Below are 55,816 nucleotides of genomic sequence, written 5' to 3'. Positions count from 1 at the left end.
ATATAAGAGCGCAACTGTAAGTGTAGAAGGTATTGGTGATACTAGTGATATTGCAATAGCAGAATCTAATGGATTTGTAACAGCTACAATCACAGGTCAAACAAATATAAGTAAATATGCAGGTAAAAAGATAAGTTTTGTAATAAATACTGAAATAGATACTACAAAGAATATTTCTGAATATGTAATAGAAGACAAGTTGAATAATACAGCGACAATAGAAGTGAATGATGCATCTAAGGTCATGAATGATGTGAACTTAATAGTTCCAAAGGGATCACTAGAAATCACTAAAACTTTAGATGGGGCGAGTCAATGGCCACAAGGTCAAAAAGCTGTATTTAAGCTTGAAAAGTACATAGGTGGAAAATTAGTGACAGTAAATAATAATATAGAAATAACAAGCTTAAATCCTGTAACTATAAATGGTTTAGTATTAGGTAATTACAAATTAACAGAAGTATCGGCACCAGCAGGATACGAAGTAGGCAGCCCAAGAGATATATTAATAGATCCTAACGTTACAGCTACTCAAAAAATAAGTATTAATGATACTAAGACACCAGTACAGAAAAAGAAAGTGGATAAATCTTTCTTTGAAGATTACAGCAAGGAAAGAACATTTACTATCACAACTCCAGTAAATTCTGTTGACGGAATAAACAATCTATTAATAGAAGATACATTGGATGATTACTTCAAATTGGTTGATGGTTCATTGAAGACTGAGATAGTTAAAGCAGAGAGTACTACTACAGATCCATCAATTACAGCTACAAATTCAGGACAAAAGATTAGTTTGAATATTAATACGCCAGAAGAATTAGCGAAGGTAAAAGATAGTAAAATAGTAATTACTTACAAGGTATCACTAAAGGATGCAAGTGGTGGAGTATTTATTTACGATAACCTACCAGAAGAATACAAGAAGACTGGTATACCAAATGTATCAACTGTAAGTGTAAATAATAGGCCTAGCTTAAGTACGCAGCCAGTTAAGGTAAGTGTTCCAGTAGGAAATGTAAGTCTTACAAAGACTGCAGATGGAGAGGCTTTACCAGAAGGAACGAGCGCAACATTTGCCCTTTATAAGAAGGCTTCAGTAAGTACACAATCAGATAAATTCCTTAGAACATATTCAACATCTAAGGAAAATGGAATTGACAAGATTTATGTAAATAATCTTGGGCCAGGACAATACTATTTCAAGGAAACATCAGCACCAGCAGGATATGTACTAAATGATACAAATAAAAACTTTGAAATACTTGTAAATGAAGCGGGAGCGACATCTACTGTAGCAGATGAAGGATTTGCAGGATTTACTATTAATAATACTAAATCTCACATACCAGCTCCAATCAAGACAGTAAATGATAAGCAGCACTTAGATCTTAATTCGGTTCAAGATACTTTCCATTACAAGGTTGAAGTTCCCGTTACTAAGGTTGATGGTTGGACAGAGTTTACGCTTACTGACCCAATAGATTCACAATTAACTATAGACATAAATACAGTCAAAGTGAACATACAATCACCAGACGGAACTACAACTGAGATAAGTCCAGATAGTATCGGAGCAGATGGACAATTTACAACAGAAAATAACTTGATCACATTCAAGTATACAAACTTAGACAAGATAAAAGCTCTAGTAGGTAAAACAGTAATACTTACATTTGATGCCAAGATTACAAACATTACCGAATTTATTGAGGCTCATCCAGATTCTATAGTAGGAAATACAGCTAACTTGAATGTAGGAAATGGTGGAACATCTTCAAATAGAGTAACAGTAACTCCTCCAGGAGAAACACCAACACCTATTAAGACAGTAAATGGTAAAAATAGCCTAACACTTGGAAAGAAAGACCAGTTATTCTTCTACGATATTAGGGCACACATACCTACTAATGTTACTGGATACCAGAGTTTAACACTATCAGACACATTAAAGAGTGTACTTGAAACGGCACCAGAAAAAGTAACAGTATATGTGAATGATGTAGTAAATGAAGATTTAAAGGATAAATTCTTATCTGTAAATGGAAATGATATAGTATTTAAGATAGACAATGCTACTCAAGATCCTGACTTTGATTTTAAGACATTGGCAGGAAAAACTTTAAGAATAGGGATAGAATCCAATATAAAATCTTCTGCAACTGAAGAGGATCTTGCTAAATTCAAGACAATTCAAGGTGATGTAGAGATAACAAATGAATCTAAATTGACTATTAACAATGATTCTAAGACTTCAAATACTGTTAGGGTAACACCACCAGGTAATGAGCCAACAGTAGAAAAGACTGTAGAAACTGGTCCAACAGATACTACAAAGGAAAACTTGTTGATAAATTCAAAGAATACTCCATTTACATATAAGGTAAATGTAGAATTACCTTCGAATGTTGAGGGATATAAGTCAATTAGATTAGAGGATACTTTACAGGATGTTCTTGAAGCATCAAGCACACAGGTGTTAGTAGATAATGCCATCGATAAAACTCTTACAGGATTAGTTAAGAAAGATATAGCAAATCCTAATATGATTTCATTAGATGTACCTATGGATTCAAATTCAACATTTAAGTCATATGCAGGGAAGACAATTACATTAGTAATAAATGCAAAAATTAAGGATACAGTAAATATTAATCAAATAGCATACAAATATGCTAGTAGTGCTATACCAAATAATGCTACATTGATATTTAACGGAAATCCTAAGGTATCAAATGAAGTAAAGGTAACACCACCTAGTGATACGCCAACTCCAATAAAGGACGTTAATGGACAACAGGCAATTGCTTTATCAAATAGAGATGAAGAATTTGTTTACAACATACGTTATACCGTTCCAACAAATGTGACTGGATTTAATAACCTTACAATGACTGATGAACTTCAAAAAGTTTTAGAAATTGCCAAGAATAGTGATTCAAGCAATAAAATACAGGTTTATGTAGATGAAGAATTAGATACTGACTTAACAAATAAGGTTGATGTAAGTAGAGATTCAGTAACACAAGCTCAAAAAGTTACTTTAGCTATAGAAAATGGAATTATGACTTCTCCATTTGAAAATTTAGCTGGAAAAACAATAAGAGTGGAAATGAAAGCAAATATTAAAAAGGATGCTGATTTAAGCACATATGTAAATAATTCAATTCCTAACCAGGCAACTTTATCATTAAATGGTAATCCTAAGACTACTAGTGAGGTCAAGGTAACTCCTCCTCTAGGAGATATACCAACACTTGATAAAACAGTAAATGATGCGAATGAATACAAACTTACTACATTAAATCAAGAACATACATATAAGATTAAGTCAAAGATACCAACACATGTTACTGGTTACCAAAAGATAGTAATAAACGATAGTCTAGAGGATGTATTAGAAGCAACTGGAGTTAATATAACAGCAGGAGGAACTGACATTACTGGAACAATAGGTGAGTATGGTTCTCTAGATAAGACAAAAGGAGTAAAACTTACATTAGATAAGAACTTTACAGCACTTGCTGGCAAAGAGCTGGTTGTTACTATAAACGCTAGAGTTAAGGATGGTCTAAAATCAGAACAAATTAACCCATACCTAAATGCTGGTTCTATACCAAATAAGGCAACATTAACATTTAACGATAATCGAACAATTGAAGATACAGTTAAAGTTATACCGCCAAGTGAAAAAACTAGTCTTGATAAAAAGGTAAATAATCAAGATGCAATAAGTATTTCAGATATGAATGATCCATTAAATTATACAATGGATATAAAAGTACCACAAAATACGAACGACATCACAAAGATTAGTTTATCAGATACATTTATCAATATATTTAAGTTAGGAACAGCAAGCGTTCAAGTAACAAAAGATGGAGTGTTAGATCAGAAGTTAACTGATGAAGCTAAGGCAGGACTTTCTACAAATGGTCAAACAGTGGCTCTAAATATAGTAGGAGCAACGCAAGCCAACAAATATGCAGGAAGAGTAATAAAGGTAACAGTACCAGCTACAATAGACAGTACTAAGACCCTAGCGAATTACTTAGAATCAGGAGTATTACCAAATACAGCTAAGTTATCTTATACAAATGATCCAACAAAGGATATAGAAGATACTGCAAAGGTAACACCTCCACCAGGAGACAAGCCTTCAATAGAAAAGAAGGTAGAAGGTCAAGATGAATATGTACTTACTAACTTAAATGATGTACACACTTATACTGTTACATCAAAGGTACCGGCAAATGTTGTAGGCTATAAGAAATTAACACTAAGTGATAATTTAGTAAGCATATTAGAAACAGCTGAAAAACCTACACTATCTGTAGGAGGACAAGTTGTAGATGAAGCTGACTATGGAACATTGACAAATGAAAGTGGTAAAGTAGAATTAATAATAACTAAGAATTTTGACAAGTTGGCCGGTAAAGATTTAGTACTTACAATCAAAGCTAGAGTAAAGGCAGATACTGATAAGGCAAAATTGGATAGCTATAGAAAGAATGGTGGAATACCAAACGTAGCTAGTTTAGTATTTAATGATAAGGCAGCTGGTGAAGATGATGTTAAAGTAATATTACCAGGAGAAGTACCTCCACCTCCAACACCAGAAGATCCAACTCCAGTAAAAGATGTAAATGGTAAAACTAGTATTCCTTTGTATAGTTTAGATCAAGAATTTACATACAATATTAATACAATAGTACCAATTGACATCAGTGAAGTTGATAAAACTACATCATCTGATACAAATACGTCAACTGGAGAAATTAAAACAGAAGGAACAAACCCAGCAGATTCTTTAAAGAGAAATCTTATATCTGGAGGAGAAACACCAAAAGGAGCAGAATCTGGGAAAGTTATATCTGGAGGAGAAACACCAAAAGAAGCAGAATCTGGGAAAGTTATATCTGGAGAAGAAACACCAAAAGAAACTGCAACTAAAGAAGTTACATCCGAAGGAGAAGCATCTAAAGAAATTACGACTGGAGAAGCTCCAACTGAAGAAAGAGTACCAGCAGAAACTGCAACTGGAGAGGTTTTATCTAAAGGGGCGACAATTACTGGAACATCAACAGAAGAAGTTCAACCTAAAGTAATTCGACAAGTAGAAAGACCAATAGGAGAATCTATGGCTAAAAGTATAGCAAGCGAAGATGCAGCACAGGAAGAAACTTCAAAGAAAGTTAATTTCACTCAAAAGTATACTAAGTATGTATTAACAGATGATTTAGAAGATATATTAACAACTTCAAAGGACATGATATCTGTAAAAGTAAACAATAGAGTAGATGATAGCTTAAAAGAAAATATTACAGTTGAGGCAGGAAATATTGTTAAGCTTGACATACCTGTGGAAAAGATTGATTCATATAAGGGAAAAAATATTACTTTAGTAATAAATGCAAAAGTTAAAGATGGTGCAACTGAGGAAGAATTAGCACCATATATGAAACTTGGATCAATACCAAATACAGCTAGCTTGGCTCTTACTGATAAATCGTCAGAGGATAAAATGTCTAATACAGTAACAGTTAATCCAAACATTCCAAGCACACCAGAGAAACCTAAAGAAGAAACACCAAAAACTCCAGGTGTTGGAACAGCTATTGAAAATCATAGAAATGTAACAAATACAACGAATACAAGTACTTCAAATACTTCAAACAATAGTTCGTCGCCAAATAAGAGACTAGTATCAACAGGAGATGGCAGAAGTCCTTATTTCTATGGAGGTATCGCAGCATTAATAGGATTAGCATTAATAGCTTATGGTATAAAAACTAGAAAAGAGGAAAAAGAAATAAAGAAGTAAAGTATAGTTGTAAACCTTAAAATAAAAATGCCAGTGGACAATAGTCTGCTGGTATTTTTTATATAACTAGAATATAAATCTTTATAATGATATAATATAATAAATATTTTAGATATGGGGAAAAGTTAATGACTCAAGAAAAGAAGAATTTATGGCAGAGAATGCCTAAAAAAGAAAAGATATTTATGGTGGTTGCCATATTGATTATGTTGTCAAACTTATTTTATTATGAATTTTATAAGGGGAATGCGAGAAATGTTACTTATAAAGCATATTCAAAAATATATACAAAAGAGGATGTTACACATGCTGTAGAACTTGTTAGAGCAGATTTTAAAGATAACTATAATGGCTGCAAGATGGAAAAAGTAGAATATAATGATAATAATATGAAAAAATTTGAAAACAAGATAAAAAATCAGGATAAATACAAAGATAAAGAAATCATAATATTAAATGTAGATTTTAGGGCTAGGAATATGCAAGCAATATTAAAGGATAAGCTAAAAGCAAATCAAAAGGTTAAAAATGCTTATTGGATATTAGCTAGAGAAAATAAAAATGCTCCTTGGAAAATTATAGAAAAAGAATATTAATATAAAAGAAAAATTTCTTGACCGAGACAAAAAAATTATATATACTAGTAAAAGTATTAAGAGTAAGTTTATATTTTATGAAAAAAATCATAAACCTTTTTGTCAATTTTAAACAAAAATATAGCTGATTATAAATATAAAAAAGATTGAAAAAACAATAAAAAACTTATAAAAAAGCTTGCATTATGCAGGCTTTTTTGTTAAAATAATCTAGTACGCTCATGAAGATGAGCAAGTTTTGGGTGGATAAATCAAAATTCAGATAAGAAAGTTACGAAACACCCGGAACAGTTTATCGGAGTTTTGTTATCTAGTCAGTTAAATATAACAGAAGGAGGGACTAAAATGGCTAAGAATGAAAAAATAAGAATAAGATTGAAATCATACGATCATAAATTGTTAGATTACTCAGCTAGCAGAATCGTAGAAACAGCTAAGAAAGCTGGTTCTCAGGTATCTGGTCCAATACCACTTCCAACAGAGAAGCAGGTTGTGACTATACTTAGAGCTGTACATAAGTACAAAGACTCTAGAGAACAGTTCGAAATTAGAACTCACAAGAGACTAATTGACATAGCTAATCCAACACCAAAGACAGTTGACTCATTAATGAAGCTTGACTTACCAGCTGGTGTAGATATAGAAATTAAATTATAAGCCGCCTAAGATAGAAATATCTTAGAATGATTGCTCAAAATTGAGTAATCCGCTGTAAGAACAATAGGAGGTAAAAATGAAAGGCATTTTAGGAAAGAAAATAGGAATGACTCAGGTATTTACTGAAGAAGGTTCAGTTATACCGGTAACAGTTGTTGAAGCTGGACCAATATCAATCACTCAGATTAAGACAATCGAAAATGATGGATATGAAGCAATCCAGATAGGTTTTGTAGATGCTAAAGAAAAAGCATTAAACAAGCCACAGAAAGGACATTTAGCTAAGGCTGGTGTACTTAAGAGAAAGTTAAAGGAATTCAGAGTAGATACAGTAGAAGGATATGAAGTTGGACAGGAATTAAAGGCTGACATATTTGCTGCTGGTGACAAGATAGATGTAACTGGTATATCTAAAGGTAAGGGATTCCAGGGACCAATAAAGAGACATGGACAGAGTAGAGGTCCTGAAACTCACGGTTCTAGATACCACAGAAGACCAGGTTCAATGGGTGCTTGTTCTTATCCAGGTAGAGTATTCAAGAACAAGAAACTTGCAGGACACATGGGTAGCGTAAAGATTACTATACAGAACCTTGAAGTAGTTAAGGTTGATGCAGATAAGAATCTTTTATTAATAAAGGGTGCTATTCCAGGTGCTAAGGGATCAATAGTAACTGTAAAATCAGCTATTAAGGGTTCTAACTAATCACTAGAGGAAAGGAGGATTAACAATGCCAAAGATTAATGTATTAAACGTATCAGGCCAGAATGTTGGTGAAATAGAATTAAACGATTCAATTTTTAATATAGAAGTTAACGAACATGTACTTTACGAAGCTGTAAAGTGTCAGTTAGCTAATAAGAGACAAGGTACTCAGTCTGCTAAGACAAGAGCAGAAGTTAGAGGTGGTGGTAGAAAGCCATGGAGACAAAAGGGTACTGGTAGAGCAAGACAAGGTTCAATCAGATCTGTACAGTGGGTAGGCGGTGGAGTTGCATTCGCACCAAAGCCAAGAGATTACTCTTATTCACTACCAAAGAAAGTTAGAAGACTTGCAATGAAGTCTGCTTTAACTTCAAAGGTACAGGATAACGAAATGATAGTTTTAGATGCACTAGCAATAGATGCACCAAAGACTAAGGAAATAACAAATTTATTCAAGAATGTAAATGCAGCTAAGAAGACTCTAGTAGTTACAGCTGACAACGATGTAAACGTAGTAAAATCAGTAAGAAACATAGAAGGTGCTAATGTTTGTCACGTAAGCACACTAAATGTTTATGACATACTAAACTGCGATTCATTTATAATAACTAAAGACGCTGTTAAGAAAGTGGAGGAGGTGTACGCGTAATGACAAATCCACACGATATAATCGTAAAACCAATCGTTACTGAACAGTCAATGGCTGAAATGGGTAACAAGAAATACACTTTTGTTGTTGCAAAAGATGCTAACAAAACTGAAATAAAGAAAGCAATAGAAAAGATCTTTGAAGTTAAGGTTGAAATGGTTAATACATTAAACTATGACGGAAAAGTAAAGAGAATGGGAAGAACATCAGGAAAGACTGCAAGCTTCAAGAAAGCTGTTGTTAAGCTTACTGCTGATAGTAAGGATATAGAATTCTTCGCAGGAATGTAATTCAAATTAAGGAGGAATAAATAATGGCTATTAAAAAGTTTAAACCAACTTCTCCTGCCTTAAGACAGATGACAGTTTTAAGATCTGACGAAATAACATGCAACCAGCCAGAAAAATCACTTCTTGTAAGCCTAAAGAAGAATGCTGGTAGAAATGTTCACGGTAAGATAACTGTACGTCATAAAGGTGGCGGAAACAAGAGAAAATATAGATTAATAGATTTCAAGAGAAATAAAGATGGAATACCTGCAAAGGTAGCAACTATCGAATACGATCCAAACAGAACTGCAAATATAGCACTTTTACACTATGCAGATGGTGAAAAGAGATATATATTAGCACCAAACGGACTAAAAGTAGGTACTACAGTATTATCAGGTAAGGGAGCAGACATCAAGCCAGGTAACTGCTTAGAACTACAGGATATGCCAGTAGGTACACTAGTACATAACATAGAGCTAAAGGCTGGTAAGGGTGGACAGTTGGTTAGAACTGCTGGAGCATCTGCACAGTTAATGGCAAAGGAAAATGGAAAAGCACTTCTTAGATTACCATCAGGTGAGATGAGATATGTAAACATCAACTGTAAAGCAACAGTTGGACAAGTTGGAAATATCGAATACGGAAACGTAGTAATCGGTAAAGCTGGTAGAAAGAGACATATGGGTATAAGACCTACAGTTAGAGGTTCTGTAATGAACCCTAATGACCATCCACACGGTGGTGGTGAAGGTAGAGCTCCTATAGGTAGACCATCACCAGTTACTCCATGGGGTAAACCAGCTCTTGGATACAAGACTAGAAAGAAAAACAAAGCTTCTAATAAGCAGATAGTATCTAGAAGAACTAAGTAATAGATTTAATTTACTCAGGAAGGAGGATCATTAATGTCAAGATCAACAAAAAAAGGACCTTTTGTCCATGCAGGATTATTGAAAAAGGTTGAAGCAATGAACGAAAGTGGAAAGAAAGAAGTAATCAAGACTTGGTCAAGAACTTCTACAATTTTCCCTCAGTTTGTGGAACACACAATAGCTGTTCATGACGGAAGAAGACATATACCAGTATATATCACAGAAGATATGGTTGGACATAAATTAGGAGAATTCGTTCCTACAAGAACTTTTAAGGGACACAAGGATGACGAAAAATCTTCAAAGAGAAAATAACTAATTGAAGGTGAAAGGAGGATTATCAATGGAAGCAAAGGCTACAGCTAAATACGTTCGTGTATCATCTAGAAAAGCTGGACAGATATGCGACTTAGTTAGAGGAAAAGACGTTAAAGAAGCATTAGCAATATTAAAGTTTACACCTAGATACGCATCTGAAATAGTTGCTAAGGTTGTAAAGTCAGCTGCTGCAAATGCTGAAAATAACCACGAAATGGACGCAGATAAATTATACATATCACATATAGTTGCAAACCAGGGACCTACAATGAAGAGATTCATGCCTAGAGCACAGGGTAGAGCAACAGCTATCAGAAAGAGAACATCTCATATCGAGGTTGTTGTCAAAGAAAGAGAAAATTAATAAGAAGGAGGGACACAAATGGGTCAGAAGGTAAATCCACACGGCTTTAGAGTTGGTGTAATTAAAGATTGGGACTCAAGATGGTTCGCTAGTAATAGTAAAGAGTTTGGCGAGTTCTTAAAAGAAGACAATGTACTTAGAAAGTATTTAAAGAAAGAACTATACTCAGCTGGTTTAGCAAAGACTGAAATAGAAAGATCAGCTAATAAGATAAAAATGGACTTACATGTTGCAAAGCCAGGAGTTGTAATAGGTAAGGGAGGAGCTGGAATAGAAGCTCTTAAGAAGACTTTAGAAAAAATGACTAACAAGACAGTTATAATCAATATAATTGAAGTTAGAAACATAGACAGAGATGCTCAGCTAGTTGCTGAAAACATAGCTCAGGCAATCGAAAGAAGAATTGCATTTAGAAGAGCGATGAAGCAGTCAGTTGGTAGAACTATGAAATCAGGAGCTAAGGGAATCAAGGTTAGCGCATCTGGTAGATTAGGTGGAGCTGAAATGGCTAGAACTGAAGGATATAGTGAAGGAAATGTGCCACTACATACTTTAAGATCTGACATAGATTACGGATTTGCAGAAGCTAACACTACTTACGGAAAAATAGGTATCAAGGTTTGGATCTGTAACGGTGAAATTCTTCCAGGCAGAAATATTTCTACTGAAAGAGAAGAAAAGAGAGCCGAAAGAAGAAACGACAGAAGAGACAATAAGAGAAACGACAGAAGAGGAAACAGAAATAACGATAGAAAAGGTAACAATAGAGGACCTAGAGCTCCTAAAAAAGAAGCAAAGTAGGGACTAAATAGTTCGGAAGGAGGAAATAACTCATGTTAATGCCAAAGAGAGTAAAGCGTCGTAGAGTACATAGAGGAAGCTTAGCTGGTAAGGCCAATAAAGGTAACAAAGTAACATATGGAGAATATGGACTAGTTGCACTAGAACCATCATGGATTACAGCTAACCAGATAGAAGCTGCCAGAATAGCTATGACTAGATATATAAAAAGAGGTGGTCAGGTTTGGATTAAAATCTTCCCACATAAGCCAATAACAAGAAAGCCTGCAGAAACTCGTATGGGTGCTGGTAAGGGTTCTCCAGAATATTGGGTAGCAATAGTAAAACCAGGTAGAGTGATGTTTGAACTAGCTGGTGTTCCAGAAGCAAAGGCAAGAGAAGCAATGAGACTTGCTGCACACAAATTACCAATTAAGTGTAAATTTGTTAAGAAAGAAGATTTAGAGAAGGTAGGTGAATAGGATGAAAGCTAAAGAATTAAGAAATTTATCAACTGAAGAACTACTAACAAAATTAGACGAATTCAAAAGTGAGTTATTTAGCTTAAGATTCCAATTAGCTACTGGTCAGTTACAGAATACAGCTAGAATTAAAACTGTAAGAAGAGACATAGCAAAGGTTAAGACTGTTCTTACTGAAAGAAAGTTAAACGAAGCTAGAGCTTAATATTGGAAAAGGAGGCTTATAAAACATGGAAGAAAGAAATAGAAGAAAAGTTAGAGTTGGCCGTGTTGTAAGTGATAAAATGGACAAGACTGTAGTAGTTGCGTGCGAAGATTTCGTAAAGCATCCATTATACAACAAACGTGTAAAAAGAACTAAGAAGTACAAAGCTCATGATGAAATGAACATGTGTAACATTGGAGATAGAGTAAGAATAATGGAAACTAGACCTTTATCAAAAGATAAGAGATTTAGAATCGTTGAAATAATTGAAAAGGTAAAATAGTTCACAGAGAAGGAGGAATTGCGATGATACAGCAGGAATCACGTTTAAAAGTAGCTGATAATTCAGGTGCTAGAGAAATATTATGCATACGTGTTCTAGGCGGAAGTAAGAGAAAGTACGCCAATGTAGGTGACGTAATAGTTGCAACAGTAAAAAGCGCAACACCAGGCGGAGTTGTAAAAAAAGGTAAAGTAGTAAAAGCTGTTGTAGTTAGAAGCAAGCAGGGTATGAGACGTAATGATGGTAGCTACATTTCATTTGATGAAAATGCTGCAGTTATAATAAAGGATGATAAAACACCAGTAGGTACTCGTATATTTGGACCTGTTGCGAGAGAGTTAAGAGACAACGACTTCATGAAGATAGTATCTCTAGCTCCAGAAGTACTATAATTAGAGGAGGTGCAATAGATCAATGATGCGTGTAAAGAAAGGCGATACTGTAGTAGTAATATCTGGTAAAGATAAAGGTAAAAAAGGTTTAGTACTTAACGTTGATGTTAAGAATGACAAGGTTCTAGTTGAAGGAATCAATGTTGTAACTAAGCACAATAAGCCATCTGCTACAAACCCACAAGGTGGAATAACAACTAAGGAAGCACCTATTCATATATCAAATGTAATGCCATTTGATGCTGAATCTGAAAAGGGTGTAAGAGTTAGATATGAAATTAAAGATGGAAAGAAAGTAAGAGTATCTGCAAAGAGCGGAAAAGAATTATAAGCAAAAAGATACGAAAGGAGGGAACACAATGGCTTCTAGATTAGAAGAAAGATATAAGAAGGAAATTGCTCCAGCAATGATGGAGAAATTTGGATATAAGAATATAATGGAAATACCAAAACTTGATAAGATAGTAATCAATATGGGTGCTGGAGATTCTAAGGATAATGCTAAGGCTTTAGAAAAGGCTATAGAAGAATTAGAAATAATATCAGGACAGAAACCAGTTACTACTAGAGCAAGAAAGTCAGTTGCCAACTTCAAGTTAAGAGAAGGTATGCCAATCGGTGCTAAGGTTACTTTAAGAGGTGACAAAATGTATTACTTCTTAGATAAGTTAGTATCAGTATCTCTACCAAGAGTTAGAGACTTTAGAGGTGTAAACCCTAATGCATTTGATGGAAGAGGAAACTACACACTAGGAATTAAAGAACAGTTAATATTCCCAGAAATAGTATATGATAAAGTAGAAAAGGTAAGAGGTATGGACATCGTCTTCGTAACAAGCGCTAAGACAGATGAAGAAGCTCGTGAACTAATAAAATTATTAGGAATGCCGTTTTCTAAGTAGGAATAGGAGGAATTTACGTGGCTAGAAAAGCGATGGTTGTTAAGCAACAGAAAAAGCAAAAATATAAAACTAGAGAATACACAAGATGTACAGTTTGTGGTAGACCACATGGAGTTCTTAGCAAGTTCGGTATCTGCCGTATTTGTTTTAGAGAGCTAGCATACAAGGGTGAAATACCAGGTGTAAGAAAATCAAGTTGGTAAGATATAGATAAATCGGAAGGAGGGTTTTATTATGACAATGACAGATCCAATCGCAGATATGCTTACTAGAATAAGAAATGCGAACACAGTAAAGCATGACACTGTTGATGTTCCTGCTTCTAACATAAAGAAAGAAATAGCCAGAATACTTCTTGAGGAAGGGTTCATCAGAGGTTATGATGTAATAGAAGATGGAAAACAAGGAATAATAAGAGTACAGCTTAAATATGGACAAGAAGGTGAAAGAGTAATCTCTGGAATTAAGAGAATCTCAAAGCCAGGAATGAGAATATATGCAGCAGCTGCTGATGTACCAAAAGTATTAAACGGATTAGGTATCGCTATGATATCAACTTCAAATGGTATATTAACAGACAAGCAGGCAAGACAAAATAATGTAGGTGGAGAAGTAATCTGCTACGTTTGGTAAGATTTCTTAATGTAAGGAGGTGTAATAATGTCAAGAATAGGTATAAAGCCAATCACAGTTCCAGCAGGAGTAGAAGTAAAAATTGCTGATGGTAATGAAATCACAGTAAAAGGGCCTAAAGGAACTTTAACAAGCAAATTAAGTAATGAAATGCTTATAAAGAAGGAAGAAAATACTATAGTAGTTGAAAGACCAACTGAAAATAAGAAACATAAGAGTCTTCACGGTTTAACTAGAACTCTTCTTAACAACATGGTAGTAGGTGTTTCTGAAGGTTTCGAAAAGAAGATGGAAATTAAGGGTGTAGGTTACAGAGCTGCTAAGCAGGGTAACAAGCTAGTAATGAACTTAGGTTTCTCTCATCCAGTAGAAATGGAAGATCCAGAAGGTATCACTACAGAAGTTCCTAATCAATTTGAAATAATTGTAAAGGGAATAGACAAACAATTAGTTGGAAACTATGCTTCAAAAATTAGAGCATGGAGAAAGCCAGAACCATACAAGGGTAAGGGAATCAAGTATGTTGATGAAGTTATCGTTCGTAAGGAAGGTAAAACTGGTAAGAAGTAATAATTAACAGAAAGGAGTGATTACTTTGTTCAAGAAAGTTGATAAAAACGTAAATAGACTTGCTAGACATAAAAGAGTAAGAAGAAAAATAAGTGGAACAGCTGAAAGACCTAGACTTTGTGTATTCAGAAGTTCAAAAAATATATATGCTCAGATTATAGATGATACAAACAGAGTAACTTTAGCATCAGCCTCATCATTAGACGAAGCTGTAAAAAGTGCTGTATCATACACTGGAAACAAAGAAGCTGCTAGAAAAGTTGGAGAATTAGTAGCTAAGAAAGCTGCTGAAAAGGGTATAACAGAAGTTGTATTCGATAGAGGCGGATATATATATCATGGAAGAATATTAGAACTAGCAGAAGGTGCAAGAGAAGCTGGTCTTAAGTTCTAATTTAAACAAGGAGGAAAAATATGCTACATAGTAAACCTATAGATGCAACTCAATTCGATTTAGAAGAAAGAGTTATAGAAGTTAGACGTGTTACTAAGGTTGTAAAGGGTGGTAGAAACTTCAGATTTGCAGCATTAGTAGTAGTTGGAGATGCCAATGGACACGTAGGTATAGGATCAGGAAAAGCAATGGAAGTTCCAGATGCTATCAAAAAAGCAGTAGAAGATGCAAAGAAAAATCTTATAGTAGTTCCAAGAGTAGACACTACAATCCCTCACGCAGTACAGGGACATTTTGGAGCTGGTAAGATATTAATAATGCCTGCTAAAGAAGGTACAGGAGTTCTTGCAGGTGGACCTGTCAGAGCCGTACTTGAATTAGCTGGAGTAATGGACGTTAGAGCTAAGTCAACAGGTTCAAATAACCCAAGAAACATGGTAAATGCTACTATGGAAGGATTAAGAAACCTTAAGACAGCAGAATCTATCGCTAAGTTAAGAGGTAAAAAAGTAGAAGATCTACTTGGATAATATATAGGAGGTTCACAATGGCTAAGATACAAATAAAGTTAGTTAGAAGCGTTATAGGAACTAATCCTAATCAGAGAAAGAACATTGAAGCTCTTGGATTAAAGAAGAGAGAATCAGTAGTAGTTAAGGAAGATAACGCTCAGATAAGAGGAATGATTTCAAAAGTAAGTCATCTTGTAGAAGTAACTGAGATAGCAGAATAATAAGATTTTTAAAAGAAGGAGGTGCGACAGAATGAAGTTACATGAGTTAAAACCTGCTAAGGGAGCTGTAAGAGCTAAAAGAAGATTAGGTAGAGGTACAGCTACTGGTCAAGGTAAGACATCTGGTCGTGGACAGAAAGGTCAGTGGTCAAGATCTGGCGGTGGAGTTAGAGTAGGATTCGAAGGTGGACAGATGCCACTAGCAAGAAGATTACCTAAGAGAGGTTTCACAAACATATTCAAGAAAATGTACACAGAAGTTAATGTTGAAACTTTAAATAAATTTGAAGCTGGAACAGTAATAACAGCAGAAATGTTAAAGGAATCTAAGACAATATCTAAGATTGAAAAAGACGGTATAAAAATCTTAGGAAATGGTAACTTAGATAAAGCTTTAACTGTAAAGGCTGCTAAATTTACAGCATCAGCAAAAGAAAAAATTGAAAATGCAGGCGGAACTGTAGAAGAAGTTTAATCACTTTAAAAAAGAGGGGTGATTAATTTGCTAAACAATATAAAGCAAGCAGCTAAAATAAGAGATATTAGAAAAAAAATATTATTTACATTAATGATAATAGTAGTATTCAGAATGGGTACTACAATACCGGTTCCAGGTATTAATACATCAATAATACAAAATATGGTGAAGAACAACTCTCTATTGGGACTATATAATATGTTCTCAGGAGGGGCTTTTTCAAACTTTACTATATTTGCACTAGGAATTGGGCCATATATCACGGCTTCTATTATCATTCAGCTTTTGACAGCAGGTTTTGAATCTCTTAAAGAGTTACAAAAATCTGGTGAAGAAGGTAAGAAGAAATTAGATAAGTATACAAGAGGAACTGCTTTATTATTGGCTATAGTTCAAGCTATAGGTATTACTCTTGGAGTGGTAAGAAGCGCATTAAAAGTAAACAGCCCATTTTTTATTACGACTGTAATAATCACTTTGGTAGCTGCAAGTATGATGGTTATGTGGTTAGGTGATAGAATCACTGAAAAAGGTTTAGGTAATGGAGCGTCAGTACTTATATTTATCGGTATCGTATCGAGAACACCGATAGATATTATACAAATAGCTCAAAAGGCAAATACTGGAGCATTACAGTGGCCTGCAATTGCATCTTTAGTAGTGGTGATATTATTAACTATTACAGGTGTTACATTTATTACTGAATCTGTTAGAAAAATACCTGTACAATATGCTAAGCGTGTTGTTGGTAGAAAATTATATGGCGGGGACAGCTCACACATACCTATGAAGGTAAATCAGTCAGGTGTTATGCCAATAATATTTGCTAGTTCAATACTAGCCTTACCACAGACAATAGCATTATTGGGTGGGCCATCAATGCAAAAAGCTGTTAATACATTCTTTAATCTACAGACAGATCAAGGATTTTGGACTTATAGATCTATAGAAATAGTATTAATAATACTTTTCTCATATTTCTACAATACAATTTCTTTCAATACTGAAGATATATCAAAGAATATGAAAAACAGTGGTGGTTTTATTCCAGGAATTAGACCTGGTAATCCAACAGAGAAATATTTAAATGGTATATTATCAAAATTAACAATAGTAGGTGCGGCATTTTTGGGTATTATGGCAATGATACCAGCACTTATTACACATTATATGCATATACCAATGAATCTTGGAGGTACGTCACTTCTAATAGTAGTTGGTGTTGCGCTTGAACTTAAGAGACAATTGGAATCAAATCTTGTAATGAGAAATTACCAAGGTTTCCTAAAATAGTTTGGAGATGATAAATATGAGAATAATATTACTTGGACCTCCTGGTGCTGGTAAGGGTACACAAGCAGCTAATATAGTTGAAGAGTATAATGTACCTCATATTTCAACAGGAGATATCTTTAGAAAGAACATTAAAGAAGGAACAGAATTAGGTAAGAAGGCACAAGAATATATGAATGAAGGTAAGTTAGTTCCAGACGAACTTACTTGTGGACTTGTAGCATCTAGATTATCTGAGGATGATTGTAAGAATGGTTTTATGCTAGATGGCTTCCCAAGAAATACTTTTCAGGCTGAATACCTAGATAGATATTTGACTGAAAATAATATAGGGCTTGATAAAGTAATAAATATAGAAGTTGATTCAAATTTATTGGTTGAGAGAGCTTGTGGAAGAAGAATATGTAAAAACTGTGGAGCAACATTCCATGTAAAGTTTAACCCAAGTAAAGTTGAGGATGTTTGCGACGTTTGTGGTCACAATCTTACTCAAAGACCAGACGACAACGAAGAAACAGTTTCTCACAGAATAAATGTTTATTTATCTGAAACAAAACCTCTAGTTGATTATTATACTAAAAAGGGTGTAATAGCTAATATAGATGGTGATCAGGATATAAATAAGGTTTTTGAAGATATAAAAGCTGCATTAGCTTAGTTAAAACCTATTTAGCTCTTAAATATAATCCGGTTGCAAAAGGATAGGAAATAACTGTTTGAAGACAACTAGGTTGCTTATAAAGTAACATCGTAAGCTTTTATAGCAAGTTTAAAGAGCATATAGATAGCTTCACAAACCAGATAGGAGAGTGTAATATGCTATCAAGTAATTTAAATGTTGGTCAATTAGTCGAAGCTTCCTGTGGAAGAGATCAAGGTGATTTGTTCTTTATAGTTTCTATAGTTGACAAGGATTATGTTTTGATTTCTGACGGGAAACACAGGAAGTTAGATAAACCAAAATTGAAGAAAATTAAACATTTAAATGTATTTAACTTTGTTGATGAAGAAGTTAGAACATTATTGCAAAAAGGAGAGAAACCAACGGATTCTTTTCTTAGAGCAAGGCTGTATAAGTTAAAGTAGATACTTGACTTTGAAATGGAGGTTTGGTTAGTTAATGGCCAAAAAAGATGTAATAGAATTAGAAGGCATTGTGTCTGAAACACTGCCTAATGCAATGTTTAAAGTGAAATTAGAAAATGGACATGAGGTTTTATGTCATATTTCTGGAAAGCTAAGGATGAACTATATAAGAATTATCGAAGGTGATAAGGTCAATATAGAAATTTCACCTTATGATTTGGAAAGAGGAAGAATCACTTGGCGTAAGAAGTAGACTATTTTTTAGTCTGAGGAGGGATAAACAATGAAGGTTAGACCATCTGTTAAACCAATGTGCGAAAAGTGCAAGGTTATAAAAAGAAAAGGTAAAGTAATGGTAATATGCGAAAATCCTAAGCATAAGCAAAGACAGGGTTAATAAGCAATTACAGTATATAGATATTTGATATACAAGTATACGTAGGAGGTGCGAATATGGCAAGAATAGCTGGTGTAGACTTACCTAATGAAAAAAGAGCTGAAATAGGCTTAACATATATCTATGGTATAGGTAGAGCTACTGCAAATGAAATATTAGCTAAAGCTGGAATCAGTCCAGATGCTAGAATTAAAGATCTTTCTGAAGACCAGGTTAACGAACTAAGAAAGATAATAGACGAAGACCATCTTGTTGAAGGTGACTTAAGAAGAGAAATATCTTTAAATATAAAGAGATTAAGAGATATAAAGTGCTACAGAGGTATGAGACATGCTAAGGGCTTACCTCTAAGAGGACAGAAAACTAAGACTAACGCTAGAACTAGAAAAGGTCCTAGAAAAACTGTATCTCGTAAGAAGAAATAGTATTAGAATACAGTAGAAGGAGGGAAATTTAAATGGCTAAAGGCAATAAGAAAGTAGTTCAACGTGTTAGAAGAAGAGAACGTAAGAATATAGAACGTGGACATGCTCATATACAGTCTACATTCAATAATACAATAGTAACATTAACAGATGTTCATGGAAACGCAATTTCTTGGGCATCTTCAGGACAGTTAGGCTTTAAAGGGTCTAGAAAGGCTACTCCATTTGCTTCTCAGATGGCAGCAGAAACTGCAGCAAAGGCAGCAATGGAACATGGTCTAAAGACTGTTGAGGTATTTGTAAAGGGACCAGGTTCAGGTAGAGAAGCTGCAATAAGAGCTTTACAGGCTACAGGTCTTGAAGTTACTATGATAAAGGATGTCACTCCAATACCACATAATGGTTGTAGACCACCAAAGAGAAGAAGAGTGTAGTATTTGAGGTGTTTTCACCCTCAGTGGGCCAATATTTGTTAGGAGGGTTTATCCATGATAGAAATAGAAAAACCAAAAGTTGATATTGTCGAATTAAGTGAAGATTATAGATATGGTAAATTTGTTGTTGAACCTTTAGAGAGAGGTTTTGGTATAACAGTAGGTAATGCTCTTAGAAGAATATTACTTTCTTCTTTACCAGGTGTAGCAGTTCACGCAATGAGAATTGATGGTGTACTTCATGAATTCTCAACAGTACCAGGGGTTAAGGAAGATGTTACTGAAATTATACTTGCATTGAAGGAATTATCAGCAACAATCGATGATGAAGAGCCTAAAGTGTTAAGAATACAGGCAGTAGGTCCTTGTGAAGTCAAGGGATCTGATATTATATGCCCACCTGAAGTCGAAATAGTAAGTAAAGATTTACATATAGCGACATTGGATGAACATTCAAAGCTAAACATGGAAATACATGTAAGTAAAGGTAGAGGATATACATCAGCCGAAGATAACAAGACTGATAACACTCCAATAGGTTTACTACCTATAGATTCAATATACACACCTGTAGAAAAGGTTAGTTACCATGTAGAAAATACAAGAGTAGGTCAAAGATCAGATTATGATAAATTGACTCTTGAAGTATGGACTAATGGTAGCATCAATCCACAGGAAGGTATTTCACTTGCAGCTAAAGTACTAGATGAACATCTAAGATTATTCATCGACTTATCTGATAGTGTAAGCAATGTTGAAATAATGGTTGAAAAAGAAGAAGACAAGAAAGAAAAAGTTCTTGAAATGACAATAGAAGAATTAGATTTGTCAGTTAGATCATATAACTGCCTAAAGAGAGCTGGAATCAATACAGTTGAAGAATTATCTAATAAGTCTGAAGACGATATGATGAAGGTTAGAAACTTAGGTAAGAAATCTCTAGAAGAAGTAATTCACAAGTTGAATGAACTAGAGCTAAGATTAAGACCTAGCGAAGACTAAGATCTCATTCAAGAAAAGGAGGGAAATTGATGGCAACTTACCGTAAATTAGGACGTGAAACAGCACATAGAAACTTAATGTTAAGAAATCTTGTGACTAGTTTACTAAGAGAAGGAAGAATAGAAACTACAGTTACTAGAGCTAAAGAAACAAGAAGAATGGCTGAAAAGATGATCACTCTTGGTAAAAGAGGTGACCTTCATGCTAGAAGACAAGCTCTTGCTTATATATTAGATGAAACTGTTGTTACAGAATTATTCGAAACAATCGCACCAAAGTATGCTGAAAGAAATGGTGGATACACTAGAATATTAAAGAAAGGACCAAGAAGAGGAGATACTGCTGAAATGGCAATTATCGAACTTGTATAGGTCTAAAAAAGAGTTGGTTCATTAGAACCAACTCTTTTTATATTTAGTATAATGGTTTATCGAAGCCTTTAAAATCTGTGTTTATAATCTCATCAAATTCTTTTGACTTAACTATTGAAATTAGATCTTTTGATAATTTTGAATCTTTGTTTTCACTTTTAACGACAATATTATTTCTGTTGTTATCAGTCATTTTTTCTAATTTTAAAGCTGTAGTCAAATCAAAATTTGCAGCTAGGGCGAAATTACCAGGTACAGCTGATATTGTAGAACTACTTAATGACCTAGCCAATTGTGCAGCTTCTAACTCTGTAAATTGTAAGTGTTTAGGATTTTCAATAATATCTTTTTGACTAGCTTTTAGAGGATCAATATCTTTTTTTAATTTTATTAGTCCTGCTTCTGACAATAATATATATGCACGAGCAGCGTTTGATGGATCGTTAGGCAATGTAACTTCGGCTTTGTCTTGTATTTTATTTATGTCTTTTATCTTATCAGAGTATAATCCCATTGGAGCAGTAGGAACCTGAACTAATGCAGTTAAATCCATATTATTTTCTTTAGCAAATTTATCCATATAAATTTTATGTTGGAATAAATTAGCATCGATTTCTTTATCATTAAGCGCATGGTTTGGCCTAATATAATCAGTAAATTCGACAATACTGATTTTATATCCCTTTTTTTCTAATAATGGCTTTATAGCCTTATTTACCATATCTGAATATGGTCCTGAAGTTGCTCCAATTTTAACTTCCTGAATTTTTTGATTTGAATTAGAAGTAGATGCTTTTTCATCAGTTTTTCTTGTACCGCATCCTACTAGGGTAGTTAATGTTATGATTGTTGCTAAACCAATTGATAGTGTCTTTTTTATTTTCATATTTTTTCTCCTTTTTATTTAACGGTAATATTTTTCTAATAGTATTTTTTAATCTCTCTTGTATTTTTGAGCTAGGCTTGAACCGACTTTTTGTGTTATTTGGACTAAAAGTATTAAGAGTATTACAGTTATCGACATTGTGAAATTATCAAATCTGTAATATCCATATCTTATAGCTAAATCACCAATACCACCTCCACCTACAACTCCAGCCATTGCAGAAAATGCAATTAAATTTATTAGAGTTAGTGTGATAGACTGTATTATTCCATATAATGATTCTGGTATAAGGACTTCTTTTACAATTAACCATACACTGGCACCAGATGCTACGCTTGATTCTACTATTCCCTTATCAATTTCATTTAACGATGTATCCACCAATCTAGTGAAAAGAGGTATAGCAGCGACTGTAAGAGGTACAATTGCTCCTATTGGTCCAGTTGATTTACCTACTAAGAATATTGTAAAAGGTATTAAAAATACCAATAATATTATGAAAGGTATTGATCTAATTGTGTTTACTATAAAATCTACAATAGAATATATAAACCTGTTTTTAAACAATAATCTATTATTAGTTAGAAAAAGTAAAATTCCTAGTGTTAATCCAATAATTACTGTAATAATAATTGAGACTCCTATCATTATTAGAGAATCATTAAATGCTTTTATTAATTCTGGGAATATCCGGTTCCATTGGATTATAAAGTTATTAAGCATATCTTTTCACCTCCACGCCTTCTACTTTATTATTTAGATAATCTATCATTTCATTTGTATTTTGCTCTTTACCTTCTAGTGATAAAATTAGAGTACCCAACTGTTTATCTTCTAAGTGTTCTATATTACCTCCGAAGATATTTACAGCAACATTATGTTTTTTAGCTAATTCATATACGATTGGTTTATTTGCTGTGTGTCCTTTGAATGTTAATTCAATTAATTTGTCTCCGTCAAAGCTCTTAATAAGGTTACTTGGAATAAAGTTTTTTCTAGTATTATATACAAATTCCTGCATCAATTTAGTTTTTGGGTTAGCAAATATCTCAAATACAGAATTTTGTTCAATTATTTGACCTTTTTCCATCACAGCAACTCTTTGGCAAGTTTCTTTTATTACTTCCATTTCGTGTGTTACAATAATAATTGTTATAGCTAATTTATCATTTATTTGCTTTAATAGATTCAGTATTTGTTTAGTAGTAACTGGATCTAATGCACTTGTAGCCTCATCGCAAAGAAGAATTTTTGGATTATTAGCTAATGCTTTCGCTATACCAACTCTTTGTTTTTGTCCACCAGATAGTTGATTTGGATACTCATTTCTTTTGTCTGTTAGGCCTACTAATTCAAGTAATTCATCAACACGTCTTGAAATATCTTCTTTTTTTGTATTGCCAGCTTTTAGATTAAATTCAATATTTTCATAAACTGTCTTTGATTTAATCAAATTAAATTGCTGAAAGATAATTCCTACTTTTTGACGATATTTTCTTAATTCTTTTTTATTTAATTCGTTTACTGTTTGTCCATCCACAATTATTTTACCTGAAGATGGTGTTTCTAATAAGTTTATACATCTTAATAGCGTGCTTTTTCCTGCACCTGAATAGCCTATTATACCAAAAATCTCTCCCTGTTTAATCTTTAGATTAGTAGTTTTTAATGCACTAATAGTATTTTTATTTTGTTTAAAACTTTTGCTTACATTTATTAATTCAATCATTTATTCACATCCTTTATTAGTCTAATAAAATATTCTTTTAAATTTTATAATATAATTTATCAATAAATTTATAACTCTAAATTTCCTACTATACCTTCTAATTTGACAATAGCTTGATATACTTTTTCACTATTGATATTAGAGTCAATTAATTTAAAAGATTCTTTGTCAGAGGAAGAATATTCAGCTACTTTTTTAGCAGCTACTTCAAAATCAGTTTTTATACCAAGTTGATTCCATGAATATATATATCCATTCTCTTTGTAAAATTTGATTAGTTTTTTCACTTCATCATAGTCTTTTGTGTATACAAGTTGTACTAACACCCCATAGGATACTTTAACACCATGTTGGATAGAATTTGTTTCACTAAATTGAGTTAATCCGTTATGTATTGCATGTGCTCCTGATATTCTTCCATATTGTCCAGCTTGAGATCCAACATAACCAGCTACCGCAAATACTGTATCTACAACTCTCTTGAATTCTTCATTAATTTCTTTATTTTTAAGTGCATTTACAGCTTTTTGAGCATCTTTTAATAATATTTCTTTAGAGACCTTAGCTGTAGCTAATCCTACCTGTACTAAAGCAGGAAGAGTAGTAATGTCATACTGTCTTGTGATAGCTTCGGCCTCATACCATTTAGCGATAGTATCACATATACCTCCTATAAAGTATTCAATAGGAGAATCCAGCAACAACTCATAATCTACTATACACAAAAAGCCTGAACGCTTGAAGTAATCAAATCTAAGAAAACAATTATTTTTATCATAGACAACTCCCAGAGGAGTTACAGCTGCACAATTGCTTATTACAGTAGGTATAGTAGCAATATCTATGTTTAACCTGTCTGCAACACCTTTTGCAGTATCTATTAGCTTACCTCCACCAATGGCCACTATAATATCAGAATTATATTTTTTTGCCTTTTCAACAAGTTCCAAAATATTTTCTTCACTAGAGCTGTGATCATACTTTAATAAGGGATATTCTAATAATTTTTTATTGTGACTTTTATATGATTTTTTAAAAGCTTCAAATGACTTATGTCCTGTAATAATTAATGGTCTATTAAAATTTGATATTAGTCTTTCTAATTCTATAATCCCACCAGCTTCATTATAAAATTGCCCATCTATACTTCTTGTAATATTTCCTAATTCAATCATCTTATACCTCCTAATTTAGATAATAGTATATTTTTTATGCATAAAAAAATCGCCCTCATACCAAAGGACGAAATACCGTGTTACCACCTTAATTTATAGACAACTCACATTGACTACCTCTTCGAGTACTATCATACTCTATTGCTATAACGGGCAACCCCGAGATAGATTACATATCACCTATCCAACTCCAAGACCATTTTCAATCGCATTCCGTTGTTTACTTTCACCAAACGTAAACTCTCTTTTTGAACTTCCAACGATTTACTTTTCTTTTCATAGTTTTTTAAAAATATATTGTCATTATACTATCACAGATAAAAAATATATGTCAAGCATTTTTTGAATTTTTTTAAAAATTTGTGAATATAGAATTATATAGATATAAAATAGTGAACTAAAAAAGGTTGAGTATACTTAAGTATATTCAACCTTTTTATTATATATATTTACTTTGTTATAGGAAATTATTTAATATTTTTTCTTGAAAGGGTAACAATTAATAATCCAGCTCCTACAAGTCCACCTATTAACCATGCTAATAAGAACATCAATGGATTAGTTACACCACCTGCTGCAACTGCAAATATGCCACCATGAGGTACAAGGCTGTAGCACTTAAATAACATACTTAATGCGCCAGCAACACCAGCACCAAAGGCTAATGAAGGAATTACTTTTAGAGGGTTAGCGGCTGCAAAAGGTATTGCACCTTCTGTAATAAATGCAGCACCCATTACATAATTGACTAATGCACTGTTGCGTTGTTCTGCTGGCCATAAATTTTTCTTTATTGTAGCAGCTATTGCTATCGCTAGAGGAGGCACCATACCACCTACCATAACGGCAGCCATAACATTAGAACCAGCGGCTCCACCTGCTGTTACTAGAGCAGTACCTGTTACATATGCAGCCTTATTAATAGGTCCTCCCATATCTATTGACATCATAGCACCTACTACAAATCCTAATATTATTGTCCATTCCCTTGGTATTGAAGAAATAGCACCAGTTAAACTACTCATAATAGCACCCATAGGACCATTAATAACAAATAGCATCAAGATACCCATTATTAAAACACCTAGAACAGGGAAGATAAATATAGGTTTTAAACCGTCAAGTGATTTTGGCATCCAATTAGTGATTTTACGTAAGAACCAAACTATACCACCAGCTAAGAAACCAGCGATCAATGCTCCTAAAAATCCTGAAGGAACAGCACCCTTAAATATACCAACGCCACCACCAAAATCTGCGATAATTCCTGGGTTTGCAAAAATACCACCCATTAAACCAATTACTAGACCGGGTCTATCTGCTATTGATTTACCTATAAATCCTGCTAGTATTGGCAACATCATAGCAAATGATAATTTTCCAAGTACCATCAATGTCTGAGCTATTGCATTATATGATGGATCCTCTGGATTTGAAGAATTTATACCCCAGAAGAATGATATAGCGATTAAAATACCTCCAGCTACGACAAATGGCAACATATGAGAAACACCATTCATCAAGTGTTTATAGAATTTACGACCTAGCGATTCATTTTCAATATCTTCTGAATTATCATCATCTGTATTTTCAGCATGATATATAGGAGCATCGGCCTTTGAAGCACGTTCTACCAAGTTATCTGCCTTATTTATACCATCTGATACTTTTGTTATAATAACTGGTTTTCCATTAAAACGAGCCATCTCTACTTGTTTATCAGCGGCGACTATAATAGCTGTGGCCTTATCTATATCGGTTTTAGTTAATCTGTTACCTACTCCTGATTGCCCATTTGTTTCAACTTTGATTGGATAACCAGCTAATTTGGCAGCTTGTTTTAACTTTTCTTCAGCCATAAATGTATGAGCTATGCCAGTAGGGCAAGCAGTTACTGCAAGAATATAAGGCTTATCTTCAGCTATTATAGGTGATGGAGTAGAAGTGCTATTATTAATTTCTTTATCAATAACTTCTTCTTTAGATTCATTATTTGAATTTATTTTTGAACCTTCGCTTTCATCATACTTATCAAAAATATCAACGACCTGATCAGCATTACTTGCTGCTAATAATTCAGCTTTTGCTTCTGGTATTAATAATACCTTTGAAAGTGATGCTAGAGCCTTTAAATGTTCTCCGCCGCCTTCTGGAGCAGCAATCATAAATAGAAGTTTTGCAGGTTGTCCATCGAATGAATTCCAATCTATTCCTTTATCGCTACGTCCCATAATAATAGCTGGCTTTTTAATTGAGGCATCTTGTGCATGTGGTATAGCAATTTCATCACCTACACCAGTTGTAAATTCTGCTTCACGAGCCTTTAATTTTTCTACATAAGAGTCAACATTTGTCAATAAGCCAGTTTTTGCAAAATTATTGGCTAAATGATAAAGTGTTTCATTTTTTTCACTTGTTTGCAATGATAAATCCATTGCTTCTTTCAAAATTAATTCTGATAATTTCATTTTTTCCTCCTATACAATTTCTTTTACAGTAATCTGTTTTTTAAGTTCTTCTATTAGTTTTATCTGACCTATTCCGGTAGAGAATGCAGTAGCTGAACCAGATGCAGCTCCCTGAAGTAGACTCTCTTTATAATTTTCTTCTTCCATATATTTAGCCATAAAACCTGCAAGCATTGAATCTCCAGCACCTACTGAGTTAATTACATTTCCACTTGGTACATTTGATTCGTAAACTTTACCTTCTTGACTTACCAGTATAGCTCCATGAGATCCCCTTGATACAAGAACATTTTTAGCTCCGTATTCCTGTAATTTTTTTGCATAATAAATAATTTCTTTTACAGTATTGATTTTTATATTAAAAATTTCTCCCAATTCATGATGATTAGGTTTTATAATAAAAGGCTTATAAATCAAGCAAGAAGTAAGGTTGTCTAAATTAGAATCTAATATCAACTTAACATTCATATCTTGACATAATTTTGCGACCTGACCATATGAATCTGATGTCATACCTTTAGCTGAATTACCTGATAAAAATACATAGTCATTTTCTTTTAATTCACTTTTGAAAAATTTTAAGAATTTTTGGAAGTTTTCCTCTGATATAATAGGGCCATTTCCATTGATTTCTGTTTCACTATCAGAGTGTATTTTACAATTTACTCTAGTGATACCATCTGCTTCAATGAAAGCTGACTTTATTCCTTCCTTTTCAAGTTGAGATATAATAAATTGACCAGTAAAACCACCAATAAAACCTGTTGCAATATTGTCTTTATCAAAACGTTTTAATAAGACAGATACGTTGATACCTTTACCTCCAGCTACAAAATCTTCGTTATCTACTCGATTTAGTTGGCCAATATTTAAGTGATTAACTTGAAACACTAGGTCAATGGCTGGATTAAAAGTGATAGTATAAATCATTATTTCACCTCCAAAATAGTTGTTGATTCAATGAAATCGTCTGATACATATTCTTCCAGTTTATTTGTAATTATTGTAACTTCGTCTAAGTTACATACTTTACAAAATGAAACTTTATTAAATTTACTAGAATCTGTCATTATATAAGTTCTGCCAGCACGATTTATTACAAGTGATTTAATAGCTGCTTCTTCTTCATCAGCAGTTGTTAAACCAAAGTCACTATGTATTCCGTTTATACCAATAAAAGCTTTATCAAAAACATATTGACTTAATTGTGTTTGTGCACTAATGCCAACAATAGATTGTGTGGTATTTTTGATCTTTCCCCCTAAAAGTATTGTTTGATAACCATTTTGACTTAATTCATAAGCTTGTAATAGGCCATTAGTTACTACTGTACTTGGCTTATTCTCTAAATAAGGAATAATTTTAGCTGTTGTTGTACCAGCATCTATATATATTACGTCTCCTTTATTTACCATTTGAGAGGCTTTTTGACCAATTGATAATTTTGCGGAATTATTAATGGTATTTTTTTCATCGAAGGTAGGTTCTTTATCGATGTGATAGTTAAGTTTAGCACCTCCATGAATTCTAGTTAAAAGTCCACGTTCTTCTAGTTGTGATAAATCACGTCTAATCGTGGATTCTGAAACATCTAGTTTTTGCATTAACTGATGCAGTTTTACTGTGCGACTCATTCTTAATTCATTAAGAATATATTCTTCTCTTTCTTCTGTAAGCATTTTCACACCTCCATATTCATTATAATAATACTATTTAATGAACGTTTCAAGTCTTTTTCGCTCAAAAACATCTAAAAACATTCAAAAACATTTAATATTAATTAAAATAATTAATTTGATTACAAAAAATGTTTTATACTAAGAAAATGCTTACAAGTATTGATTTAATCTTATTATTTTAATAAAAAAATGATATAATTAATAAGAAATAATTAATTGAGTAATATGGAGGATATTATGGAAACGGAAGTAAAGGTAAAAAAGAAAAAAACTGGATTAAAAGTATTTTTAAGTATAGTAGCAGTATTGTTAATTGCAGCGGTAGGATTTATCATTTATGCAGACAGACAAGAAACTATGTACGAGCAAAAGAGTAAAGAAGCTGGAAAGCCTTATTCAATGGAGAAGGTAGAAAATAAAAGTAATAATCAAACTACATTATTAATTGAAAAAGAAGTATTTAAGGAATACAATAAGATGTTTGATGGAAAAAAAGAGGAAAATCTTGGAGATGGATTATACGCTACAAGTAAATTTGACGAAAATACTAGAACAATAATTTTCAAAGTGAAAGATAAGAGTGAAGATAAATCGTTAAAATACTATTTAGTCGATGGAAATCAAGCAGATGGCAAAGAAAATAAAAAAGAGCTAGAAAATATTTGGAATGATATGTTGAAAAGTTCTCAAGAATCATCAAAGGAATTGGCTGATGTAGGACTAAAAAATTTCAGTTTTGTAGTGTTAAACCCATATAATGAAAAAAACATACTATTAAAAGTTACTGACGGTAAAGTAGTTTATGATTTTCATAATGACCTAAAAAAAGATAAATAGTGAATAAAAATTAAATATATATAAAAAAATAAAAACCAACTTATAATAAGTTGGTTTTTATTTTTTTAGCTTTAAAAGATTTTAAAGGGGTATTTTATTTTTATAGATAAATGCTTATATCTATATATGAATAACTTATTATAACGGAGGATTAAAAATGTTAAGCGAAAAATTTTTTGAAGTATTAAAGCATGAAGGAGCAGTATCGATAGTATCTTGGGGATCAGGTGAAGAAGCAAATGTTACTTGTACTTGGAACTCATATTTAGTAGTTGAGGGTGATAAGATTTATATTCCAGCTGCTGGAATGACATCTACAGAAGCTGATGTGAAAGTTAACGACAAAGTTAAACTTACTTTAGCAGCTAGAGAAGTAGAAGGATACAATGGATATCAGGGTACTGGATTTAGAATAGAAGGTAGAGCAGAGTTCTTATCTTCAGGTGAAGTTTATGATATGATGTTCGAAAAATACCCATTTATGAACAGGGTTTTAATAGTAACTGTAGATACAGCAAAACAATTATTGTAATTGTAAGAAAATATAAAACTTTTAAAATAAATAAAAATAGCGTTGAGAATTTAAAATTTTATCAACGCTATTTTTTAATACTAAATTACATTATAATATATAAATTTTATACATAATTTATTAAATCTTCTAAAGTCATATCATCTAAATTTAGGCTTTTAAGGGTTAATCCATTCTTTCTAAAATCAATTCCAACAATAACAGTACCTAAATTAATAACTGAATCAATTATTGGTGTTGGTGTGTTTGTAAGTTTTCCTAAATCAGACCATAGTACTAAGCCATCTTCTATATCCTCTACTAAATACCTTGAATATATTGAATGAGGACCATTTATTTTTGAAAATACTGGACTGTGATTAAACATTAAATGTAAGTCCTGTCTATGATCAGAGAAATATCCTCTGTTAATTCTACTTTCGACGACGTCTTCAAGCTTAAAACCAAAAGCTTTTGCTATATTTCTTCTTTCATTTGCAATAGCTAACAACAAGTTTATTGTGCTTTTTGTATACCCGTCTCTATATACTGAGAAGTTTGGATCATTTTCAAGTTGACCTATATTTAATAAGCACATGCCAGGATGAACTTCTGGATTGGCGTTTTCTAGAGTAATTCTCCATATATTTTCTACTGGTATAATTCCGTCGTAAAATTGTGAAATAATTGAGCAAGCCTTTTCGGTCATTTCTTTTGGTAGAGCTGCAACTAAAGTTTCTTTTACCTTTAAGGAAATATTTGCTGTTGCTATTGTATGATCAGCTCTTGTGGCATAGGTTAATGAATTTGCTTCTGCAAGAAAATAATTTTTATTTAATCCTAACTCTTTAGATTTATTGATAAATCTTATAGATGATAGGGAAGCAGCTGAATTGAAAAAAATAAGTTGATTTTCGTTCACTACTGGTGCGATAATTTCTGCATATTTTTCAACTAATAAACCAGGCAAAGTAAACATAATTACTTGAGAATTTTCTATGGCTTGATTTATGTCTGTTGAACATTCAATGTTGTGAACAAAAGTATTCATATTATTGTAATTAACCATTATTCCATTATTTTTTATAATTGCATCTAACTTATGTTGCTTTTCAGGTAAGTCATAAAGTACTACATTAAATCCTTTTTCCTTTAAATCAGCAGCAGCTGTAATTCCACCATTTCCTGCACCTACTATTGTTATCTTTTTTACTTTTCCTATAAAAATCACCCTTTCTTAAATAAAATCTTATTATATATTATTTTACATTAAAAATTTAATTTGCACAAATTTTCCAAAGTATACATCTAGGTATAAGTTAAAATTTTCTTATAATTATTAATTTTACAGTTTTAAATCATCAATAAAATAAACTTTTGTAAACAATATTCCTTTTACATATGTTATAATTAAGGGTAAGTGATTTTTAAAAATCTTAATTTTAGAACTTATTAATCAAAAAATAAAATGGAGGAATTTAATGGAAAATATTATCGAAATTGATAATTTAATATTTGAGTATTCCAATGATGAATTTAGACATAGAGCCATAGATGATTTAAGCCTAAATGTTAAAAAAGGTGAATTTGTTGCTATAATAGGTCATAATGGTTCTGGTAAATCTACATTGTCAAAGAATTTGAATGCTATTTTATTACCTACATCAGGAGATGTAAAGATAAATGGTATGAATACTAAAAATGAATCTCTCCTTTGGGATATAAGACAGACAGCAGGAATGGTATTTCAAAATCCAGACAATCAGATAGTAGCTACTATTGTAGAAGAAGATGTAGCCTTTGGTTGTGAGAATTTAGGTATAGAGTCATCGCAAATTAGAAAAAGAGTAGATGATGCTCTAAAAAGTGTGGAGATGTATGAACACAAAGACCGTCAGCCACACCTTTTATCTGGAGGTCAAAAACAAAGAGTCGCTATAGCGGGAATAATTGCTATGATGCCTGCCTGCATAATATTTGATGAAGCTACTGCTATGCTTGATCCTTCAGGAAGAAAAGAAGTAATGGATACAATAAAGAAGTTAAACAAAGAATACAACATAACAGTTTTACATATAACACATTTTATGGAAGAGGCTGTGGAGGCAGATAGAGTAATTGTAATGGAAAAAGGTAAAAAGGTGCTAGAGGGAACACCTAGACAAGTATTTTCTCACATAGATCAGCTAAAAGAAATAGGATTAGATGTTCCATACATGACAGAGCTCGCTCAAATGCTAAACTTTTCAGGAATAGAAATAGATAAAAATGTCTTAACTGTTGAAGAAATGGTGGGTGAACTATGTCGATTAAAGTAGAAAATTTAACTCATATATATGATTATGGTATGCCTTTTCAACATGTTGCTCTAGATGATGTTTCATTTGAGATAAAAGATGGTGATTTTGTTGGATTAATAGGTCATACAGGCTCAGGAAAATCAACATTAATTCAACATTTGAATGGAATAATGAAACCCCATTCTGGAAAAATTTTCATAAATGATTTTGATATCACTCAAAAAAACCAAAATCTTACTGAGATAAGAAAAAGAGTAGGTATTGTATTTCAATATGCTGAATATCAATTATTTGAAGAAAGTGTAGCAAAAGATATAGCTTTTGGGCCTATGAACTTAGGGCTTAGTCAAGAAGAAATTGATGTTAGAGTAAAAGAATCAATGAAAGCGGTAGGTCTTGAATATGATACATATGCAGAAAAATCGCCGTTTGATTTGTCTGGCGGTCAAAAAAGAAGAGTTGCTATAGCAGGAGTCATAGCTATGAATCCAGAAGTTCTAATCCTAGATGAGCCAACAGCTGGTTTAGATCCAGGTGGTAGAGATGAAATATTTAATCTTATTAAGGATTTATATAAGAGAAAAAATATGACTATTATTCTGTCCTCCCATAGTATGGATGATATGGCAAAGTTAGTGAATACATTGATGGTTATGAATAAAGGAAAATTAGAAATGATGGGTAGTCCAAGAGAAATATTTAGAGACAATGCATCTAAATTAAAATCTATGGGCTTAGATATTCCACAAGTTTTAGAGCTAGCTATAAGATTAAAAAGCGAACTAGGTTTTAATATTAGGACAGATGTATTGAATTTAGAAGAAGTAAAAAATGAAATTCAAAGATGCATAAAAGAAAAAGATTTTATAGGAGGTATTAAAAATGCTTAAAGATATTACATTAGGCCAATACTATCCAACAAAATCACAAATACACTCTTTAGATGCTAGAACAAAACTTTTGGCAACATTATTAATAATGGTATCTATATTTGTAATAAATCAATTTTGGCCATATGCAATACTGATTTTATTATTGTTGGCAGTGACTATGATTTCAAAGATACCAGTATCTTATGTTATGAAAGGCTTAAAACCCCTTAGGTGGATTATACTATTTACCTTTATAGTAAATTTATTTTTTGTTCAAGGTGATAATATTGTATGGAGCTTTGGAATTTTAAAAATAAGTGATTTAGGACTTAGAACAGCTATATTTATGGCCATTAGACTTACATTATTAGTAGTTGGAACATCTCTTCTTACACTCACTACTTCACCAATAGCATTGACTGATGGTATAGAAAATGCATGTTCACCTTTAAAAAAAATAGGATTCCCTGCGCATGAAATGGCGATGATGATGACTATAGCGCTAAGATTTATACCTACATTACTTGATGAAACAGACAAAATAATGAAGGCACAAATGTCTAGGGGTGCAGATTTTGAGAGTAAAAATATAATGAATAGGGCAAAAAATATGGTTCCGCTATTGATACCTTTATTTGTAAGTGCTTTTAGAAGAGCAGATGAATTGGCTATGGCTATGGAAGCTAGATGCTATAGGGGTGGAGATGGTAGAACAAAGATGAAAGTAAGTAAATTAGGAAGAAATGATTTAATTGCAGATTTCGTAATGATTGCTTATTTATTATTTACTATTGCCAGCAGATTTATTAGATTGATATAATAAACCTAGGCTTGTCGATTATATAAAAATGGTAAGACACAACACTTATTAATATAATTGTAATTTAAAGAGCTCTTATGAGCTCTTTTTTTGAAAAAATTATTAAGCGAGGTAGATTATATGGATTTGAAAATACAGGCAAACAAATTAAGTGGAAAAATTTCCATACCAAAATCTAAGAGTATGGGACATAGAGCAATAATATGTGCCAGTTTGGCAAATGGAATAAGCCATATTAGACATTTAACATATTCAAATGATATTATGGCTACAATAAATGCAATGAAAGCTTTAGGAGTTAAAATAGAATTTTATAATGAAGAATTAGTAGTTCGAGGCATAGGAAATTGTATAGATGTTGAAAAATCTGTTAGTATTATAAAAAATTGTGGAAAAAATAAAGATATAATTAATATAGATGTAAAGGAATCAGGATCTACAATTAGGTTTTTACTTCCATTGTTGAGTTTATTTGATAATGATTTTGTTATTAATAGCCAAGGAAAACTTCTTAAAAGGCCATTGGATCCATACTTTTATATATATGACAAATTGGGGATAATTTATAGAATAGAGAATAATATACTTTTTATAGAGAATAACAAAAAATTTGAAGATAGTATCTATAAATTTGATGGAAATATAAGTTCACAGTTTATTTCAGGTATGATGTTTTTGTTGCCATTACTTAATTTTGATTCTAGGATAATAATTGATGGATATTTGGAATCAAAGGCTTACGTGGATATGACAATTGATAGCTTAAAAACATTTGGGGTAGAGATAGTAAATATTGATTATAAGGAATTTATTATAAGAGGCAATCAAAAATATAAATCACAAGATATAGAAGTAGAGGGAGATTTTTCTCAAGCTGCATTTTTCTTGGTAGCTAATTCTCTCCAAAAAATAAATGCAAATAGCATAACAGATTATATATATGTGCAAGGATTAAAAGAAGATTCCAATCAAGCAGATAAAGATCTAATATATTTATTAAATATATTAGATTATATCAATACTTCAATGACATTTGACAAAAAAAAATTTGATGATGCAATGCTAAAAATATTTAATGAATATATGGTCAAGGTATACAAAGGGAAATCACCTATATATATAAAGGAGAATAGATTGATTATAGACGGTAAAGATATTCCTGATATAATACCAATTTTGTCCCTATACTTGTCTTTAAGTAACTTTAAATCCAAGATAATAAATATTGCTAGGCTTAAAATAAAAGAATCAGATAGACTGCAAGCTATTTATAGTGAATTAAAAAAATTGGGGGTAGAAATAGAATATGGAGAAGATTTTTTAAGCATTAATCCCAGCCAGATATTAGAAGGGAATATAGAAGTAGACTCTTATAAAGATCACAGGATAGCAATGATGTTAGCAATTTCAAGTCTATTTACTAGCAGTCCAATTAAAATAAAAGATGCACAGTGTGTAAATAAATCCTACCCAGATTTTTGGAAGGATTTTGAAAGTTTAGGGGGTGAAATATTTGAGTGCAACATGGGGAAATAAACTTAAAATAACAATATTTGGAGAGTCGCACGGATCTTGTATTGGTGCGACAATAGATGGTATTGAGCCAGGTATTAAAATAGATATGGATTTAATAGAAAAAGAGATGAGTAGAAGAGCTCCAGGTAGAGATAATCTATCAACTCAAAGAAAGGAAGCAGACAAAGCAGAAATTATCAGTGGTTTTTTCAATGGTTATACCACAGGAGCACCGCTTACAGTCTTGATTCATAATACAGACATAAGATCAAAAGATTATTCAGATATAAAATCAATAGCAAGACCAGGTCATGCTGATTATTCAGCAAATAAAAAGTATAATGGATTCAATGATTATAGAGGAAGTGGCCATTTTTCTGGAAGAATTACAGCTCCATTAGTCTTTGCAGGAGCATTAGCAAAACAAATTTTGAAAGAAAAATATATTTATATAGGTTCTCATATAAAATCCATAGGTCACATAGAAGATATGAAATTTAGTGAAAATGATATGAATAGATATACTTTTGCTAGATTAAATGAGCAGAGAATACCATTAATAAATGAATATTTGAGACAAGATATGGAGAGTTTAATCTTGGAAATTAAAGATAATGGTGATTCTCTTGGCGGTGTAGTTGAATGTGCAATTGTAGGTATGGATGCAGGTATTGGTAGTCCGTTTTTTGAGTCTGTAGAATCAGTATTGTCATCAATTATTTTTTCAGTACCCGCAGTAAAGGGTTTAGAGTTTGGAGCTGGTTTCGATATATGTAAAATGAAAGGTAGTCAAGCAAATGATCAATTTTATTATGATGAAGATAGTAACTTAAAAACTAGAACTAATCATAATGGTGGTATAAATGGCGGTATTACAAATTCCATGCCAATAATATTTAGAGTAGCAATAAAACCCACATCATCTATTGCAAAGATGCAGACAAGTATAAATATGTATAAAAAAGAAAATATAGATTTTAAAATAGATGGGAGACATGACCCTATAATTGTACTTAGAGTTTTACCTGTGATAGAAGCGGTAAGTGCTATAGCAGTTTTGGATATGATTTATAGTGAGAATTATTAGTTTAATTAAAATATATAAAAACTGACTATAGTTACTAAATATATAAATATACAAGCATTTATATAAAAAGGGGATATTTATGTTGATAGATTATAGAGAAAAAATTTCAGATATAGACAAAGAAATATGTAACTTACTAGAGAAAAGATTTTATATATGCAAAAAAATTGGAGATTATAAAAAAGAAAATAATATTGATATCTTGGATTCTAAAAGAGAATTAGAAGTAAGGAATAAAATAAGTACTTATATAAAAAATGAAGAGTATGAAGATCTGATTATAGATATTTTTCAAGATATAATGGATAAATCTAAATTATTACAAAAATAAAAAAGTATAAGCATTTTAGATAATATATGTTATAGTTTGAAACTACAGTGTTTAATGATTTTAACAATATTATTTAATAAGGATATAAAATCAGGGTGAGCATATACTCACCCTTTAAAATTTTCTAATATTATTCAACTGTAACTGATTTAGCTAAATTTCTTGGTTTATCTACATCAAGACCTCTTTTTGTAGAGACCATTAATGCTAATAACTGCATTGGAACAACAGCAATTATTGGAGAAAGTAAATCTTCACTATCTGGTATATAGATTACCTTGTTTGATACTTTTTCAACCTCTTTGTTGTGGCTCTGAGATATTGCAACTACATATGCACCTCTAGCACGAACTTCTTCCATATTTGAAACCATCTTGTCAAACATACTCTGCTGTGTAGCGATTGATATTACTGGAGTACCTTCTTCAATAAGAGCAATTGTACCATGCTTTAATTCACCAGCAGCAAATGCTTCAGCATGAATATAAGAGATTTCCTTTAATTTTAATGATCCTTCCATAGCAAGGGAGTAATCAATACCTCTACCTAGGAAAAATGCATGTTCTTTTTTAACTATATCATCTGCAATATGTTCTATTGAATCTTTGTTATTTATTACTTCTTGAATCTTTGCAGGAATTTCCTTCATTTTTTCGATCATATCAAAATAATATTTATCGTCTATATTACCCATTTCAAGTGCACAATTAAGAGCTATCATGTAAAGTGATACTATCTGCGTAGTGTAAGCCTTTGTTGAGGCAACAGCAATTTCAGGACCAGCCCAAGTATAGAATACATCATCAGCTTCTCTTGCTATTGATGAACCAACAACATTAGTTACTGCTAATATTCTAGCTCCTTTTTCCTTAGAATCTCTAAGAACAGCAAGTGTATCAGCTGTTTCTCCAGACTGGCTTACAAGAATTACTAGAGACTTATCATCTACAAAGTTTTCATTGTATCTAAATTCTGAAGCTATATCTACAGTCACTGGTATACCCATCATTCTCTGCATAGCAGTTTTGCCAAGTACACCTGCATTATAAGCTGTACCACAAGCTACTATATATATTTTATTAACTGATTCTAGGTATTCTTTATCTAGGTTTATATCATCTAGAACTATTCTACCTTCTTCATTTAATCTTCTTTCTAAAGTCGATTTTATACCTTCTGGTTGTTCAAAGATTTCTTTTTCCATGAAACAGCTATATCCGCCTTTTTCAGCGGCTTCAACATCCCAATCTACATGGTTGATTTTTTTATCTACAGGATTTCTCTGAGAATCATAAACCTTAAGATTTCCACCCTTTATATGAACTACTTCGTCATTATCTAAATAAATTACATCTCTAGTATACTTTAATAGAGCAGGTATGTCAGAAGCTATAAATGCCTCACCTTCACCTACACCAGCAATTAGTGGACTATCTTTTCTAACAGCTATCAATTCATCATTGTGTTCTGCAGATACTATACCCAAAGCATAGGCACCTTTTAAATCCCCTATAGTCTTATATACAGCATCTAAAAGATTACCTTCGTAATATTTATCTAATAAGTGAGCTACAACTTCTGTATCAGTTTTAGACTTAAATTCTATACCTTCTGATTCTAACTGTTCTCTTAACTCTAAATAGTTTTCAATTATACCATTGTGAACTACAGCAAGAGTCTTATCTTTGTTGAAATGTGGATGTGAGTTTACATCTGATGGTTCACCGTGTGTAGCCCATCTAGTATGTCCGATACCAACATTTCCTATAATATTATTTTTTTCAAGGTCATCAGCCAACACAGCTAATCTCCCTTTAAACTTCCTTATTTCTAATTCAGTGCCTGTATTTACAGCGATTCCTGCAGAGTCATAACCTCTGTATTCCAATTTTGCAAGTCCATCAACTATAATGCCTGCAGCATTTTTACTACCTAAATAACCAACTATACCACACATATTTGTTTCCTCCTAAAAAATCCTAATTTTAAATAGAAAACAAGTCGCTAGTTTTCATTGCCCTTTGTTAAGAGATTACTCCCTATTTTTAGACAAGAATACGATGCTAGCACACCGCGAAGCATCCGCCGAATTTTCGATAACTTCGTCCTCGTTAACTGATGCATAACCAGCCTGGCGCTAAGAAATAAACCATATTAGTTATAAAAAATATATATAAAATAACTAATATTTAGTAAATAACTTTTTTATAATTATTTGACATATGAGACTCAAATTTAGCTAATTAGCTAAATTGACACAATTATGCTAATTAATCTGACCTGTTTTTTAATCAATGTTTTGTGTGTAAAAAACATCGTATGAATATTTTAACACAAAAACTTAAATTTAGCTTATAAAATTTTTGTAGTAAAATATACAATAATATACAAAAATTATATTTATTAGATATATATAGAAATTTTATATGTAAAAAGTAATTCAAAATACTAGACATAGTATTTTATTAATATTATAAAAAAGAAAAATTAAATGATATAATTATTATATAGTTTTTAATAATATAAATACTTTAATGAAATTAGAAAGTTTTAATAAGGAGGCAAACTTATGAGTAAAAATTTGGAAAAAAAGAACATTATCCTTGGATTATTAAGTGTGTCAAAAGAAAATGCTATAAAGGCAGCTGGAGAAAAATTATTAGAAGGTGGCTATATAAAAGGCTCTTATATAGAATCAATGTTGGAAAGAGAAAAAGGAATGTCTACTTATATGGGGATGGGAGTAGCTATACCCCATGGTTTAAGCGAATCGCAAAAAGATATAAAAGAAAGTGGAATAGTAATATTACAATATCCAAATGGAATTAAGTTTAATAATGATATAGCTTATTTAGTGATAGGTTTGGCTGGCAAGGGAAAGGATCATTTGGAAATGTTATCAAATATAGCAATAAACTTAGATGATGAAGTAATAGAAAAACTGAAAATATCTAAAGATAAACAAGATTTTATAGAAGCTTTTGCAGAATAAAAAAGAAGTTAGATAATTTCTTTTAATGAGTATGAATTTAATAGTTTATTGATTGTAGAATCATTTTCAAGTATAATACTGGCAGATTCATTATAGTAGTTATGTCTATGTTCATATAATTCATAGACCTTTTCAGGATTTTCTCTTAGAAGAGGTCTATTAGACATGTCTACGTTTTTTATAATATCAGAGCAATTTCTTTTGATGTAAACTACATTTTTAGAAGCTTTTAGTATTCTTCTATTTGCTGGATTTATTACAATTCCACCACCTGTAGCTATTACAACGTTAGATAATTTAGAGCATTCTAAAAGTGCTATATTTTCTAAGTCTCTAAAATATTTTTCTCCATATTTTTCGAAAATTTGAGGAATATTCATTTGTTCTTTTTCTTCAATATAATCGTCTAAATCTATAAAACTAAGACCTCTTTCCTTAGCTAGTAATTTACCAAAAGTAGTCTTGCCACTACCAGGTAGGCCTATTAAAAAGATTGCTGATAAATTTTCTTTTTTATTATCCTTTTTCATAATATATCTCCTAATTTTCATAATCTATTACTTTTATAACATAAATATATTATAGCAAATTAAAGTATTTCTAGCGATAGGCAAGTTTAGTAGCATATGATAAAATATAATGAGTACATAGATTTAAATAGTTTTTGGAGAATAATATGAGTAAGGAAAATAAAAAAAATAATATAGAAAAAATAAATAGAAGTGAAATTATAGAAAGTATTACAGAAAAAAATGATGCTAAAAAAAATATAATGTTAGTGATTTCATATAATGGTAAGAATTATGCGGGATGGCAAAAACAGAATAATCAAAAGACAATTCAGGGTGAATTGGAGTATGCAATAAATAATATCTTTTCAAAAAATTCTATAGAAAGTATAGATATTATAGGATCTGGTAGAACTGATGCGGGTGTACACGCCTATGGTCAGGTAGCTAATTTTAAAGTTAATACTACGATACCGATTGATAGAATTCCAGAAATCCTAAATTCTAAGCTCCCAAAAGATATAAGTGTAGTAGGGGTAAAAGAAGTATCTGAAGAATTTCATTCAAGATATTCAGCACACAAAAAGACTTATAAGTATTACATATACCCATCAAGAACAAGAAGTCCGTTTTATATGGAGAGATCATACCAAGTTAAATATGAACTTGATTTTGAAAAAATGGAAAAAGAGATTAAATTTTTAGAGGGAGAGCATGATTTTTGTGGATTTATGTCTAGTGGTTCCTCTGTAAAAACTACTGTTAGAACTATTTATAGTGCAGATATTTACAAAGAAGGGGATTTATTTGTTATAGAGGTTGAAGGAAATGGATTCTTATATAATATGATTAGAATAATAGCAGGAACCTTAGTTGATATAGGGAGAGGAAAAATTACTGAGTCGTTGGATAAAATAATAGAATCAAAAGATAGAAATAGAGCTGGACATACAGCACCAGCTCAAGGCTTATTTTTATATAAAGTGGATTATTAAATGTTTTTTAAAAAAATATTAAGATGTATGTAGACCTAGCTTAATTGCTAGGTTCTTTATGTATTGAGTAAATATAATTTTCAGAATATTTTTGTCTTTTAATAAAAAACACTTGACACTCTTAAAGAATGAGTATATTATATTTTATAATTTAAACTCTAGAAAGGAGAAAGAATAAATGACTAAGAAACTATTTATTCCGGGTCCAATAGATGTTAGGACAGATGTATTAGAACAGATGACCAAACCTATGATAGGGCACCGAAGCAAGGACGCTAGTCTCTTACAAGAAAGTATTAGCAAAAAATTACAACAAGTATTTTATACAAAGAGCGAAATACTTCTATCCACATCATCCGGCTCAGGCTTGATGGAAGGTGCAATTAGATCCTGCACTTCCAAGAAAGCAGCTGTGTTCTCCTGTGGTGCATTTGGAGATAGATGGCATAAAATGGCAGTGACAAATAATGTTAAGTCAGATTTATACAAAGTGGAATTGGGAAGAGCAATAGATCCTCAGATGGTCGATAAAGTTCTTTCAACTGGAGATTATGATTTAATAGCTGTACAGCATAATGAAACATCAACAGGAATTACAAATCCAATAGATGAAATTGCTGATATAGTAAAAAAATATAAAGATATAGTGTTCTGTGTAGATGCTGTAAGTTCAGCAGGAGGCTCAAAAATTGAAGTAGATAAATTGGGAATAGATATTTTAATTACTTCATCTCACAAAGCCTTAGGCCTACCACCAGGAATGGCAATATGTACATTCTCACAAAAAGCGATAGACAGAGCAGATCAAGTAGAATTTAGAGGTACATACTTTGATCTACTGGCAATGTACAAATATCTTAAAAAGAAAAATTATCAATATCCCTCAACTCCTTCAATCCCGCTAATGTATGCGATGAATTATCAACTTGACAATATCTTAAAAGAAGGCCTAGACAATAGGTTCAAAAGACACGAGGACATGGCTCAATTAGTTAGAACATGGGCTCATAAACATTTCAAATTATTCACTGACGAAAATCATCTATCAAACACACTAACAGTCATAGAAAACACTCAAAATATAAACATATCACAGCTAAACTCAAAATTAATGGAACAAGGAATGCAAATAGCAAATGGCTATGGCGATTTAAAAGAAAAAACATTTAGAATATCACATATGGGTGACTACCAGATTGAAGATATTCAATATTTATTAAAAACAATAGATCAAATATTAGAATTTTAATATTTAGTTTGTATTTTCCTAGAAATTCTAGATAAAAACTAGTATTTATATGCAAAACTATGAATTTTTACTTTAATTCATATAGAAAATGATATTTGGTGGAGACAATATAGATAATTTAGTGGAGGAATAATAATGATAAAGATATTGGTTACAGATGGCATGGAAAAAAATGCAGTAAATAAGTTGAAGGCACAGGGATTTGAGGTTGAAGAAAAATTTTATGAAAGAGAAGAATTAAAAGAAAAGATACAAGAAATAGATGTTATAGTTGTAAGATCAGCTACAAAAATAGATAAAGATATAATAAACCAAGCACTTAAGACTAATAAATTAAAATTGATTATTAGAGCAGGTGTGGGATTAGATAATATCGATGTCTTATATGCAGAAAAAAATGGAATAAATGTAAGAAACACAGCTGGTGCCAGTACTAATGCAGTAGCAGAATTAGTACTTGGACAAATGTTAGTATTAGCTAGACAAATAAAAATAGCAAATATGACATTGAAAGATGGTATATGGAATAAAAAGAACTTAAAAGGTCTAGAAATACAGGGAAAAACTTTAGGTATCATAGGTTTTGGAAGAATTGCGAGAAATTTGGCCAACAAGGCTCATCTTTTGGGAATGAATATACTATATACCGACCTAATAGCTTGCATAGATGAAAATGATGCCTATACATGTACAGATTTAGATACCATACTAAGGGAAGCTGACTATATAACAATACATACACCGCTTACTGAAGACACAAGAAATTTAATAGATGCTCAGTGTTTTGAAAAAATGAAAGACACAGCATTTTTAATAAATTGTGCAAGAGGAGGAATAGTAGTGGAAGAGGATTTATTAGAAGCCTTGAACAATAATAAAATCGGTGGAGCGGCATTAGATTGTTTTGTAGATGAACCAAATCCTATTAAAGACTTATTACAGCATCCATTAGTAAGCGTAACACCGCATATCGGGGCAGCCACTTATGAAGCACAAGATAGAATAGGTATGGAAATAGTAGATATAGTGAACGATAGGTTTGCAATTATAAAAGATATGGTGATATAAAAAGGAGTAGAATATAAAATGGTAAGGGTAAGACCTTTTAAAGCGATTAGACCAAACAAAGAATATGTAGATAAAGTTGCTGCACTTCCATATGATACAATGGATACAGAAGAAGCTAGAAAAATGGCAAAAAATAATCCATATTCATATTTAAGAATTGATAGGGCTGAAATTGATTTAGATAAAAAAATAGATATACATGATAAAAAAGTATATGAAAAGGCTAGACAAAATTTAAATAAATTTATAGAGGAAAAAATACTTGTAGAAGATGATGAGCCTGCACTATACATTTATAGAGAAATAATGAATGATAGGATTCAAATAGGTATAGTGGGCGCTGTAAGTGTAGATGAATCTATAGATGGGACTATCAAAAAGCACGAACACACCAAGCCAGACAAAGTAGAAGATAGAACAAAGCATATAGAATATTGTCAAGCTCATACAGGTACAATCTTATTAACATATGAAAATGATAAGGATATAGATAATTTCATAGAAGAAAAAATAAAAGTAGAACCAGAATATGATTTTAGCACAGATGATATGATTAGGCATACAGTATGGTTATTAGACAAAGAAGAGAGTAAAGAAGTAGAAAGTCTATTTAAAAATGTAAAAAGTCTTTATATAGCTGATGGACATCATAGGTCAGCCGCAGCAGAAAATTATGCTATGAAAAAAAGAGAAGAAAATCCTAATTACAATCCGGAGGATGAATTTAATTTTTATATAGCTATGATAGCTCCAAAGAAAAATTTATATGTAATGGACTATAATAGACTAGTAAAAGACACAAATAATTATACCAAGGAATATCTTCTTAATAAAATAGAAGAAAACTTTCAAATAAATAGTATGAAAAAGGCTTTTAGACCTTGCAATAAGTACGAATATGCTATGTATTTAGATAAGGAGTGGCATAGGTTAAAATTTATGGGGACAGATAATGGTATTTTGGATTCAGTAAAAAGATTAGATGTGAGCGTTTTGCATGATTATTTAATAGAACCCATATTAGAAATAGATAATCCCCATAAAAATGATAGGATAGATTTTGTTGGTGGAATTAGGGGTTTGGATGAGATAGAAAATAAAATAGATAATGGTAAATTCAAACTAGCATTTATACTACATCCTACAGAATTAGATGAATTGATAGAAGTAGCAGATGAAGGCAAAATAATGCCAGCAAAATCTACTTGGTTTGAGCCAAAAGTAAGATGTGGTTTATTCGTACATAGAGTATAATAAAAATTGTATAAAAAAGGCAGAAATCTAAAAAAATTTCTGCCTTTTTTAATTAATATTTCGTAGATATATTGACAAATGTACTATATGGGAGTAAAATATACAAGAATGCGTTAATAAGTCCACTTTGCCCCGGACTTTACATATATTCAAAGAAAACACAATGTGAAAAGTTAAGGAGGGTCTTTATGAATAGTTTTATATCTAAGCCAGCGGACGTTAAAAGAGACTGGTATATAGTAGACGCTGAAGGAAAAACTTTAGGTCGTATGGCAACTGAAATTGCTACAGTTTTAAGAGGAAAGAATAAACCAACATTTACACCACATGTTGATGGTGGAGATTTTGTAATAGTAATCAATGCGGAAAAAATAGTATTAACAGGAAAGAAACTTACTCAGAAATACTACAGATATCATACAGGTTATGTAGGTGGGTTAAAAGAAATATCTTATAAGGAAATGATGGAAAAGAAGCCAGAAGAAGTAGTGGCTCATGCTGTTAGCGGTATGCTTCCAAAGAACAAACTTAGAGATAGAATGATGACTAGATTAAGAGTATACAGAGGTGCTGAGCACCCACATGCTGCACAAAACCCACAGGAATTAAACTGTAAGTAGGATTTTCGAGAGGAGGAAATAATTAATGGCTAATATACAATATTACGGAACAGGTAGAAGAAAAAGCTCTGTTGCTAGAGTAAGACTAGTAGCTGGAGAAGGAAACGTAAAGGTAAATGGAAGACCTTTAAATGAATATTTTAACTATGAAACATTAATAAGAGACGTAAAACAGCCTCTTGTTTTAACTGGAAATGAAAATAAATATGACGTTATAGTAACAGTAGAAGGTGGAGGATTCACTGGACAAGCTGGTGCTATCAGACATGGTATATCTAGAGCTCTATTAAAGGTTGACGAAGAATTAAGAGGAACTCTTAAGGCTGAAGGATTCTTAACAAGAGACTCAAGAATGAAGGAAAGAAAGAAATACGGACTTAAGGCTGCCAGAAGAGCACCACAGTTCTCTAAGAGATAGTATTTCAATAAAATTACAACAATTATTAAACTCGCTTATATCAATTATAAGCGAGTTTTTTTAATATGTTCAGCAATTTAGATAATTAGTTTAGATTCGTTTAAAATCGTTTAAAATAGAATAGATAATACACACGTAATACACACGTAATATACAAATTTTAAGGATTAAAAAGTGTCTTACGTAAGACATATTATTTTATACTATGACTTTTATTAATTGTCAATCTCATTTCATTAGTTCCTTTTACATTTATTATTCTTGTTCCAGAAGTATCATTAATATATCCATCTTTCAGCCTAATAAAATATCCACTTTCTTTTGAATAAGATGCGTATTCAATCATACCCTGGTATTTTTTTGGTATTTGCCATTTTCTTAAAAGCTCTATATCTACATTGCTATCAGATATATTTATTTGTGAATTACCAGACTGCATATCATTCGATATAAGCATATTTATATATTCATTAATTGATATATTTAAGTTTTTGCACATATTTTTTATTTCACTTTTTTTGCCTTTTGGCAAAACGACCTCTAATCTATCATATTTATTTTTTATATATTCATTTTTATATTTTGTTCTATTCATACTATCACCTATATTAAGTTTATAGCTTCTAACTTAACTTCTAAATCAATTTCAGTATATACCTTTTCAGCAATACCTTTTCCAGTATGTCCTACTATTGACCTTAGCACTCTATCATCAACTTTTTTTGCAGTAAGCTTAGATATTGTAGTATACCTAGTCTCATGTGGGGTATGGTCTAAACCAATATTATTCATAATTTTTTTCCAATATGTATTATAAAAACTATCATATGTAAATTTACGATTATCGGGTCTACATATTAGATAATCACAATTTCTATTTAACCAATATTCAAAAAATGGAACTATTTTTTGAATATTGGAACAACTCTAATTCCTGCTTCTGTTTTTGCATCCGCTACAAAAAACCATCTTTGCTCTAAATGTACATTTTTCTTTTCTAAACTTAGAAGTTCGTTAATTCTGACACCACAATAAAGCATCATTAAAACAACAGTATAATATATATTATCATCTTTAACATCCCAAATCCTATCAACTTCATTATCTTTAAATTTAGTTCTATTTAATGCTTTTGGATTACCTGGCTTGCTTATATCTAGGTATTTAACTTTATCTTTTTTTTCTTTTGATACAATATCTCTTACTATAGCGTAATCATACATTAGGTTAATTAAGTTCTTTAGATTTCTCAAAGTAGGAGTGTTCTTGCCAGAATTATCAACAATATTTTGAAAATGGTTAAGATTAAGTTCTGCAAATTTCATATTATGAATTGGTTCACATATTTTATATGCAGCCTTATATCCTGTAGAATCCTTTATCTTTTCAAAATGTATGTCAGACCACTTATCGTATACCTCAGCAAATGTACTAGCCTTATTACTTAAATCAAATGGGTTTTCATTATAGTTTGCCAATGCTGACAATGCTTCTTTTTGAGATTTATAATATCCTATGTATGCATACTTTTGTGTAACTTTATTCATATTATCGTCAATATCCCAACCTATAGTTGCTCTAGCAACCCAGGGCTTTCTACGGTTTCCTGAAAGCTTATAAACACTTCCATAGCCATTAGGTAGTCTCATTTATTTCACTCCTTTCCATAATGTGTAGATTAGGTAATTTATATAAATCTAATATTTTATTATCTCCTAAGTCTAAATAATGAATTTTATTTCTTTTGCAATATAAATATTCGTATAAAAATTCTTCTGTTATTCCTAAGTAGGATGTTAACTCTTCAACGCTACATGATTGTTTTATATATTTTTTTAGATCATATTCATCTATAATATAATTGGTAGCCCAGAGTATAGCTTTTTTTTCGCTTTTAGAAACTTCTAATTTCTTATAATACAAATCAGTATTAATAAAAGTATCGCCTACGCTCGTTGCATGATGCCCGCATTCTTCTGCTAATATTTCTAGTTGTTCACTGGACAATTTTTTATAGAAGTCAGGTGAAAGAAGAATCAGATCTTTATTATAGATATTGCAATATAATGCAGATTTACCAAAAAAATTTAGTCTGTCACAGTTATCAATATTAATATTATTGTTTTCAATATATGAATTAATTTTTTCTATAGTCAAGTAAAAGCCTTTCCCAAACAAATGTTCGTATTTTAAGATGTAAAAAATGGCAGAATATGGCATATCCTGCCTTAATATTATTTATTTAAATCTTCGATGTCACCATTATTTTTATATATATTATATTTGCTTAGTACCATACCAGATGGAATTTTTTTTGCATCATGCTCTTCATTATCTACATATCCATGATAAGTTACATAATAATGGTCACCCATATCTCTTAAAACAGCAGTTGTTTTATTTGCAAAGTTAATAATGAAATGAACTTCGTTTTTACTGTTAAAGTATTTATTACCATAAGAGATTATAAATTCATTAAAATCAAGCATTTCGGAGAATTTAGATAGTCTATAATTACCAGTAACATCATTTCTCATTGAATTCTTAAAAGAAATATCAAGATCTTTTATATCTTTTTTTGATTGAAGTGTTACTCCTGATCTTTTCTTTTGACTATTTTTTGTTTGAGTATTAACTTCACTTCTATGTTCAACTTTTGTATTATTTATTGATGATAATACACTTTTATTGTCAACTAAATTAATTAACAATCCAATAGAAAAAAATATAATTAATCCAATTAAGCAACCTTTTTTATTTTTCATCTAATCACCTCTAATTTACTTGTATTTGATCTTTAAGTATTCTTTGAAGTTTTCCAATTCTGCTTTAGCTTCCTCAGACATATCTGAATCCGTATGTGCAGCAAATGTATCAACAGTATTTCTTACGTTTGTTCTTCCTAATAAATAATCAGTAGAAACATTAAAGAAGTCTGCAATTTTTATTAATTCATCGTCTCTTACAGCTCTTTCATTAAGTTCTATCCTTGATACAACACTATTATTAATATTTATTTTTTTAGAAAAATCTAGTTGTGAGATGCTAGATTCTTCTCTTAATTTTCTTATTATATCTCCTATTTTCATAGAAACCACCTTTCTATTTATAGAACTATTATAACATTTCTCTAAAATAGGGAAATATATTTTGCTAAAATAGAAAATAAAATCTTGACTTTTCTAAAATAGAGATATAAAATAAAGATATAGATTTTCTAAAATAGAAAAGGAGGTGTTTAAATGAGCAAAATAAATCTTGATTTTATTAAGGAAAAAAGAAAAGAAAAAAATTTAACTTTGCAAATAATGGCTGATAAATTAGGTTATAAAAAGGCTTCAACATATTCCAATTATGAAAATGGAATATATACAATAAAAGCCGATATGTTACCTGTTTTAGCAAATATATTTGGATGTGAAATTCAAGACTTTTTTTCTTAATCTTTGTTTTAGAAAAGTATAACAGTTAAAAATGTTAATTTGAAGTGAAAAAAAATACACTTTTTATATGAGAGGGGGGCATAAAGGTGGAAAATATTTATAAAAAATACAGAAAGGCATCTGGTTTGACACAGGAGGTTGCTTCAGAAAAACTTGGAATATCTGTTGATTCTCTAAAAAGATACGAGATGGGAGAGAGAATCCCTAGCAATGATATAGCTAAGAATATGTGCACAACTTATAAAGATATGAGACTAGCATATGATCATGTATGCAATTCTGAAGTTGGTAAACTATTGTTAGAAAATTTAGTTGGTAAAGATCTATGTTGCTCTGTATTAAATTTTATAAACATATTAAATAACAATGTAGTTATGAAAGACACGATGATTAAAATAGCATCTGATGGGGTTATTGATTGTGACGAGATTGATGAGTGGCAGGAGGCGGAAGCAGCTATAAAGTCATTAATAACTAGTGGCTACGAAATATTATTAAGGAGGGACAAATTTGAACAAAATAAAAATAAAACATGTAGCTCAAATGCTTAATAAATCAGAGCAATGTGTAAGGATAGGATTACAAAGAGATAAGTTTCCTTTTGGAACGGCTTACAAAACACATGACAGTAATACAAAATATACTTATTCGATTTATCCAGGTAAGTTAGAAGAGTATATAGGTAAAGAAAGATTTAATCAAGTTATGAATAGTAATTAGGAGGTAGACATGTTAAATTTTTATGATTTTAAAAAAATGTTGAAAATTAGAGTTGGTAATCTAACTAAAAATAATGAGTCAGTAAAATTGGAGTATGAAGAGTTGAAAAATAAAATACTAATTAAGTTGTATAAAAAGAGTGATGATAGCGAAAAATTCTTTTTCTTGCGAGGACATGCATTAATAATATCTAAAGATGGAAAATGGTTCAAAGCTGGCGAGGAATTTAATTTGATAGAGAATCAAGATATTAAAGCGGAGTTAATTAGTCTTGCATGTGACTATTGTAATATACAAGCAGAGAGGGGTTTAGGAAATGATAGTATTGGAAAGTATAGCAATGCTAATGTTGGCAGTAGCACTTATAATGTATAAAGCTTCAATATATATAACCGTTTTTTTAATAGCTATTTATATTAAAAATTTATTAAAAAATAAAAAGCACCGAGCTGGGAACTCAAGTGCAATTCAAAAAAAATATTATAAAGATTATAACAGAAAATATAGAAAAATACAAGGATAGGTGAAGCATATGGCTGGATGGATTAAAATTTATAGAAAAATTTTAAATAATGAATTCTACCAAGGATTAACGGGTCGCCAAAGAGATGTCATTATGACCATCTTGCTAATGGCTGACCACGAGTCAAGAGAATGGACATACAAAGGCGTTAAGTATAAGACTGAGCCAGGGCAATTATTTACTTCTCTTTCAAAAATAGCAAAAAAATGTGGAAAAGATTGTACACGTGAAACTGTGCGCACAACCATAAACAACGCAATAAATGCACAGTTTTTAACAATAGAAACGCACAAGACGCACACAGTTATAAGCATTGCAAATTGGGAAAGGTATCAAGGCGTAGACACAGTTATAACACAAGATATGCACACAAGCAACGCAAAAGACACCTGTTTGTCAACCACTAACAAGAATATAAGAAATAAAGAAGTTAAATATAAAGTCGATACTCAAGAGTACCGACTTAGCTATTTACTTTTAAGTCTTATAAGAGATCATAATCCTAAATTCAAAGAACCAAATATGGATAACTGGTGTGGACATGTGGATAAAATGATTAGAATTGATAAAAGGTCTGTAGAAGAGATTGAAAAAGTTATAAGGTGGTCGCAAGGTAATGATTTCTGGTATAAAAATATACTGTCAACTGCAAAACTAAGAGAAAAGTTTGATCAGTTATATCTACAAATGCCTAAATCAAGCAAGGTCATACCTTATAAAAATTCTAAAGAAAAGGAAAAATCAGATGGCTGGGGTTATATGTAATACAAATGCAGAGATTGCATTGTTAGGAAGCATAATTCTTGATGAAAAATTAATAATTAAATGTATAGATGAATGTTTGAAGCCTAGTGATTTTACAGTTAGTGGTTTGGATGGAGTTTATCAAGCAATGCTTGGACTTCATAAATCAAAAAAACCAATAGAAATGACTTCGCTCATAGAGGAGTATAAAAATATTGGTGGTACTTTAAATATATCTGATATAACAGCTATGACTAGTAGATCTGTGCCAAGCAATATTGATTATTATATTAGTGAGGTAAGGGAGAAGGCTTATAAGCGAGATATAGCTGACAAACTTAAAGCCTTTACTGATGAAATAGAAAGCATAGATTCAAATTCAATCAAGTCAAATCTTGAGGATATATGCAAATCAATAGATTCTAGTAATTCCGTTGAAAATTTATTTTGCAATGCTGCACAGATAAAAAGAGAGGATCTTAACGCAGGACTAGAAACTGGATTTAGTGATCTAGATTCATTACTTAATGGATTGGTATACGGAAGTTTAACAGTGCTTACAGGTGAGCCTAGTAGTGGTAAATCAACACTGCTTAATCAGGTAATTGCACAAAATATTATGAATGGACATAGGACACTGATTTATTCAGGTGAACTAACAGGATTTAATGTATTACAGTGGTTTATGAGGACAGTGGCAAATCCAAATGATTTAAAAGAATTTAAAAACAAAATAGGAGGATCATATTATGACGTAACAAGCCAAGGAGAAGATTTAATAAGAAAATGGATCCAAAATAAATTATATCTTTTCTCTGAGGATGTAACTCCTAGCATTGATAATTTACTAAACTCTATTGATTATTTGGCGAGAACTCAAAATATAAAATTGGTAGTATTGGATAATATGATGACTATCGATAATGGTAATTTAGAAGAGTATGAAAAACAAAAAGTGTTGGCCAAGAAACTTAAATCAATCGCAAGAAAATACAAGCTGTGCGTGATATTAGTAGCACACCCCAAAAAAAAGCTAGGTAGTGATAGAAAGTACCATATGCATGATGTATCAGGGGCTAGTGAGGTAGTAAATTTAGCAGACTATGAATTGCTATTAACAAGAGAAATTAAACATACAGAAGACTCTCATGAGGATATAACCAAAATAGGCATATTAAAAAATCGTATTACTGGCAGGCAAGGTATAAGCAAAAGATTGAATTTTGATGAAATGAGAAAAAGATTTTGGATTCATAGTGAAGAAAGAAATAAAAACTATAAATATGATGAAATGAATCAAGTTACATTTGTAGAAGTCAAGGAAGTCGAAAGTGAAGATGTTCCATTCTAACAGGAGGTTTTATGGATATAGTAAGTGAATATCTAAAAAATTTAAAAAGGCTTGATGATGGCATTAAATATTTTGAGTCTTTAAGTGATGAGGAATATAAAAACATTGAATCATCTAAAGCTTGGAAAATTTGGCTAGATATTTGGTCAAATTGTGAGAGATTATATCCATTAGCAAAAAAGTTGGGATGTAAAAGAGTATTTTATGAGGTGTAAATATGAGTAAAAAAGAACAGTTAATACAAACAGCACATGTGTGCATCAGATCAAAGAAAAAATTAGGAATTAGAGTTAAAGATTCAACTGATCAAGAGAATATATAATAATCAACTGGAGGCGAAGGCTTCAACAATATTAGATTTTTGGGTTGAAAAAGCTGTATAGGGGGTGTATTATGAGAAAAATAATTAATGGAGTTATATTTGACACAGATAAAATGGAACTTATTATACAGGATAAAAATCGTAGGGGATATATCACATCATTGTATAGAGGTAAAAAAAGATATGCAATTAAAGAACCTGAAGTTTACGGAGGGCATATTTTGAGAGAACTTCAAGAGGATCAATTTAAAAAGATATTAGCAGATTTTAGCATAAATAAGTACTTAGAATTATATCCAGATACTGAGGAGGCATAGATGAAAAATAATACTAAAAAGCAGCAACTATTAGAAGATATTGAATGGTCTATAGATGACAATATAGGTCTTGAAATAACTATGTTAAAGGGAGATAGGCGAGTTATTGTACCTTATTCCGTAAGTAATTTGCAAGTTTATAAGAAATTTATAGAAAGTGACTATGATGATGATTTGAATTATACACATAAAAGTGTTGAGCAGATGAATTGTAGGATAATAGATTGGAAGATATGGGAGGTAGAATAATGAATCAATCACGAATAGAAGAAGCTAAAATGAGTTTTAAAAATCATAAAGCAACTTTAATACAAAATACAGATAGATATACAATAATAGATTGGAAGAATGAAGATGGTAGCAATAATTATTATATCAATTTCATCATTGATAAATTAAGAGGGAACTTCATTATAAGTGGGGATTTAGGCGATTGTATAGCGACATGGTACAACAAATTAAACATTAAAAATCTAAAGGCATACATAAAATCTATTGATTACTTCATTAGTAAGTTTAGGTGTGCTAGTAACTGCTACACATATGACTACGAAACCTTATTGGACGATTTATTAAAACAATATGACATGAATATTGAAGATATTGAAGATATTAAATACTATATGTCTGACTGTTACTTAAACCATAAATCGGGGCTTATCCCTAGCGGGGAAGTTGTAGATATATTGGGAAAATATGATAGTGATTGGTGGGAAACATTTGATTATTTCGGTAGAGATGTAGATTTTAGAATTTTTTTATGGATTGTTGGGTTTAATATGGCTTGCGAACAATTAGGATTATAGAGGAGGAAGAAGATGAGCATTAACAACGTAGTAATTTGTGGAAGATTATGCAAAGACCCAGAATTAAGATATATTCCAGGTTCTGGAACACCAGTAGCTACATTCACACTAGCTATTGATAGAGATTATAAAAATAAAGATGGTAGCACAACAACTGATTTTATACCAGTTGAGATAATGGGTAAGCCAGCTGAATTTTGTGCAAACTATATTACAAAAGGTAGATTAGTAGGTATACAAGGTTCTATAAGAGTAGATAGATATGAGACACCAGAAGGCGAAAAAAGAAATTTCACAAAAGTTGCTGGAAGGATTATAAAAGCATTAGAATATAAAAAGCAGACAGATGAATCAAATAATGGATCACCATCACAGTTTAGTGCTGTAGATGACGACGATGTTCCATTTTAATAGGTGACCATTATGTTTTTTAGAAGTGATAAGCATTGTGATTTTTGTGGCAGCAAGGAAATAATAATTAAAGATTCACATATGGTTATGTACAAGTGTATCAAGTGTGGTACAGTACACGGTATATTACCAATGAACAAACTATACAAGGAGGATAATCCTTGCTATATGTGTCCATATAGAGCTGAAGGATGTCACTCTTATTATTCAGGCTATGGACTTTTAGAACAGAAAAACAAAGAAAAATACAAGTTAAGAGCTAGAAAATTTGAAATAGATACATATGTGAATGATGAAGTAACGAGAATAAATAAAAGGATTAGGAGGTGGTAGCTTATGAGAATTCAAAAGCAGTACTATAAAAAAACTTTAAACTTATTGGAAACATATAATTCAATAAAGAAACATATTGAAAATCTTGAAATAACACAGTTAGAAATAAAAGAATATAAGTCAAGAGATATAAAGTGTATTGCAACGGATGGTGTAAGAGTTGGCCTCGTTGATCCTGACAAAATAGGTAATAATCTTATAAGGGTCGAGGATATGATTTATTTAACCAATAAAGAGTTAGTATCAGAAAAAAACACAATAAAGATGATAGATGATGCTATTGATTTGTTAGAAAGTGATGAGCAGTACATAATAAGAAAATTATTTATAGAAAACAAAACTCCTATCCAAATATCATGTGAAAGCAGATATGATGAACCTAAAATCTATAGATTAAGACGTGCAGCCTT

At 31.5% G+C, this 55,816-nt stretch carries 76 protein-coding genes and 1 other annotated feature (2 of these 77 cut by a window edge); of the genes, 60 read left to right on the top strand and 16 right to left on the bottom strand.

Translation table 11 applies throughout. From position 1 onward, the window contains the following. The 32 genes from O0R46_RS09635 to rplQ all read left to right on the top strand — a co-directional run. Nucleotides 1–5,827, top strand: the final stretch of a protein-coding gene (locus O0R46_RS09635) for an isopeptide-forming domain-containing fimbrial protein (RefSeq protein ID WP_269311526.1). It extends 9,329 nt beyond the left edge of the window; 5,827 of the gene's 15,156 nt are visible here — the last part of the coding sequence; its start codon lies beyond the left edge, outside the window; the stop codon is at nt 5,825–5,827. A 128-nt stretch (nt 5,828–5,955) separates the two neighbouring features. Beyond that, on the top strand, nt 5,956–6,423 hold the full coding sequence (locus tag O0R46_RS09630) for a hypothetical protein (RefSeq protein ID WP_269311525.1): 468 nt from the start codon (nt 5,956–5,958) through the stop codon (nt 6,421–6,423). A gap of 345 nt (nt 6,424–6,768) precedes the next feature. Further along, on the top strand, nt 6,769–7,080 hold the full coding sequence (rpsJ, locus tag O0R46_RS09625; RefSeq protein WP_269311524.1) for a 30S ribosomal protein S10: 312 nt from the start codon (nt 6,769–6,771) through the stop codon (nt 7,078–7,080). Nucleotides 7,081–7,156: 76 nt separating this feature from the next. Beyond that, on the top strand, nt 7,157–7,786 hold the full coding sequence (gene rplC / locus O0R46_RS09620; RefSeq protein ID WP_269311523.1) for a 50S ribosomal protein L3: 630 nt from the start codon (nt 7,157–7,159) through the stop codon (nt 7,784–7,786). Nucleotides 7,787–7,811: 25 nt separating this feature from the next. Next, nucleotides 7,812–8,435, top strand: a complete 624-nt coding sequence (gene rplD / locus O0R46_RS09615) for a 50S ribosomal protein L4 (protein ID WP_269311522.1) — start codon at nt 7,812–7,814, stop codon at nt 8,433–8,435. Next, a complete protein-coding gene (rplW, locus tag O0R46_RS09610; protein ID WP_269311521.1) occupies nt 8,435–8,725 on the top strand; it encodes a 50S ribosomal protein L23 in 291 nt (96 codons plus the stop codon). Before rplD ends, rplW begins: the two co-directional genes overlap by 1 nt. 23 nt (nt 8,726–8,748) lie before the next feature. Next, the gene (gene rplB, locus O0R46_RS09605; RefSeq protein ID WP_269311520.1) at nt 8,749–9,579 is read left to right on the top strand and encodes a 50S ribosomal protein L2; all 831 of its coding nucleotides are present in this window, start codon (nt 8,749–8,751) and stop codon (nt 9,577–9,579) included. A 33-nt stretch (nt 9,580–9,612) separates the two neighbouring features. Continuing rightward, nucleotides 9,613–9,894: a 30S ribosomal protein S19 gene (gene rpsS, locus O0R46_RS09600; RefSeq protein WP_269311519.1), complete on the top strand. Its 282-nt coding sequence runs from the start codon at nt 9,613–9,615 to the stop codon at nt 9,892–9,894. Nucleotides 9,895–9,922: 28 nt separating this feature from the next. After that, entirely contained in the window at nt 9,923–10,261 is a 339-nt protein-coding gene (rplV, locus tag O0R46_RS09595; protein WP_269311518.1) for a 50S ribosomal protein L22, read from the top strand. 18 nt (nt 10,262–10,279) lie between these two features. Next, the gene (rpsC, locus tag O0R46_RS09590) at nt 10,280–11,062 is read left to right on the top strand and encodes a 30S ribosomal protein S3 (RefSeq protein ID WP_269311517.1); all 783 of its coding nucleotides are present in this window, start codon (nt 10,280–10,282) and stop codon (nt 11,060–11,062) included. A 32-nt stretch (nt 11,063–11,094) separates the two neighbouring features. Further along, nucleotides 11,095–11,523 carry a 50S ribosomal protein L16 gene (rplP, locus tag O0R46_RS09585; protein ID WP_269311516.1) on the top strand — a complete coding sequence of 143 codons (429 nt, stop codon included), beginning with the start codon at nt 11,095–11,097 and terminating at the stop codon, nt 11,521–11,523. A 1-nt stretch (nt 11,524) separates the two neighbouring features. Then, nucleotides 11,525–11,728 (top strand): 50S ribosomal protein L29, encoded by a 204-nt coding sequence (gene rpmC, locus O0R46_RS09580; RefSeq protein WP_269311515.1) that lies wholly within the window; start codon nt 11,525–11,527, stop codon nt 11,726–11,728. 25 nt (nt 11,729–11,753) lie between these two features. Further along, a complete protein-coding gene (gene rpsQ / locus O0R46_RS09575; RefSeq protein ID WP_269311514.1) occupies nt 11,754–12,011 on the top strand; it encodes a 30S ribosomal protein S17 in 258 nt (85 codons plus the stop codon). A 23-nt stretch (nt 12,012–12,034) separates the two neighbouring features. Further along, entirely contained in the window at nt 12,035–12,403 is a 369-nt protein-coding gene (gene rplN, locus O0R46_RS09570; RefSeq protein ID WP_269311513.1) for a 50S ribosomal protein L14, read from the top strand. Between the two features lie 25 nt (nt 12,404–12,428). After that, the gene (gene rplX, locus O0R46_RS09565) at nt 12,429–12,734 is read left to right on the top strand and encodes a 50S ribosomal protein L24 (RefSeq protein WP_269312561.1); all 306 of its coding nucleotides are present in this window, start codon (nt 12,429–12,431) and stop codon (nt 12,732–12,734) included. Between the two features lie 28 nt (nt 12,735–12,762). Further along, the gene (gene rplE, locus O0R46_RS09560) at nt 12,763–13,305 is read left to right on the top strand and encodes a 50S ribosomal protein L5 (protein ID WP_269311512.1); all 543 of its coding nucleotides are present in this window, start codon (nt 12,763–12,765) and stop codon (nt 13,303–13,305) included. 17 nt (nt 13,306–13,322) lie between these two features. Further along, complete coding sequence (locus O0R46_RS09555; protein WP_269311511.1) at nt 13,323–13,508, top strand: type Z 30S ribosomal protein S14; 186 nt, start codon at nt 13,323–13,325, stop codon at nt 13,506–13,508. 31 nt (nt 13,509–13,539) lie between these two features. Further along, nucleotides 13,540–13,938 (top strand): 30S ribosomal protein S8, encoded by a 399-nt coding sequence (rpsH, locus tag O0R46_RS09550; protein WP_269311510.1) that lies wholly within the window; start codon nt 13,540–13,542, stop codon nt 13,936–13,938. A 27-nt stretch (nt 13,939–13,965) separates the two neighbouring features. Then, nucleotides 13,966–14,508 carry a 50S ribosomal protein L6 gene (gene rplF, locus O0R46_RS09545; protein ID WP_269311509.1) on the top strand — a complete coding sequence of 181 codons (543 nt, stop codon included), beginning with the start codon at nt 13,966–13,968 and terminating at the stop codon, nt 14,506–14,508. Nucleotides 14,509–14,533: 25 nt separating this feature from the next. Next, nucleotides 14,534–14,902, top strand: coding sequence for a 50S ribosomal protein L18 (gene rplR / locus O0R46_RS09540; protein ID WP_269311508.1), 369 nt, complete (start codon nt 14,534–14,536; stop codon nt 14,900–14,902). Between the two features lie 20 nt (nt 14,903–14,922). Then, on the top strand, nt 14,923–15,432 hold the full coding sequence (gene rpsE, locus O0R46_RS09535; protein ID WP_269311507.1) for a 30S ribosomal protein S5: 510 nt from the start codon (nt 14,923–14,925) through the stop codon (nt 15,430–15,432). Between the two features lie 17 nt (nt 15,433–15,449). After that, nucleotides 15,450–15,635, top strand: a complete 186-nt coding sequence (rpmD, locus tag O0R46_RS09530; RefSeq protein WP_269311506.1) for a 50S ribosomal protein L30 — start codon at nt 15,450–15,452, stop codon at nt 15,633–15,635. Nucleotides 15,636–15,666: 31 nt separating this feature from the next. After that, nucleotides 15,667–16,110 carry a 50S ribosomal protein L15 gene (gene rplO / locus O0R46_RS09525; RefSeq protein ID WP_269311505.1) on the top strand — a complete coding sequence of 148 codons (444 nt, stop codon included), beginning with the start codon at nt 15,667–15,669 and terminating at the stop codon, nt 16,108–16,110. 27 nt (nt 16,111–16,137) lie between these two features. Continuing rightward, complete coding sequence (gene secY / locus O0R46_RS09520) at nt 16,138–17,406, top strand: preprotein translocase subunit SecY (RefSeq protein WP_269311504.1); 1,269 nt, start codon at nt 16,138–16,140, stop codon at nt 17,404–17,406. A 16-nt stretch (nt 17,407–17,422) separates the two neighbouring features. Then, nucleotides 17,423–18,064, top strand: coding sequence for an adenylate kinase (locus tag O0R46_RS09515; protein ID WP_269311503.1), 642 nt, complete (start codon nt 17,423–17,425; stop codon nt 18,062–18,064). A 158-nt stretch (nt 18,065–18,222) separates the two neighbouring features. After that, nucleotides 18,223–18,492, top strand: a complete 270-nt coding sequence (locus O0R46_RS09510) for a KOW domain-containing RNA-binding protein (RefSeq protein ID WP_269311502.1) — start codon at nt 18,223–18,225, stop codon at nt 18,490–18,492. 34 nt (nt 18,493–18,526) lie between these two features. Then, complete coding sequence (infA, locus tag O0R46_RS09505) at nt 18,527–18,745, top strand: translation initiation factor IF-1 (RefSeq protein WP_269311501.1); 219 nt, start codon at nt 18,527–18,529, stop codon at nt 18,743–18,745. Between the two features lie 30 nt (nt 18,746–18,775). Further along, nucleotides 18,776–18,889, top strand: a complete 114-nt coding sequence (gene rpmJ / locus O0R46_RS09500; RefSeq protein WP_008982609.1) for a 50S ribosomal protein L36 — start codon at nt 18,776–18,778, stop codon at nt 18,887–18,889. Between the two features lie 56 nt (nt 18,890–18,945). Beyond that, nucleotides 18,946–19,314, top strand: coding sequence for a 30S ribosomal protein S13 (rpsM, locus tag O0R46_RS09495; RefSeq protein WP_269311500.1), 369 nt, complete (start codon nt 18,946–18,948; stop codon nt 19,312–19,314). Between the two features lie 32 nt (nt 19,315–19,346). Then, entirely contained in the window at nt 19,347–19,748 is a 402-nt protein-coding gene (rpsK, locus tag O0R46_RS09490; RefSeq protein WP_002844204.1) for a 30S ribosomal protein S11, read from the top strand. Between the two features lie 54 nt (nt 19,749–19,802). Further along, on the top strand, nt 19,803–20,750 hold the full coding sequence (locus tag O0R46_RS09485; protein ID WP_269311499.1) for a DNA-directed RNA polymerase subunit alpha: 948 nt from the start codon (nt 19,803–19,805) through the stop codon (nt 20,748–20,750). A gap of 29 nt (nt 20,751–20,779) precedes the next feature. Then, entirely contained in the window at nt 20,780–21,121 is a 342-nt protein-coding gene (gene rplQ / locus O0R46_RS09480; protein WP_269311498.1) for a 50S ribosomal protein L17, read from the top strand. Nucleotides 21,122–21,164: 43 nt separating this feature from the next. On the opposite strand, the gene O0R46_RS09475 is transcribed toward rplQ, so the two are convergent. From O0R46_RS09475 to O0R46_RS09445, 7 genes are all read right to left on the bottom strand, one after another. Beyond that, a complete protein-coding gene (locus O0R46_RS09475) occupies nt 21,165–22,007 on the bottom strand; it encodes a MetQ/NlpA family ABC transporter substrate-binding protein (protein ID WP_269311497.1) in 843 nt (280 codons plus the stop codon). Nucleotides 22,008–22,055: 48 nt separating this feature from the next. Continuing rightward, a complete protein-coding gene (locus O0R46_RS09470) occupies nt 22,056–22,730 on the bottom strand; it encodes a methionine ABC transporter permease (RefSeq protein WP_269311496.1) in 675 nt (224 codons plus the stop codon). Continuing rightward, nucleotides 22,723–23,736: a methionine ABC transporter ATP-binding protein gene (locus O0R46_RS09465; RefSeq protein ID WP_269311495.1), complete on the bottom strand. Its 1,014-nt coding sequence runs from the start codon at nt 23,734–23,736 to the stop codon at nt 22,723–22,725. Before O0R46_RS09465 ends, O0R46_RS09470 begins: the two co-directional genes overlap by 8 nt. Before the next feature lie 68 nt (nt 23,737–23,804). Then, entirely contained in the window at nt 23,805–24,911 is a 1,107-nt protein-coding gene (locus tag O0R46_RS09460) for an iron-containing alcohol dehydrogenase family protein (RefSeq protein ID WP_269311494.1), read from the bottom strand. Between the two features lie 60 nt (nt 24,912–24,971). Next, nucleotides 24,972–25,200, bottom strand: a binding site (T-box leader). A 178-nt stretch (nt 25,201–25,378) separates the two neighbouring features. Then, a complete protein-coding gene (locus O0R46_RS09455; protein WP_269311493.1) occupies nt 25,379–27,379 on the bottom strand; it encodes a PTS fructose transporter subunit IIABC in 2,001 nt (666 codons plus the stop codon). Between the two features lie 9 nt (nt 27,380–27,388). Further along, complete coding sequence (pfkB, locus tag O0R46_RS09450; RefSeq protein WP_269311492.1) at nt 27,389–28,309, bottom strand: 1-phosphofructokinase; 921 nt, start codon at nt 28,307–28,309, stop codon at nt 27,389–27,391. Then, nucleotides 28,309–29,058 (bottom strand): DeoR/GlpR family DNA-binding transcription regulator, encoded by a 750-nt coding sequence (locus tag O0R46_RS09445; RefSeq protein WP_269311491.1) that lies wholly within the window; start codon nt 29,056–29,058, stop codon nt 28,309–28,311. The genes pfkB and O0R46_RS09445 overlap by 1 nt, the downstream gene beginning before the upstream one ends. A gap of 237 nt (nt 29,059–29,295) precedes the next feature. Between O0R46_RS09445 and O0R46_RS09440 the strand changes: the two genes are divergently transcribed. Together O0R46_RS09440 and O0R46_RS09435 are read left to right on the top strand one after the other, a co-directional pair. After that, entirely contained in the window at nt 29,296–29,895 is a 600-nt protein-coding gene (locus O0R46_RS09440) for a hypothetical protein (RefSeq protein ID WP_269311490.1), read from the top strand. Between the two features lie 157 nt (nt 29,896–30,052). After that, entirely contained in the window at nt 30,053–30,427 is a 375-nt protein-coding gene (locus tag O0R46_RS09435) for a pyridoxamine 5'-phosphate oxidase family protein (RefSeq protein ID WP_269311489.1), read from the top strand. 106 nt (nt 30,428–30,533) lie between these two features. Here O0R46_RS09435 and O0R46_RS09430 read toward each other — a convergent pair whose 3' ends face one another. Further along, entirely contained in the window at nt 30,534–31,637 is a 1,104-nt protein-coding gene (locus tag O0R46_RS09430) for an NAD/NADP-dependent octopine/nopaline dehydrogenase family protein (protein WP_269311488.1), read from the bottom strand. A 250-nt stretch (nt 31,638–31,887) separates the two neighbouring features. Here O0R46_RS09430 and O0R46_RS09425 point away from each other — a divergent pair, with 250 nt between their 5' ends. From O0R46_RS09425 to O0R46_RS09400, 6 genes are all read left to right on the top strand, one after another. Then, nucleotides 31,888–32,724, top strand: coding sequence for an energy-coupling factor transporter ATPase (locus O0R46_RS09425; RefSeq protein WP_269311487.1), 837 nt, complete (start codon nt 31,888–31,890; stop codon nt 32,722–32,724). Further along, on the top strand, nt 32,709–33,596 hold the full coding sequence (locus tag O0R46_RS09420; protein WP_269311486.1) for an energy-coupling factor transporter ATPase: 888 nt from the start codon (nt 32,709–32,711) through the stop codon (nt 33,594–33,596). The genes O0R46_RS09425 and O0R46_RS09420 overlap by 16 nt, the downstream gene beginning before the upstream one ends. Continuing rightward, nucleotides 33,589–34,398, top strand: coding sequence for an energy-coupling factor transporter transmembrane component T family protein (locus O0R46_RS09415; protein ID WP_269311485.1), 810 nt, complete (start codon nt 33,589–33,591; stop codon nt 34,396–34,398). Before O0R46_RS09420 ends, O0R46_RS09415 begins: the two co-directional genes overlap by 8 nt. A 90-nt stretch (nt 34,399–34,488) precedes the next feature. Continuing rightward, nucleotides 34,489–35,934 carry a 3-phosphoshikimate 1-carboxyvinyltransferase gene (gene aroA, locus O0R46_RS09410; RefSeq protein WP_269311484.1) on the top strand — a complete coding sequence of 482 codons (1,446 nt, stop codon included), beginning with the start codon at nt 34,489–34,491 and terminating at the stop codon, nt 35,932–35,934. Further along, on the top strand, nt 35,912–37,000 hold the full coding sequence (aroC, locus tag O0R46_RS09405) for a chorismate synthase (protein ID WP_269311483.1): 1,089 nt from the start codon (nt 35,912–35,914) through the stop codon (nt 36,998–37,000). The genes aroA and aroC overlap by 23 nt, the downstream gene beginning before the upstream one ends. A gap of 79 nt (nt 37,001–37,079) precedes the next feature. Next, nucleotides 37,080–37,331, top strand: a complete 252-nt coding sequence (locus tag O0R46_RS09400) for a chorismate mutase (protein WP_269311482.1) — start codon at nt 37,080–37,082, stop codon at nt 37,329–37,331. A gap of 130 nt (nt 37,332–37,461) precedes the next feature. Here the strand turns inward: O0R46_RS09400 and glmS are convergent, their stop codons facing one another. After that, nucleotides 37,462–39,288 (bottom strand): glutamine--fructose-6-phosphate transaminase (isomerizing), encoded by a 1,827-nt coding sequence (glmS, locus tag O0R46_RS09395; RefSeq protein WP_269311481.1) that lies wholly within the window; start codon nt 39,286–39,288, stop codon nt 37,462–37,464. A 612-nt stretch (nt 39,289–39,900) separates the two neighbouring features. Between glmS and O0R46_RS09390 the strand changes: the two genes are divergently transcribed. Next, nucleotides 39,901–40,323, top strand: coding sequence for a PTS mannitol transporter subunit IIA (locus O0R46_RS09390; protein WP_269311480.1), 423 nt, complete (start codon nt 39,901–39,903; stop codon nt 40,321–40,323). An 8-nt stretch (nt 40,324–40,331) separates the two neighbouring features. Here the strand turns inward: O0R46_RS09390 and O0R46_RS09385 are convergent, their stop codons facing one another. After that, a complete protein-coding gene (locus tag O0R46_RS09385; protein WP_269311479.1) occupies nt 40,332–40,853 on the bottom strand; it encodes a shikimate kinase in 522 nt (173 codons plus the stop codon). A 242-nt stretch (nt 40,854–41,095) separates the two neighbouring features. On the opposite strand from O0R46_RS09385, the gene truA reads away from it, so the two are divergent. The 6 genes from truA to rpsI all read left to right on the top strand — a co-directional run bounded on the left by truA (nt 41,096) and on the right by rpsI (nt 46,436). Further along, complete coding sequence (gene truA / locus O0R46_RS09380) at nt 41,096–41,827, top strand: tRNA pseudouridine(38-40) synthase TruA (protein WP_269312560.1); 732 nt, start codon at nt 41,096–41,098, stop codon at nt 41,825–41,827. 178 nt (nt 41,828–42,005) lie between these two features. Next, a complete protein-coding gene (locus O0R46_RS09375; RefSeq protein WP_269311478.1) occupies nt 42,006–43,076 on the top strand; it encodes a pyridoxal-phosphate-dependent aminotransferase family protein in 1,071 nt (356 codons plus the stop codon). Nucleotides 43,077–43,211: 135 nt separating this feature from the next. Further along, complete coding sequence (locus O0R46_RS09370; protein ID WP_269311477.1) at nt 43,212–44,144, top strand: D-2-hydroxyacid dehydrogenase; 933 nt, start codon at nt 43,212–43,214, stop codon at nt 44,142–44,144. Between the two features lie 18 nt (nt 44,145–44,162). Further along, on the top strand, nt 44,163–45,398 hold the full coding sequence (locus tag O0R46_RS09365; protein ID WP_269311476.1) for a DUF1015 domain-containing protein: 1,236 nt from the start codon (nt 44,163–44,165) through the stop codon (nt 45,396–45,398). A gap of 188 nt (nt 45,399–45,586) precedes the next feature. Then, entirely contained in the window at nt 45,587–46,018 is a 432-nt protein-coding gene (gene rplM, locus O0R46_RS09360) for a 50S ribosomal protein L13 (RefSeq protein ID WP_269311475.1), read from the top strand. Nucleotides 46,019–46,043: 25 nt separating this feature from the next. Next, nucleotides 46,044–46,436: a 30S ribosomal protein S9 gene (gene rpsI, locus O0R46_RS09355; RefSeq protein ID WP_269311474.1), complete on the top strand. Its 393-nt coding sequence runs from the start codon at nt 46,044–46,046 to the stop codon at nt 46,434–46,436. 193 nt (nt 46,437–46,629) lie between these two features. On the opposite strand, the gene O0R46_RS09350 is transcribed toward rpsI, so the two are convergent. The 6 genes from O0R46_RS09350 to O0R46_RS09325 form a co-directional block, all read right to left on the bottom strand. Further along, nucleotides 46,630–47,031: a hypothetical protein gene (locus tag O0R46_RS09350; RefSeq protein WP_269311473.1), complete on the bottom strand. Its 402-nt coding sequence runs from the start codon at nt 47,029–47,031 to the stop codon at nt 46,630–46,632. Between the two features lie 8 nt (nt 47,032–47,039). Beyond that, nucleotides 47,040–47,294 (bottom strand): tyrosine-type recombinase/integrase, encoded by a 255-nt coding sequence (locus O0R46_RS09345; RefSeq protein WP_269312559.1) that lies wholly within the window; start codon nt 47,292–47,294, stop codon nt 47,040–47,042. 44 nt (nt 47,295–47,338) lie between these two features. Next, nucleotides 47,339–48,085, bottom strand: a complete 747-nt coding sequence (locus O0R46_RS09340) for a tyrosine-type recombinase/integrase (RefSeq protein WP_269311472.1) — start codon at nt 48,083–48,085, stop codon at nt 47,339–47,341. Next, on the bottom strand, nt 48,072–48,593 hold the full coding sequence (locus O0R46_RS09335) for a hypothetical protein (protein ID WP_269311471.1): 522 nt from the start codon (nt 48,591–48,593) through the stop codon (nt 48,072–48,074). The genes O0R46_RS09340 and O0R46_RS09335 overlap by 14 nt, the downstream gene beginning before the upstream one ends. A gap of 77 nt (nt 48,594–48,670) precedes the next feature. Beyond that, nucleotides 48,671–49,201: a hypothetical protein gene (locus tag O0R46_RS09330; protein WP_269311470.1), complete on the bottom strand. Its 531-nt coding sequence runs from the start codon at nt 49,199–49,201 to the stop codon at nt 48,671–48,673. 15 nt (nt 49,202–49,216) lie between these two features. Next, nucleotides 49,217–49,525, bottom strand: coding sequence for a helix-turn-helix domain-containing protein (locus O0R46_RS09325; protein WP_269311469.1), 309 nt, complete (start codon nt 49,523–49,525; stop codon nt 49,217–49,219). A gap of 153 nt (nt 49,526–49,678) precedes the next feature. Between O0R46_RS09325 and O0R46_RS09320 the strand changes: the two genes are divergently transcribed. The 13 genes from O0R46_RS09320 to O0R46_RS09260 all read left to right on the top strand — a co-directional run. Further along, the gene (locus O0R46_RS09320) at nt 49,679–49,879 is read left to right on the top strand and encodes a helix-turn-helix domain-containing protein (RefSeq protein WP_269311468.1); all 201 of its coding nucleotides are present in this window, start codon (nt 49,679–49,681) and stop codon (nt 49,877–49,879) included. A gap of 86 nt (nt 49,880–49,965) precedes the next feature. Beyond that, on the top strand, nt 49,966–50,430 hold the full coding sequence (locus tag O0R46_RS09315; RefSeq protein WP_269311467.1) for a helix-turn-helix domain-containing protein: 465 nt from the start codon (nt 49,966–49,968) through the stop codon (nt 50,428–50,430). Beyond that, nucleotides 50,390–50,599 (top strand): hypothetical protein, encoded by a 210-nt coding sequence (locus O0R46_RS09310; protein WP_269311466.1) that lies wholly within the window; start codon nt 50,390–50,392, stop codon nt 50,597–50,599. The genes O0R46_RS09315 and O0R46_RS09310 overlap by 41 nt, the downstream gene beginning before the upstream one ends. 9 nt (nt 50,600–50,608) lie before the next feature. Further along, entirely contained in the window at nt 50,609–50,974 is a 366-nt protein-coding gene (locus tag O0R46_RS09305) for a hypothetical protein (RefSeq protein WP_269311465.1), read from the top strand. 157 nt (nt 50,975–51,131) lie between these two features. Continuing rightward, a complete protein-coding gene (locus tag O0R46_RS09300) occupies nt 51,132–51,887 on the top strand; it encodes a hypothetical protein (protein WP_269311464.1) in 756 nt (251 codons plus the stop codon). Next, complete coding sequence (locus tag O0R46_RS09295; RefSeq protein WP_269311463.1) at nt 51,868–53,217, top strand: DnaB-like helicase C-terminal domain-containing protein; 1,350 nt, start codon at nt 51,868–51,870, stop codon at nt 53,215–53,217. Before O0R46_RS09300 ends, O0R46_RS09295 begins: the two co-directional genes overlap by 20 nt. A gap of 11 nt (nt 53,218–53,228) precedes the next feature. Further along, the gene (locus tag O0R46_RS09290) at nt 53,229–53,432 is read left to right on the top strand and encodes a hypothetical protein (RefSeq protein ID WP_269311462.1); all 204 of its coding nucleotides are present in this window, start codon (nt 53,229–53,231) and stop codon (nt 53,430–53,432) included. A 178-nt stretch (nt 53,433–53,610) separates the two neighbouring features. Continuing rightward, nucleotides 53,611–53,856, top strand: coding sequence for a hypothetical protein (locus O0R46_RS09285; protein ID WP_269311461.1), 246 nt, complete (start codon nt 53,611–53,613; stop codon nt 53,854–53,856). Next, entirely contained in the window at nt 53,857–54,105 is a 249-nt protein-coding gene (locus O0R46_RS09280) for a hypothetical protein (protein ID WP_269311460.1), read from the top strand. Then, a complete protein-coding gene (locus O0R46_RS09275; RefSeq protein WP_269311459.1) occupies nt 54,105–54,662 on the top strand; it encodes a hypothetical protein in 558 nt (185 codons plus the stop codon). Before O0R46_RS09280 ends, O0R46_RS09275 begins: the two co-directional genes overlap by 1 nt. An 18-nt stretch (nt 54,663–54,680) precedes the next feature. Then, on the top strand, nt 54,681–55,073 hold the full coding sequence (locus O0R46_RS09270) for a single-stranded DNA-binding protein (RefSeq protein ID WP_269312558.1): 393 nt from the start codon (nt 54,681–54,683) through the stop codon (nt 55,071–55,073). A gap of 12 nt (nt 55,074–55,085) precedes the next feature. Continuing rightward, nucleotides 55,086–55,406, top strand: coding sequence for a hypothetical protein (locus O0R46_RS09265; RefSeq protein WP_269311458.1), 321 nt, complete (start codon nt 55,086–55,088; stop codon nt 55,404–55,406). 3 nt (nt 55,407–55,409) lie between these two features. Continuing rightward, on the top strand, nt 55,410–55,816 hold the 5' portion of the coding sequence (locus O0R46_RS09260; protein ID WP_269311457.1) for a hypothetical protein. The gene runs 58 nt beyond the window's last position; 407 of the gene's 465 nt are visible here — the first part of the coding sequence; the start codon lies at nt 55,410–55,412; its stop codon lies off the right edge, out of view.

It is taken from the genome of Peptostreptococcus equinus, assembly GCF_027125355.1.
Classification (GTDB): domain Bacteria; phylum Bacillota; class Clostridia; order Peptostreptococcales; family Peptostreptococcaceae; genus Peptostreptococcus; species Peptostreptococcus equinus.
The sequence above is the reverse complement of the archived record's forward strand: the minus strand, read 5'-3'. Positions and strand labels throughout refer to the sequence as shown.

Excerpts from the sequence above, each read along its gene's own strand:
- O0R46_RS09630 (WP_269311525.1), top strand. The coding sequence starts at position 5,956 with ATGACTCAAGAAAAGAAGAATTTATGGCAGAGAATGCCTAAAAAAGAA.
- rpsJ (WP_269311524.1), top strand. The coding sequence starts at position 6,769 with ATGGCTAAGAATGAAAAAATAAGAATAAGATTGAAATCATACGATCAT.
- rplC (WP_269311523.1), top strand. The coding sequence starts at position 7,157 with ATGAAAGGCATTTTAGGAAAGAAAATAGGAATGACTCAGGTATTTACT.
- rplD (WP_269311522.1), top strand. The coding sequence starts at position 7,812 with ATGCCAAAGATTAATGTATTAAACGTATCAGGCCAGAATGTTGGTGAA.
- rplW (WP_269311521.1), top strand. The coding sequence starts at position 8,435 with ATGACAAATCCACACGATATAATCGTAAAACCAATCGTTACTGAACAG.
- rplB (WP_269311520.1), top strand. The coding sequence starts at position 8,749 with ATGGCTATTAAAAAGTTTAAACCAACTTCTCCTGCCTTAAGACAGATG.
- rpsS (WP_269311519.1), top strand. The coding sequence starts at position 9,613 with ATGTCAAGATCAACAAAAAAAGGACCTTTTGTCCATGCAGGATTATTG.
- rplV (WP_269311518.1), top strand. The coding sequence starts at position 9,923 with ATGGAAGCAAAGGCTACAGCTAAATACGTTCGTGTATCATCTAGAAAA.
- rpsC (WP_269311517.1), top strand. The coding sequence starts at position 10,280 with ATGGGTCAGAAGGTAAATCCACACGGCTTTAGAGTTGGTGTAATTAAA.
- rplP (WP_269311516.1), top strand. The coding sequence starts at position 11,095 with ATGTTAATGCCAAAGAGAGTAAAGCGTCGTAGAGTACATAGAGGAAGC.
- rpmC (WP_269311515.1), top strand. The coding sequence starts at position 11,525 with ATGAAAGCTAAAGAATTAAGAAATTTATCAACTGAAGAACTACTAACA.
- rpsQ (WP_269311514.1), top strand. The coding sequence starts at position 11,754 with ATGGAAGAAAGAAATAGAAGAAAAGTTAGAGTTGGCCGTGTTGTAAGT.
- rplN (WP_269311513.1), top strand. The coding sequence starts at position 12,035 with ATGATACAGCAGGAATCACGTTTAAAAGTAGCTGATAATTCAGGTGCT.
- rplX (WP_269312561.1), top strand. The coding sequence starts at position 12,429 with ATGCGTGTAAAGAAAGGCGATACTGTAGTAGTAATATCTGGTAAAGAT.
- rplE (WP_269311512.1), top strand. The coding sequence starts at position 12,763 with ATGGCTTCTAGATTAGAAGAAAGATATAAGAAGGAAATTGCTCCAGCA.
- rpsH (WP_269311510.1), top strand. The coding sequence starts at position 13,540 with ATGACAATGACAGATCCAATCGCAGATATGCTTACTAGAATAAGAAAT.
- rplF (WP_269311509.1), top strand. The coding sequence starts at position 13,966 with ATGTCAAGAATAGGTATAAAGCCAATCACAGTTCCAGCAGGAGTAGAA.
- rpsE (WP_269311507.1), top strand. The coding sequence starts at position 14,923 with ATGCTACATAGTAAACCTATAGATGCAACTCAATTCGATTTAGAAGAA.
- rpmD (WP_269311506.1), top strand. The coding sequence starts at position 15,450 with ATGGCTAAGATACAAATAAAGTTAGTTAGAAGCGTTATAGGAACTAAT.
- rplO (WP_269311505.1), top strand. The coding sequence starts at position 15,667 with ATGAAGTTACATGAGTTAAAACCTGCTAAGGGAGCTGTAAGAGCTAAA.
- O0R46_RS09515 (WP_269311503.1), top strand. The coding sequence starts at position 17,423 with ATGAGAATAATATTACTTGGACCTCCTGGTGCTGGTAAGGGTACACAA.
- O0R46_RS09510 (WP_269311502.1), top strand. The coding sequence starts at position 18,223 with ATGCTATCAAGTAATTTAAATGTTGGTCAATTAGTCGAAGCTTCCTGT.
- infA (WP_269311501.1), top strand. The coding sequence starts at position 18,527 with ATGGCCAAAAAAGATGTAATAGAATTAGAAGGCATTGTGTCTGAAACA.
- rpmJ (WP_008982609.1), top strand. The coding sequence starts at position 18,776 with ATGAAGGTTAGACCATCTGTTAAACCAATGTGCGAAAAGTGCAAGGTT.
- rpsM (WP_269311500.1), top strand. The coding sequence starts at position 18,946 with ATGGCAAGAATAGCTGGTGTAGACTTACCTAATGAAAAAAGAGCTGAA.
- rpsK (WP_002844204.1), top strand. The coding sequence starts at position 19,347 with ATGGCTAAAGGCAATAAGAAAGTAGTTCAACGTGTTAGAAGAAGAGAA.
- O0R46_RS09485 (WP_269311499.1), top strand. The coding sequence starts at position 19,803 with ATGATAGAAATAGAAAAACCAAAAGTTGATATTGTCGAATTAAGTGAA.
- rplQ (WP_269311498.1), top strand. The coding sequence starts at position 20,780 with ATGGCAACTTACCGTAAATTAGGACGTGAAACAGCACATAGAAACTTA.
- O0R46_RS09475 (WP_269311497.1), bottom strand. The coding sequence starts at position 22,007 with ATGAAAATAAAAAAGACACTATCAATTGGTTTAGCAACAATCATAACA.
- O0R46_RS09470 (WP_269311496.1), bottom strand. The coding sequence starts at position 22,730 with ATGCTTAATAACTTTATAATCCAATGGAACCGGATATTCCCAGAATTA.
- O0R46_RS09465 (WP_269311495.1), bottom strand. The coding sequence starts at position 23,736 with ATGATTGAATTAATAAATGTAAGCAAAAGTTTTAAACAAAATAAAAAT.
- O0R46_RS09460 (WP_269311494.1), bottom strand. The coding sequence starts at position 24,911 with ATGATTGAATTAGGAAATATTACAAGAAGTATAGATGGGCAATTTTAT.
- O0R46_RS09455 (WP_269311493.1), bottom strand. The coding sequence starts at position 27,379 with ATGAAATTATCAGAATTAATTTTGAAAGAAGCAATGGATTTATCATTG.
- pfkB (WP_269311492.1), bottom strand. The coding sequence starts at position 28,309 with ATGATTTATACTATCACTTTTAATCCAGCCATTGACCTAGTGTTTCAA.
- O0R46_RS09445 (WP_269311491.1), bottom strand. The coding sequence starts at position 29,058 with ATGCTTACAGAAGAAAGAGAAGAATATATTCTTAATGAATTAAGAATG.
- O0R46_RS09440 (WP_269311490.1), top strand. The coding sequence starts at position 29,296 with ATGGAAACGGAAGTAAAGGTAAAAAAGAAAAAAACTGGATTAAAAGTA.
- O0R46_RS09435 (WP_269311489.1), top strand. The coding sequence starts at position 30,053 with ATGTTAAGCGAAAAATTTTTTGAAGTATTAAAGCATGAAGGAGCAGTA.
- O0R46_RS09425 (WP_269311487.1), top strand. The coding sequence starts at position 31,888 with ATGGAAAATATTATCGAAATTGATAATTTAATATTTGAGTATTCCAAT.
- O0R46_RS09420 (WP_269311486.1), top strand. The coding sequence starts at position 32,709 with ATGTCGATTAAAGTAGAAAATTTAACTCATATATATGATTATGGTATG.
- O0R46_RS09415 (WP_269311485.1), top strand. The coding sequence starts at position 33,589 with ATGCTTAAAGATATTACATTAGGCCAATACTATCCAACAAAATCACAA.
- O0R46_RS09400 (WP_269311482.1), top strand. The coding sequence starts at position 37,080 with ATGTTGATAGATTATAGAGAAAAAATTTCAGATATAGACAAAGAAATA.
- glmS (WP_269311481.1), bottom strand. The coding sequence starts at position 39,288 with ATGTGTGGTATAGTTGGTTATTTAGGTAGTAAAAATGCTGCAGGCATT.
- O0R46_RS09390 (WP_269311480.1), top strand. The coding sequence starts at position 39,901 with ATGAGTAAAAATTTGGAAAAAAAGAACATTATCCTTGGATTATTAAGT.
- O0R46_RS09385 (WP_269311479.1), bottom strand. The coding sequence starts at position 40,853 with ATGAAAAAGGATAATAAAAAAGAAAATTTATCAGCAATCTTTTTAATA.
- truA (WP_269312560.1), top strand. The coding sequence starts at position 41,096 with ATGTTAGTGATTTCATATAATGGTAAGAATTATGCGGGATGGCAAAAA.
- O0R46_RS09375 (WP_269311478.1), top strand. The coding sequence starts at position 42,006 with ATGACTAAGAAACTATTTATTCCGGGTCCAATAGATGTTAGGACAGAT.
- O0R46_RS09370 (WP_269311477.1), top strand. The coding sequence starts at position 43,212 with ATGATAAAGATATTGGTTACAGATGGCATGGAAAAAAATGCAGTAAAT.
- O0R46_RS09365 (WP_269311476.1), top strand. The coding sequence starts at position 44,163 with ATGGTAAGGGTAAGACCTTTTAAAGCGATTAGACCAAACAAAGAATAT.
- rplM (WP_269311475.1), top strand. The coding sequence starts at position 45,587 with ATGAATAGTTTTATATCTAAGCCAGCGGACGTTAAAAGAGACTGGTAT.
- rpsI (WP_269311474.1), top strand. The coding sequence starts at position 46,044 with ATGGCTAATATACAATATTACGGAACAGGTAGAAGAAAAAGCTCTGTT.
- O0R46_RS09350 (WP_269311473.1), bottom strand. The coding sequence starts at position 47,031 with ATGAATAGAACAAAATATAAAAATGAATATATAAAAAATAAATATGAT.
- O0R46_RS09340 (WP_269311472.1), bottom strand. The coding sequence starts at position 48,085 with ATGAGACTACCTAATGGCTATGGAAGTGTTTATAAGCTTTCAGGAAAC.
- O0R46_RS09330 (WP_269311470.1), bottom strand. The coding sequence starts at position 49,201 with ATGAAAAATAAAAAAGGTTGCTTAATTGGATTAATTATATTTTTTTCT.
- O0R46_RS09325 (WP_269311469.1), bottom strand. The coding sequence starts at position 49,525 with ATGAAAATAGGAGATATAATAAGAAAATTAAGAGAAGAATCTAGCATC.
- O0R46_RS09320 (WP_269311468.1), top strand. The coding sequence starts at position 49,679 with ATGAGCAAAATAAATCTTGATTTTATTAAGGAAAAAAGAAAAGAAAAA.
- O0R46_RS09305 (WP_269311465.1), top strand. The coding sequence starts at position 50,609 with ATGTTAAATTTTTATGATTTTAAAAAAATGTTGAAAATTAGAGTTGGT.
- O0R46_RS09300 (WP_269311464.1), top strand. The coding sequence starts at position 51,132 with ATGGCTGGATGGATTAAAATTTATAGAAAAATTTTAAATAATGAATTC.
- O0R46_RS09295 (WP_269311463.1), top strand. The coding sequence starts at position 51,868 with ATGGCTGGGGTTATATGTAATACAAATGCAGAGATTGCATTGTTAGGA.
- O0R46_RS09290 (WP_269311462.1), top strand. The coding sequence starts at position 53,229 with ATGGATATAGTAAGTGAATATCTAAAAAATTTAAAAAGGCTTGATGAT.
- O0R46_RS09285 (WP_269311461.1), top strand. The coding sequence starts at position 53,611 with ATGAGAAAAATAATTAATGGAGTTATATTTGACACAGATAAAATGGAA.
- O0R46_RS09280 (WP_269311460.1), top strand. The coding sequence starts at position 53,857 with ATGAAAAATAATACTAAAAAGCAGCAACTATTAGAAGATATTGAATGG.
- O0R46_RS09275 (WP_269311459.1), top strand. The coding sequence starts at position 54,105 with ATGAATCAATCACGAATAGAAGAAGCTAAAATGAGTTTTAAAAATCAT.
- O0R46_RS09265 (WP_269311458.1), top strand. The coding sequence starts at position 55,086 with ATGTTTTTTAGAAGTGATAAGCATTGTGATTTTTGTGGCAGCAAGGAA.